Source organism: Staphylococcus coagulans (genome assembly GCF_002901995.1).
Lineage (GTDB): Bacteria > Bacillota > Bacilli > Staphylococcales > Staphylococcaceae > Staphylococcus > Staphylococcus coagulans.
This window is the reverse complement of sequence record NZ_PPQN01000011.1, coordinates 1-57,671: the sequence shown is the minus strand read 5'-3', so window position 1 is coordinate 57,671 and position 57,671 is coordinate 1. Positions and strand designations below refer to the sequence as shown.

General features: G+C 35.0%; 49 protein-coding genes. 12 read left to right on the top strand and 37 right to left on the bottom strand.

Going from position 1 to position 57,671, the window contains the following annotated elements:
- Positions 1–114: 114 nt before the first annotated feature.
- The 4 genes from lacB to pepF form a co-directional block, all read right to left on the bottom strand.
- Positions 115–630, bottom strand: coding sequence for a galactose-6-phosphate isomerase subunit LacB (gene lacB / locus CD118_RS02560; RefSeq protein WP_050331012.1), 516 nt, complete (start codon positions 628–630; stop codon positions 115–117).
- A gap of 18 nt (positions 631–648) precedes the next feature.
- Complete coding sequence (locus tag CD118_RS02555; RefSeq protein ID WP_050331013.1) at positions 649–1,080, bottom strand: RpiB/LacA/LacB family sugar-phosphate isomerase; 432 nt, start codon at positions 1,078–1,080, stop codon at positions 649–651.
- Between the two features lie 311 nt (positions 1,081–1,391).
- A complete protein-coding gene (locus tag CD118_RS02550; protein WP_103356197.1) occupies positions 1,392–2,153 on the bottom strand; it encodes a DeoR/GlpR family DNA-binding transcription regulator in 762 nt (253 codons plus the stop codon).
- Between the two features lie 57 nt (positions 2,154–2,210).
- Positions 2,211–4,034: an oligoendopeptidase F gene (pepF, locus tag CD118_RS02545; RefSeq protein ID WP_060829944.1), complete on the bottom strand. Its 1,824-nt coding sequence runs from the start codon at positions 4,032–4,034 to the stop codon at positions 2,211–2,213.
- A gap of 171 nt (positions 4,035–4,205) precedes the next feature.
- On the opposite strand from pepF, the gene CD118_RS02540 reads away from it, so the two are divergent.
- Positions 4,206–4,532 carry a hypothetical protein gene (locus tag CD118_RS02540; protein ID WP_060829945.1) on the top strand — a complete coding sequence of 109 codons (327 nt, stop codon included), beginning with the start codon at positions 4,206–4,208 and terminating at the stop codon, positions 4,530–4,532.
- A 684-nt stretch (positions 4,533–5,216) separates the two neighbouring features.
- Here CD118_RS02540 and CD118_RS02535 read toward each other — a convergent pair.
- The 3 genes from CD118_RS02535 to CD118_RS02525 form a co-directional block, all read right to left on the bottom strand.
- The gene (locus CD118_RS02535; RefSeq protein ID WP_103356196.1) at positions 5,217–6,479 is read right to left on the bottom strand and encodes an aminoacyltransferase; all 1,263 of its coding nucleotides are present in this window, start codon (positions 6,477–6,479) and stop codon (positions 5,217–5,219) included.
- Between the two features lie 30 nt (positions 6,480–6,509).
- Positions 6,510–7,775 carry an aminoacyltransferase gene (locus CD118_RS02530; protein WP_060829947.1) on the bottom strand — a complete coding sequence of 422 codons (1,266 nt, stop codon included), beginning with the start codon at positions 7,773–7,775 and terminating at the stop codon, positions 6,510–6,512.
- Between the two features lie 212 nt (positions 7,776–7,987).
- Complete coding sequence (locus CD118_RS02525) at positions 7,988–9,022, bottom strand: M42 family metallopeptidase (RefSeq protein WP_060829948.1); 1,035 nt, start codon at positions 9,020–9,022, stop codon at positions 7,988–7,990.
- Between the two features lie 140 nt (positions 9,023–9,162).
- Here CD118_RS02525 and CD118_RS02520 point away from each other — a divergent pair, with 140 nt between their 5' ends.
- Positions 9,163–10,254 carry a prephenate dehydrogenase gene (locus CD118_RS02520; protein WP_103356195.1) on the top strand — a complete coding sequence of 364 codons (1,092 nt, stop codon included), beginning with the start codon at positions 9,163–9,165 and terminating at the stop codon, positions 10,252–10,254.
- A gap of 146 nt (positions 10,255–10,400) precedes the next feature.
- Here the strand turns inward: CD118_RS02520 and CD118_RS11895 are convergent, their stop codons facing one another.
- The 3 genes from CD118_RS11895 to CD118_RS02510 form a co-directional block, all read right to left on the bottom strand.
- The gene (locus CD118_RS11895; protein WP_142380855.1) at positions 10,401–10,502 is read right to left on the bottom strand and encodes a type I toxin-antitoxin system Fst family toxin; all 102 of its coding nucleotides are present in this window, start codon (positions 10,500–10,502) and stop codon (positions 10,401–10,403) included.
- 179 nt (positions 10,503–10,681) lie between these two features.
- Positions 10,682–11,944, bottom strand: a complete 1,263-nt coding sequence (locus tag CD118_RS02515) for a Y-family DNA polymerase (RefSeq protein WP_103356194.1) — start codon at positions 11,942–11,944, stop codon at positions 10,682–10,684.
- Positions 11,945–12,111: 167 nt separating this feature from the next.
- Positions 12,112–12,519 (bottom strand): sporulation protein, encoded by a 408-nt coding sequence (locus tag CD118_RS02510; RefSeq protein WP_060829949.1) that lies wholly within the window; start codon positions 12,517–12,519, stop codon positions 12,112–12,114.
- Positions 12,520–12,629: 110 nt separating this feature from the next.
- Here CD118_RS02510 and CD118_RS02505 point away from each other — a divergent pair, with 110 nt between their 5' ends.
- Positions 12,630–12,815, top strand: a complete 186-nt coding sequence (locus CD118_RS02505) for a 2-hydroxymuconate tautomerase (protein ID WP_016425025.1) — start codon at positions 12,630–12,632, stop codon at positions 12,813–12,815.
- 47 nt (positions 12,816–12,862) lie between these two features.
- On the opposite strand, the gene CD118_RS02500 is transcribed toward CD118_RS02505, so the two are convergent.
- Positions 12,863–13,834 (bottom strand): LCP family protein, encoded by a 972-nt coding sequence (locus CD118_RS02500; protein ID WP_060829950.1) that lies wholly within the window; start codon positions 13,832–13,834, stop codon positions 12,863–12,865.
- A 135-nt stretch (positions 13,835–13,969) separates the two neighbouring features.
- On the opposite strand from CD118_RS02500, the gene msrA reads away from it, so the two are divergent.
- Positions 13,970–14,488 (top strand): peptide-methionine (S)-S-oxide reductase MsrA, encoded by a 519-nt coding sequence (msrA, locus tag CD118_RS02495; RefSeq protein WP_060829951.1) that lies wholly within the window; start codon positions 13,970–13,972, stop codon positions 14,486–14,488.
- 127 nt (positions 14,489–14,615) lie between these two features.
- Here msrA and mprF read toward each other — a convergent pair whose 3' ends face one another.
- The 7 genes from mprF to parE all read right to left on the bottom strand — a co-directional run bounded on the left by mprF (position 14,616) and on the right by parE (position 28,040).
- On the bottom strand, positions 14,616–17,138 hold the full coding sequence (gene mprF, locus CD118_RS02490; RefSeq protein ID WP_060829952.1) for a bifunctional lysylphosphatidylglycerol flippase/synthetase MprF: 2,523 nt from the start codon (positions 17,136–17,138) through the stop codon (positions 14,616–14,618).
- Between the two features lie 85 nt (positions 17,139–17,223).
- Entirely contained in the window at positions 17,224–18,429 is a 1,206-nt protein-coding gene (locus CD118_RS02485) for an AI-2E family transporter (RefSeq protein ID WP_060829953.1), read from the bottom strand.
- Between the two features lie 411 nt (positions 18,430–18,840).
- Entirely contained in the window at positions 18,841–20,877 is a 2,037-nt protein-coding gene (ptsG, locus tag CD118_RS02480) for a glucose-specific PTS transporter subunit IIBC (RefSeq protein ID WP_050331035.1), read from the bottom strand.
- Between the two features lie 128 nt (positions 20,878–21,005).
- Positions 21,006–21,857: a glucose PTS transporter transcription antiterminator GlcT gene (glcT, locus tag CD118_RS02475; RefSeq protein WP_060829954.1), complete on the bottom strand. Its 852-nt coding sequence runs from the start codon at positions 21,855–21,857 to the stop codon at positions 21,006–21,008.
- Between the two features lie 204 nt (positions 21,858–22,061).
- Positions 22,062–23,525, bottom strand: coding sequence for a glutamine transporter AlsT (alsT, locus tag CD118_RS02470; RefSeq protein WP_050345659.1), 1,464 nt, complete (start codon positions 23,523–23,525; stop codon positions 22,062–22,064).
- Positions 23,526–23,631: 106 nt separating this feature from the next.
- Entirely contained in the window at positions 23,632–26,043 is a 2,412-nt protein-coding gene (gene parC, locus CD118_RS02465; RefSeq protein WP_103356193.1) for a DNA topoisomerase IV subunit A, read from the bottom strand.
- Entirely contained in the window at positions 26,043–28,040 is a 1,998-nt protein-coding gene (gene parE, locus CD118_RS02460) for a DNA topoisomerase IV subunit B (protein ID WP_050331040.1), read from the bottom strand. Before parE ends, parC begins: the two co-directional genes overlap by 1 nt.
- A gap of 291 nt (positions 28,041–28,331) precedes the next feature.
- Here parE and plsY point away from each other — a divergent pair, with 291 nt between their 5' ends.
- Complete coding sequence (plsY, locus tag CD118_RS02450) at positions 28,332–28,913, top strand: glycerol-3-phosphate 1-O-acyltransferase PlsY (protein WP_016425015.1); 582 nt, start codon at positions 28,332–28,334, stop codon at positions 28,911–28,913.
- An 81-nt stretch (positions 28,914–28,994) separates the two neighbouring features.
- A complete protein-coding gene (locus CD118_RS02445; RefSeq protein WP_016425014.1) occupies positions 28,995–29,300 on the top strand; it encodes a HesB/YadR/YfhF family protein in 306 nt (101 codons plus the stop codon).
- A 188-nt stretch (positions 29,301–29,488) separates the two neighbouring features.
- Here the strand turns inward: CD118_RS02445 and menI are convergent, their stop codons facing one another.
- The 3 genes from menI to CD118_RS02430 all read right to left on the bottom strand — a co-directional run bounded on the left by menI (position 29,489) and on the right by CD118_RS02430 (position 34,796).
- Positions 29,489–29,953 (bottom strand): 1,4-dihydroxy-2-naphthoyl-CoA hydrolase MenI, encoded by a 465-nt coding sequence (menI, locus tag CD118_RS02440; protein ID WP_050331041.1) that lies wholly within the window; start codon positions 29,951–29,953, stop codon positions 29,489–29,491.
- Positions 29,954–30,180: 227 nt separating this feature from the next.
- On the bottom strand, positions 30,181–32,886 hold the full coding sequence (gene acnA / locus CD118_RS02435) for an aconitate hydratase AcnA (protein WP_060829958.1): 2,706 nt from the start codon (positions 32,884–32,886) through the stop codon (positions 30,181–30,183).
- A 275-nt stretch (positions 32,887–33,161) separates the two neighbouring features.
- Positions 33,162–34,796: a BCCT family transporter gene (locus CD118_RS02430; protein ID WP_050331044.1), complete on the bottom strand. Its 1,635-nt coding sequence runs from the start codon at positions 34,794–34,796 to the stop codon at positions 33,162–33,164.
- Between the two features lie 231 nt (positions 34,797–35,027).
- On the opposite strand from CD118_RS02430, the gene mscL reads away from it, so the two are divergent.
- Complete coding sequence (gene mscL, locus CD118_RS02425; RefSeq protein ID WP_060829959.1) at positions 35,028–35,393, top strand: large conductance mechanosensitive channel protein MscL; 366 nt, start codon at positions 35,028–35,030, stop codon at positions 35,391–35,393.
- A 99-nt stretch (positions 35,394–35,492) separates the two neighbouring features.
- Here the strand turns inward: mscL and sbcC are convergent, their stop codons facing one another.
- The 7 genes from sbcC to sosA all read right to left on the bottom strand — a co-directional run bounded on the left by sbcC (position 35,493) and on the right by sosA (position 44,546).
- A complete protein-coding gene (sbcC, locus tag CD118_RS02420; protein ID WP_103356191.1) occupies positions 35,493–38,525 on the bottom strand; it encodes an exonuclease subunit SbcC in 3,033 nt (1,010 codons plus the stop codon).
- Between the two features lie 3 nt (positions 38,526–38,528).
- A complete protein-coding gene (gene sbcD / locus CD118_RS02415) occupies positions 38,529–39,647 on the bottom strand; it encodes an exonuclease subunit SbcD (RefSeq protein ID WP_103356190.1) in 1,119 nt (372 codons plus the stop codon).
- A 364-nt stretch (positions 39,648–40,011) separates the two neighbouring features.
- Positions 40,012–40,479 carry a CcdC family protein gene (locus CD118_RS02410; RefSeq protein WP_050331050.1) on the bottom strand — a complete coding sequence of 156 codons (468 nt, stop codon included), beginning with the start codon at positions 40,477–40,479 and terminating at the stop codon, positions 40,012–40,014.
- A gap of 744 nt (positions 40,480–41,223) precedes the next feature.
- Positions 41,224–41,451, bottom strand: a complete 228-nt coding sequence (locus CD118_RS02400) for a YneF family protein (protein ID WP_014613986.1) — start codon at positions 41,449–41,451, stop codon at positions 41,224–41,226.
- A 148-nt stretch (positions 41,452–41,599) separates the two neighbouring features.
- Positions 41,600–43,585 carry a transketolase gene (tkt, locus tag CD118_RS02395; protein ID WP_103356189.1) on the bottom strand — a complete coding sequence of 662 codons (1,986 nt, stop codon included), beginning with the start codon at positions 43,583–43,585 and terminating at the stop codon, positions 41,600–41,602.
- A 112-nt stretch (positions 43,586–43,697) separates the two neighbouring features.
- Complete coding sequence (locus CD118_RS02390) at positions 43,698–43,934, bottom strand: DUF896 domain-containing protein (protein WP_050331969.1); 237 nt, start codon at positions 43,932–43,934, stop codon at positions 43,698–43,700.
- Between the two features lie 387 nt (positions 43,935–44,321).
- Positions 44,322–44,546 carry a DNA damage-induced cell division inhibitor SosA gene (gene sosA, locus CD118_RS02385; RefSeq protein WP_060829963.1) on the bottom strand — a complete coding sequence of 75 codons (225 nt, stop codon included), beginning with the start codon at positions 44,544–44,546 and terminating at the stop codon, positions 44,322–44,324.
- A 144-nt stretch (positions 44,547–44,690) separates the two neighbouring features.
- On the opposite strand from sosA, the gene lexA reads away from it, so the two are divergent.
- On the top strand, positions 44,691–45,314 hold the full coding sequence (gene lexA / locus CD118_RS02380; RefSeq protein WP_016425001.1) for a transcriptional repressor LexA: 624 nt from the start codon (positions 44,691–44,693) through the stop codon (positions 45,312–45,314).
- Positions 45,315–45,543: 229 nt separating this feature from the next.
- Here the strand turns inward: lexA and CD118_RS02375 are convergent, their stop codons facing one another.
- From CD118_RS02375 to rpsN, 3 genes are all read right to left on the bottom strand, one after another.
- Positions 45,544–46,560, bottom strand: a complete 1,017-nt coding sequence (locus CD118_RS02375) for a CAP domain-containing protein (protein ID WP_169925584.1) — start codon at positions 46,558–46,560, stop codon at positions 45,544–45,546.
- A gap of 5 nt (positions 46,561–46,565) precedes the next feature.
- Positions 46,566–47,543 (bottom strand): GMP reductase, encoded by a 978-nt coding sequence (gene guaC / locus CD118_RS02370; protein WP_060829964.1) that lies wholly within the window; start codon positions 47,541–47,543, stop codon positions 46,566–46,568.
- 79 nt (positions 47,544–47,622) lie between these two features.
- Positions 47,623–47,892, bottom strand: a complete 270-nt coding sequence (gene rpsN / locus CD118_RS02365) for a 30S ribosomal protein S14 (protein WP_016424998.1) — start codon at positions 47,890–47,892, stop codon at positions 47,623–47,625.
- A gap of 173 nt (positions 47,893–48,065) precedes the next feature.
- Here rpsN and rpmG point away from each other — a divergent pair, with 173 nt between their 5' ends.
- From rpmG to CD118_RS02350, 3 genes are all read left to right on the top strand, one after another.
- Positions 48,066–48,215, top strand: a complete 150-nt coding sequence (gene rpmG, locus CD118_RS02360) for a 50S ribosomal protein L33 (RefSeq protein ID WP_014613994.1) — start codon at positions 48,066–48,068, stop codon at positions 48,213–48,215.
- 611 nt (positions 48,216–48,826) lie between these two features.
- A complete protein-coding gene (locus CD118_RS02355; RefSeq protein ID WP_060829965.1) occupies positions 48,827–50,281 on the top strand; it encodes an amino acid permease in 1,455 nt (484 codons plus the stop codon).
- Between the two features lie 231 nt (positions 50,282–50,512).
- On the top strand, positions 50,513–50,827 hold the full coding sequence (locus CD118_RS02350) for a hypothetical protein (RefSeq protein WP_016424996.1): 315 nt from the start codon (positions 50,513–50,515) through the stop codon (positions 50,825–50,827).
- A 173-nt stretch (positions 50,828–51,000) separates the two neighbouring features.
- Here CD118_RS02350 and CD118_RS02345 read toward each other — a convergent pair whose 3' ends face one another.
- The 4 genes from CD118_RS02345 to CD118_RS02330 form a co-directional block, all read right to left on the bottom strand.
- Positions 51,001–51,807 carry a Cof-type HAD-IIB family hydrolase gene (locus CD118_RS02345; RefSeq protein ID WP_060829967.1) on the bottom strand — a complete coding sequence of 269 codons (807 nt, stop codon included), beginning with the start codon at positions 51,805–51,807 and terminating at the stop codon, positions 51,001–51,003.
- Positions 51,808–52,141: 334 nt separating this feature from the next.
- Positions 52,142–53,062 (bottom strand): homoserine kinase, encoded by a 921-nt coding sequence (gene thrB, locus CD118_RS02340; RefSeq protein ID WP_103356188.1) that lies wholly within the window; start codon positions 53,060–53,062, stop codon positions 52,142–52,144.
- Positions 53,059–54,123, bottom strand: coding sequence for a threonine synthase (thrC, locus tag CD118_RS02335; RefSeq protein WP_103356187.1), 1,065 nt, complete (start codon positions 54,121–54,123; stop codon positions 53,059–53,061). Before thrC ends, thrB begins: the two co-directional genes overlap by 4 nt.
- 5 nt (positions 54,124–54,128) lie before the next feature.
- Entirely contained in the window at positions 54,129–55,412 is a 1,284-nt protein-coding gene (locus CD118_RS02330) for a homoserine dehydrogenase (RefSeq protein ID WP_103356186.1), read from the bottom strand.
- A 191-nt stretch (positions 55,413–55,603) separates the two neighbouring features.
- Between CD118_RS02330 and CD118_RS02325 the strand changes: the two genes are divergently transcribed.
- On the top strand, positions 55,604–56,956 hold the full coding sequence (locus CD118_RS02325) for an aspartate kinase (RefSeq protein ID WP_103356185.1): 1,353 nt from the start codon (positions 55,604–55,606) through the stop codon (positions 56,954–56,956).
- Positions 56,957–56,995: 39 nt separating this feature from the next.
- Here CD118_RS02325 and CD118_RS12180 read toward each other — a convergent pair whose 3' ends face one another.
- On the bottom strand, positions 56,996–57,352 hold the full coding sequence (locus tag CD118_RS12180) for a hypothetical protein (protein WP_240621891.1): 357 nt from the start codon (positions 57,350–57,352) through the stop codon (positions 56,996–56,998).
- A complete protein-coding gene (locus CD118_RS12175) occupies positions 57,306–57,590 on the bottom strand; it encodes a hypothetical protein (protein ID WP_240621889.1) in 285 nt (94 codons plus the stop codon). The genes CD118_RS12180 and CD118_RS12175 overlap by 47 nt, the downstream gene beginning before the upstream one ends.
- Positions 57,591–57,671 lie beyond the last annotated feature (81 nt).

Below are 57,671 nucleotides of genomic sequence, written 5' to 3'. Positions count from 1 at the left end.
ACCTAGTGATATTATTTTACTTTTTCAACTAAAATGTCATAGTAGTCAATAGCGTATCTCCACATCCCCAGAGATATCATTTAGTAACAGTGCTTATTTTAACCGCTATAATCTTTAATCTTGGTAAGCCCCTTCATTCCATTTTTCTAAATACAAATCAAACATATCGTCAGTGTAATGAACATCTTCTGACTCTAACACATGATCAATTTGACGAATCAATGCTTCGTTTTCATCTGTTTGCGTATATGCGGTGTTAATAAATGTTTCGACAATATTTTTGATTAGGTCTATCCCCGTCACTGCACCTCCAACCGCAATAAGGTTACAGTTATATTGTTGCTTTGCAATTCGTGCACTTGTAGTATCACGTACAAGAGCTACACGTGCACCAGGTGTTTTATTCGCAGAAACACTAATGCCAACACCCGTTCCACATAAAACAACACCTAAATCTGCTTCTTGTTTAACGACGCTTTCTGCCGTCAATTTTCCAAAAATAGGGTAGTGCGTGCGGTGCTTATCATAAGTACCAAAGTCAATGACCTCATGCCCTAAATCTTTTAAATGTTCAGAAATTCTCATTTTTACATCTGTAACAATGTGATCACAGCCAATCGCTATTTTCATAATTATACCTCCCAGTTTTTAACACATATGATTGAGCATATCGATTCTGATTTGATGACGACCTGCATCGTAATCAGCTTTAAAAAAGGCATCTGCACAATTTTGCGCAAGTGTTGCACCTATAATTTCTGAACCTAAAACGATGATGTTCGTATTATTATGACGTCTTGTCATTTTAGAAGATTGCTCGTCGGACACACTTGCACAAATAATGTGTTTATATTTGTTTGCAATGATAAAAGGGGCAATGCCATAGTCATCAATAATAATCGCTTTACTTTCTAAATCACTCTGAATCTTCATAACAGTCTGTTGGGTTACTTTGAAAACATCGTCCCCATCCTCTGAACTTGTTAAATCCACGACGTCATGACCTTTAGCTATCAAAAAAGAAAGCAATTTTTCTTTTAATGCTTGTCCTTTTGTTGTCGCATTAAGGTACAATTTCATATCCCTCACTCCTTAAAAATGTTCGATAAAGTCTAATTATGTTCTAAAATGTTTGTTTATAGTTATATTATACACAACAAAGTATTTTTTACAATATTTATTATGCAATACTGTTACATTTTAAGTAGAGGGACAATATTAAAAATTATTTTGTGGTAAAAGTGCGATGAAATAGGGGGGTAATCATTGTTTTTATAAAAATGATGATGAAAATAAGCGCTCAAAAGAAAAAAGAGTATAAGAGAAATCATTTTGCTTTCTCTTATACTCCAGTTCGAGTTAACGTAATGTTTGCATATAGCCACTTTTTATCAAATAAAAAGCGTAGGATTTTGTTCGATTCTCGCAACATCATCTGTGATAACAGCTGTAACTTGATTCAATGTAGCGAATGTAAATAAAGCTTTGACATCAAATTTTGTTCGATCTGCATTAATATAGACTTGCTCAGCAGTTTCTATAACGACTTGATGGCAAGCACCTTCATCTTCATTTGCTGTCGTTATTTCTTGGTTTACGATACCATTTGCACCGATGAATGCCTTTGTAATTTCAAATTGGTGTATCATATTTTCAGCATATTGGCCTACAAAAGTGCCTGTTTTTTCTCGATATCGACCACCAACTAAATACGTATCAATATGGGCCAAGCCTTTATATTGCATAAATATATCCATAGAGTTCGTTACAATCGTTAATCTTTTATCTTTGATATAATCAAAAATGGCTTCATTCGTCGTGCCTGAACCAATAAATACAACTTCCTCATTATCATCAACAACATCATGAATCAGTGTACTACACTTTTGCGCGATAATTTTTTTAGCTGCTGTATTCATTGCTTTCTTATCTTGCCTTGATTGTTCTTTATAAATCGTTGGGTTAGGGGAGGATAAAGCTTTAGCGCCACCATGTATACGTTGCAAATAACCTTGTGACTCAAGTTCTTTTAAATCGCGACGTATCGTCATTTCGGCTACATTTAAATCTTTCGACAAATCTAACACACGTGCGATTCTTTTTTGTTCGATTTGATCAAGTATATACTGATGACGTTCATCTTTCAATTTCATCTCTATATCCTCCGCATTTCTTTAAACATTCTTCTTAAAGTTTATTTTAATATTCTTTTACTTTTCGCTATCAGTTGTAGCCTCAATTTCATTCGTTAATGCTTCTAATTCATCAACTAATTGACCGATATATTGTATCGTTTCTTTAAGCGGTTGATCCGTCGTAATATCGATACCGGCTATCTTCGCAATCTCTGTTGGAGAAACACTGCCACCAGCTTTTAAGGCAGTTAACCAATCATCTACAGCAGGTTGACCTTCATTTTTAATACGTTGTGCCATAATTGTTCCAATTGTTAAACCAGCTGAATAAGTGTATGAGTATAGCCCCATATAATAGTGAGGTTGACGCATCCAAGTTAACTCTGCACCTGGTGTATACGTGACTACGTCTCCCCAGAACGATTTAATCACATCTAACTTTATTTCATTTAACGCAGGTGCATTCAATGATTCACCTTTATCGACACGTTGATAGACTTCTCGTTGATAAGCTGCTTCTAGTAAATGCGTAACCATATTATGATAATATGTGCGTGCTAAAATGGAGCCAATTGCCCAACGTTTAAAACGTGGGTTATGACTATTTTTAAATAAGTAATTAAGCATTAACATTTCGTTCATTGTTGATGGTGCTTCGACAAAATACATAGATGCTTCAGATTGTAAGTAATTTTGATGCGCTTGTGCAAAGGTAAAATGGCCTGCATGACCTAATTCATGAGCTAGCACAAATGCCTCAGTCATTTTACCTGTCCACGAAATAAAAATATAACTATGTGACGCATAAGGGCTCGCACAATAAGCACCCGTTTGTTTACCTTTGTTTTGTGGGAAATCTATCCATCTATCATCATAAGCTTGATTTAACATTTTAACATAATCAGCACCTAAGACATCTAGTGCACCAAAAATATATTTTTTAGATTCTTCAATTGTAATTTCAGGTTCATATGTAGGATCAACCGAAATCTTTAAATCTTCAAATCGAAGCTCGTCTAATTGATTTGTTCTTTGAATGATTTTCGCATATTTACGCATAATAGGCGCTAAATCAGACATAATCGTATCAATTTGGCGATGATACATCTCTAAAGTAACATCTTGTTCTTCTAGTAGGTACTCAATGACTGAATCGTAACCTCTCAAATCAGCTTCTAATTTTTCTCTTTGGACCTGAGCATTGTATACTGCAGCCGTTGTATGTTCATATTTTTTAATCGTGTCACTAAAGTGACGGAAGCTCTTGCGACGTAAATCCGTGTCTTCATGATCTTCATAGTAACCTTCAAATGTTGTGTAGTCCATATCATATTGCTGGCCATTCACTTCAAAACTTCCAAAATCAATATCAAGCATCTTTGTGATTCCATAAATTTCACTTGCTGATGAAAATGCGGGTGCCATACTCGCCAAAGCTTCTTCAGCTTTGGCATGTAATTGATGGGGTTGTCTTTTTTGCAATTGCTTTAAATAATAACCATAAGGCAACTCATTAATCGCAACATCCATCGTTTCTTTATCTAAAGATAGCAACTCAGATTCAACAAAAGACAGTTGGCTTATAATCTTACCATAATTCGTTGAAAATAGGGCGCTTAACCGTTGTCGTTCTGCGTCTGTAGTATCGACACTTAACAATAGTTCTGCATAATTCCCTGCGCGATCTAATTCTATTAATATTTGAGAAAAGGCTTCTAATCCTTTTTTAATGGTATCTAATTGGTTCAATTGCCCTTCATACTGCGCTTTAAAGGATTGGGCATCTTGATATAATGCGTGAATCGCTTTTTCGTAAGCCGCTGAATCAGCGTATAAATCACTTAAATCCCAAGTTTCAGCTGTAGGGACTTCCGTTCTATGTGGTAATTTTTGAGACATATGTCATCATTCCTCCTTTAAATATGTATGTAACCATATTATAACGTTTTTATATGCATAAACGCATGTCTAAAGATTTCGATAACTTAATTTGACTTTTAAAACTGATAAAGTACAGTGATTTTAGTATAATGAAATCTAAATCAAAGCAATTGAAGGAGACTAACCCATATGACGATACTAGAAATGCCGAACTATTTGTGGGTGACTTTACTCATTATGGTCGTCCTCACGTTATTTTGTACTTTAGTGCTTAATAAGTGGTTTTTTGCAGCAATAACCATGTTTGTTGTTCTTGGTGTATTGGCATTTATCATACCCAATTTTTATGACATCACGTATGAACCGTTATTAGGATATGCAGCATTTGTCGCAATTCTAAGTTTAATCATTAGCGCATTGTTATGGTATTTTACACGCAATTGGCGAAAACAGCGTCAGCTTAAAAAATATGAAAAAGAACGTGCACGCTTCGAAAGAAAACATTATCCGAAGTAATATCTAATATCCTTAAACAAGTTGATATATAACATCAGCGGTTTAGGGATATTTTTATAAGGAAAAGGGCCCAACCCCTTTTAATGCATAACTTCCTATAATATATATTATGTAAACTAAAAAAGATTCTTGAAATACAGCGGTCTTTCTATACATATCTATATTGATTTTCGTATTTACATATCAAATACATCATTTGCCAACGTTTATTATGATTTAAGCGCTAGTATTATGTTATAGCGTTTTTCACATGCAGCTTTATCAGCTTAACTATCACTTAAAGATCAATACAGCAAATGAATTTGCTATGAATGCATGGTATATATCAGTTCATGCTTAAAGATAATGAGACAAATTTGAAGCTGAAACCATCCATAGTAGCATAGCCATGTACAAGAACGATGTTTAAACACCGATAAAAGCTTACAAATGTATGATACATCAGACAATCACTGGATTATCATAATAACAGCTAAAAAAACTATTGCTATAGACTTCTAATTTGCGCTATATATAACAGAGCCATACATTATTTAAATACATCCTAAAATGAAAGCGCTGTCAAAAGTCCTTATTTGCGTTTTTTTAAAATCAAACTAATCAATAGGTTTACATAACATAAATATGGTTAATCCTATTTTTGTAAAAAATTCGCGCTTTGAGCTAAAAAGCGCGAATCAATTGTTATTGTTTTTTAATTTTTGTACGTACTTTATTTAATGTATTGAATACAAAGTATTTTACTTTATGGATAGGTTTGTAAAAGTCGCCAATGAGTTCTTCAATTTGCACATTGAAGCCTCTTTTAAAGCGGTATACACCATAATCTTCACTGTTTTCAGTAAAATCACCGGACAATCCGTAGAAGTTGTAACGCTCATATCCATGTTCAAAGCAATAGTTAATCATAAACCAATGCATCGCATACGGTCCCATAAATTGATTATATTTCTCGCTTGAGCCGCCTGAAAAATAATTGATTTCGTAAGCATTTGCAAAATATACACCCGAAGCAAGATGAAGAACTGCACCATCTGTTTGACGTAATTCGCTTGCTCTTAACAATTCTTTTTGGTCATGGTCAATTTGCGTATCTAACTCTGAAATTTTCTTAATTTGCTTGTCTGTTTTATTCTCTTTAGACATCATTTGATCACGTCTTGATTCTTTATCATTCAAGCTCTCCTGTAAGGTCGTTATATACTCATCAAGATCGATGTATGCTAATGGAATCAACACTTTATGGCCATAATGATCAATAAAGTTTTTGAAATAATCGTCTGTTTTTGACACAAAGCCTGCACGTTCTTCAGTTTCTCTATAAAGCTCTAAAAAGAGATTAATTTCATCTTTTTCTAAAAATCTAACTTTCACACCAAAATTGTTCGCTTTATTGATATTTCTTTTACGCTGACTATCAAACGATTTTTTTAATGTTTGTGGCGTTTGATCTTTTAAATCAAGTACGCCCATCCATCTCACTTGACTTGATGTATCGTATGTAGTTGTAAAACCATGATGACGGTAACCTTGTGATTTGAAAAGTTGTACCAGTTTATCATTACGCTCTCGATTTGGAAACGGTTGGATATCTTTATCGTATATTTGGTAAATCCAATATGGATCTATTTTGACATAAAGGCATTTATTTTTCGTTAAATATTGTTCTAATTCTTTTAAATAGAAGTCTACTAATCCTAAATCGCTATAATCCATGACCGGACCACGATTTGAGTAATAAACATAACTACCTGCTGTAGGAATTTTTGAAAATAAGCTGGCTGCAAGGATTTGATTATTGTCGTCTTTCACGCCAAGCAACACAACTTGAAATCCGTCCGCTTCTCTTGTTGCAATATTTTCTTTTACTTGAAAATAGTGGCTTTCTAAAACAGGATTTTGAACAAATTGGTCGTATTCTTCAACTGTTAACTCTGTAAATTTCATACCAATAAATCCCCTTCTCTTTGCTATATCTTATCTTTTTATCTTGTCTTTTAATTGCTTTAATTTTAAGTAGACTGTATAGGCAGGTTTGTGTATAGGCTTAATAAAATCACCGACATATTCTATTACTTCTGCATTATAGCCTTTTTTAAACTTTATCACACCTGCATCTTCTGCCTCTTCTGAAAAATCACCACTAATGCCATAAAAATTATATCTTGGAATTTGATGATCAATCGCATAATTAATCATTTCCCATTGAATTGCGTAGCTTCCAGCAAAATGACGAAATTCGTTTGCCGTACCACCTGCGTAATAAACAACTTCAAACGGATTTATAATAAAGAATCCAGCCGAAATCGGTAATGTATCACCGTGTTTAAGTTGCAATGTTTCTGCTTCTTTTATTTTAGCTTGATTCGCTTCCAGTTGTTGCTCTAAGTTTTTCTTTTTATTGATGGCTTTCTGATTTTCAGGACGCTTGTTGATGTCTTTGTCTGCTTTTGCAATTTCTTTTTTAAAGTCTTGCGCTTCAGCGTTGAGCTCTGCTAAATATGCGTTAAAATCAATATACGCTAGTGGCACGCGTACACGATCTTTATAGTATTTCATACGATGATAATAAAAATCGTCATCTCTATCTACAAAATCTTTTGTTTCAGACGTATCTTCCATAAACGAACGGAAAATATGTAATTCATCTTCGTTTAGATAGCGGACTTTAACACCGTTTTTCTGTACTTTTTTCGTATTTCTTTTCCTTAAATTATCCATTTGATTTAAGATGTCTTTTGATGTTTTATTTTCAACATCGAGCACAGAATGAAAACGAATTTGTCTTATTGTATCGAACCCAGTTGTGAAACCTTCATGTTCAAAGTTTAATTCAGCCATTTTATCAAAAAACCAGTCACTGCCGTATCTTTCAATCACTTCACCATCATGGTTTCGCTTTAACATTGGTAAATAAGGGTCTACTCTCAAATACAATGCATGATATTTCTTAACATATTTTGAAAGTTCATTAAAAAAGAAATGAACGAGCGCTTTATTTTCGTAATCCATAACTGGTCCGCGATTTGAATAAAAATATTTAAAAAACTTCATTACTGGCACCGCTGTCAGTAAACATGCTGCTAGTACGTTATTGTTGTTATCTTTAATGCCGACAAGATGTGTTTCAACACCTTCAGCAACCTTTAATTCATAGTTCCCTACCATTTGCGTGAAATGGCTATATGGCATTTGATCTGTAAACGCACCAAATTCAGCCGTCGTTAAATTTGTAAACTTCATTTTAATACTCCTATTTCTCTTTATATCTTCCAACCATTTTAATTTGTTCTGCTTTCCCTCTTATGGCATACCTAGAAAAAGCAACAGTGAAGTTTTAAATCCCCAGATTGTTTAAATCTCTATCACCGTTGCGATTACGCCATATTCACCCTTTTATTCTTTCTACATTTTAACTTATTCCCTTCAAATTCGCCAATATGATGGTATTAAATTTAAACTAATTCTGAAAAACAGTATGCTTCTAAAAGCGCTTGAGCTGCTTTAATTGAATCTATATGTGTCCGTTCCAATGCATGTGAAGACTCAATTCCTGCCCCAAACAAACCGTGTTTGACATCTGCACCTGCACTTAAAGCGGCAGAAGCATCAGAACCATAATATGGATAAATATCTACTTGATACGGAATGTGGCGTTCACGACATAAAGACACAAGATGATGACGCAACTTTTTGTGGTAAGGGCCTGAAGCATCTTTCGCGCATATTGACACTGTGTATTCATCTGAGGATTGACCGTCACCTAATGCACCCATATCAAAAGCGATAAATTCTTTAACTTTTGGATCAATATTCGAGTTTGCACCGTAACCAATTTCTTCATTATTAGAAATATAAAATTGAATTGTATAAGGGAGCCGCTTCGATTGTTCTTGGTACCATTCCAAAAATTCAATAATAACTGCTACACTCACTTTGTCGTCTAAATGACGTGACTTTACAAATCCTGAAGCTGTAACTTCTGTTCGAGGATCAAAACTGACAAAATCACCGACTTCAATACCTAAAGCACGTGTTTCCGCTTCAGATGTTACCTTTTCATCTATTCTAACTTCCATATTAGTCTCATCACGCACAATTTCATGATTGTTGCGATAAACATGTGGTGTCGTCTCATGGATTAAAATTGTACCTCGGTATGTTTGACCTGTTGCGGTTTCAATCGTACAATATTCGCCTTCAATTGCATTATAACGAAAGCCACCAATAAGGGCTAAACGTAATCGACCATCTTTTAATATCTCTTTAACCATTGCGCCAAGTGTATCTACATGGGCTGTGATACACTTTTTCTTCTCATCATTGTCGCCCTTAACTTCTATAAGTAATCCGCCTTTATTAGTAATATGTGTCGTGTAGCCACTCAATTCCACACGCTTTTTAACATAATCGATGGCACGCTCAGCACTTCCAGACGGACTATTGATAGCTGTTAATTCAGTTAATGTTTCAATAACACGTTCATTCATACTATTCATCCCCTTCTTCTCTTTATTCTATTGTAACGATGATACGCTAAAATCTCACGTATTCTTATCTCACTCTTGCAATTAAACGCGTTAAAATGATAAACTAGCCATTATTTATTATAAACTAAAGGGGGGCTTTGATGACTCACATCTTTTTTGTTGGTCTTGGTTTAATCGGTGGAAGTTTAGCCAGTAATATGAAGTATTTCCATCCAAACGTAACCATTACAGCTTTTGATGCAAACCCCGACCAACTCGAACGCGCACAGTCTATAGGTATTATTGACCATGCCTCTTCAGATTATGAAACGACACTTAAGCAAGCAGATATCGTGATTTTTGCAACACCCGTACAAACGACAGTTAAATATTTAAAAGCGTTGCCTCATCTTGAAACACAACCCGGTTTAATTGTCACTGATACTGGAAGTACGAAAGCAACGATTCAAGCATTTGAGTCGACATTATTAGCTTCTCAAATCCACTTAGTCGGTGGGCATCCGATGGCAGGAAGTCATAAATCAGGTGTGCTCAATGCAAAAAAGCATCTATTTGAAAATGCTTACTATATTCTCGTTCATAACCTTGCAGAAAATAATGATGCACGTCGAGAAATTCAGCAATTACTTGAACCAACGCGTGCACACTTTATACATTTAACTGCTGAAGAACACGATCGTATCATGAGTATCGTTAGTCATGTCCCCCATTTCATGGCCTCTAGTCTTGTTCATCTCAATGCTTTTTTCGCTTCTGAGTCTTCTTTAATTCAAGACTTTGCTGCTGGAGGTTTTCGCGACATTACACGTGTAGCAAGTAGTAACCCCGAAATGTGGCGTGATATTTCAATCGAGAACAAGTCCCATATCATTTCGTCACTTAAACATTTGCAACATCAGCTTTCGAATACCATTCATTTGCTTGAAACCGAACAGCAAGACGCTCTATATGATTTTTTTAATGATGCAAAATCTTATCGCGATGCCCTGCCAATACGTCAAAAAGGGGCAATGGATAGTACTTTTGATTTATATGTAGATATTCCAGACCAACCGGGCATGATTTCGAAAATTACAGAAATATTAAGTACGCATCAAATTTCTATAAGAAACTTGAGGATTTTGGAGGTTCGTGAAGACATTTACGGTGCTTTACGTATTAGTTTTAAACGTCCGGAAGATCGAGATGCAGCGCGCATTGCATTAAAAGACTTTGATACTTACCTAAGCTAAAAAACAGGAAATATTAACGCATTTTGCATTTCTTTCCTGACTCATGTTATAATAAATTCAACAAGAACTTCGTGCATGATATGCACCAATCCCCTCGCTACTTCCGATAGCGAGGGGATTTTTTCGGCGCTAGCTTATCATATCGCCTATTTTTTCTTATTGTTGCGTACACGTAGCCAATGTGCAAATAACGCAACAATACAACCACTGACAACCGTGGTTGTGATGTGAACAAGAACTTCGGTCATTCATATGCACCTCCTCTCTGCGTCGTCATTGACGCCTGAGAGATAGGCGACTTTTTAATTATACCATCTTGATTTTTACAATCCTAGCTTGCTTCTTATCCATCCATAAAATAACAATAAACACTGATATCGCAATAATACAGCCACATCCATACATCATTGATACTTTAATCACACAGTTACATTTTATGCCCTGCCATTAAGCCTAATCTTCCATACTTAGTCCCCGCTTCAGTATAGGATATCGCTTTTGAAACGATGCCTTTACCATATTTCTCTTGTAAATGATCAATCGTTTTCGCCAATTTTTCTTGACGTAGCCTTTGGAATTCATCCGCAAACAAATCTAACTGTCTTTCACTTTCAGGCGACATTTTCGTCAACGCCACACTCAAGGTCCGATATAATTCATTTTGGTCACAATACGTTTCAGCCAAACGCGCAACAACGTTATAAATATCTTGCTCTAAGTTGGTACCGACTTGTAACGTATATTGTTTAGAGATACCACCTCCATCTTTATAACCAAATGAAAAATGAATTGTCTTTGCGAGTTGTTGACGTTCTCGCAAGCGCCGTGCCACATCTTCAATGAGCTCTTGCATAACAACCTTTGCTTCTTGAAATGTATAATCACGCATCAAAATTTGGCTTTTACAAATAGAAGGGTTCATAATTTGATACGTTTCATTCATACGACTTTGATCAATCCCATTCGCATGTAAATGAAGGTCCACACCTATAATCCCAAAGTCTCTTTTTAAGTAAACGTATGGATACTGTGCTAATTGTCCAATTTTAAAGATGCCTCGCGCATTCAATTTTTTCTCCGTTTGTTTACTAATCCCCCAAAAAGAGGTCAAAGGAGAAATCTCCCATACTTTATTTGGCACATCTTCATAACGCCATTCAGCAATATAGCGCGGATTATTTTTAGCTTCATTATCCAATGCGAGCTTACTGAGTAACATATTAGAACCGACACCAATCGCACACTGTACTTTAGTTTCTTCATATATTTCTTTAATTAAACGCTCACAAAATGAATGTAAAGTCGTATTAAAACGATAATAACTCTTCGTCACATCCATAAAAAACTCATCAATACTGTACTGATGAAAATCTTCTGGTGGCACATAACGTAACGCGATTTTAGAAATCTTTAGTGATATATCTAAATACTTACGCATACTTGGATTAATAATATAAATATCGTTGCGATGCGGAATTTCAAATAGACGTGAACCTGTTTGAATGCCTAACTTTTTAAGGGGCTGCGTTGCTGCAAGCACAACCGATCCTTGTCTTTTCGTATCTGCAACCACTGCTAACTTTGTCGTTAAAGGATCTAATCCTTTTTCAATACACGACACGCTCGCAAAAAAACTTTTTTGGTCTATACACAAAATATCCCTGTTTTCTAATAAATGATAATCATACATCTCCATTCACCCTTACCTATCTGAAGTTATATTTCTATCATACACGAACATATGTTCTTAAATCAATACAAATAGTACATACGTTCTAAATAAAGCGTTAAAAAGCGATGTTGCGCCTTTAATCAGAGGCAACATCGCTCAATTGAATCCTTACTGCTTATGAATGATTAACGTCGGTAAGGAATGACAGCTTCCATCTCTTCATCCAAACCGTACTCAATATAAACATGAGTATGCAAATAAATATGGCTTTTAAGTGATTTAAACGTTAATGACTCCGGTTTAAAACTAAAGTCTATTTTTTTATCTTCACCTACATCGATAGTAAATGCTTCATCAATCACAAAGCGGTCTAGTTCATGCGTTAAGTATGAAAAGTCACTCGTTTCATCATCATTCGGATATTTTTCAATCATCGTCAATACAATATGTGTCACTTTTTGATCGCTTTGCCCCGCTTTGAGATGCACACACCCCGAAATTGTATCCGAAAGATCATATTCTCGCTGATTTAAACGAATAAATACTTTCATACCATTGATACCTAAAGAAGTTAATACATTATCAAAACCCATAAAAACCCTCCATGTCTCTTGTTGTTAACCTTATCATAGCCAAAAATGATTCAATCGCGCAACCGATATCAAAAATGCTATAATGAAATAAAAATTGAGGAGGTCTTATCATGCCGATTGTTACAGTTAAATTATTAGAAGGTCGCACGGATGAACAGCTTAAAAATTTAGTAACTGAAGTGACAGATGCCGTAGAGAGAACAACAAATGCGAAGAGAGAAGCAATTTCTGTTATCATTGAAGAAATGAAAAAAGAACACTTTGGCGTTGCTGGTGTACGTAAATCAGACCAATAATACTAAAACCCCTTGTTTTCAATCAAACAGGGGGTTTTAACATCATTTTAATCATTCAAAAATGCTTGAATTCGTTTTTTATTTTCAGCTTTATCTATACCTAAAGCAGAGCCACCATCATTCGTCGTAATATTTTCATAGCTTCCTTTAACAGGAACACTTAACGTCTTAATATCTTTATCACCACGGACAATAAAACTGAAGCCTGTTTGATAGATTGCTGAATCTGGCATGTTCGTACCGACATAACCACGCATAATACCCGCTAATTTAGGCGCCTTCATAATAGATGAAGGTTGTACGAGTTGTTGTTTCAATGCCGACATCACTTGTTGTTGACGACGTACACGTCCAAAATCCCCTTCCGGATCATTACGAAAACGTGCATAACCTAGTAACTCTTTCCCGTTTAGGCGATGATAGCCTTTTTTCAATGATACACCAATTTTGGCAGACATATCTTTTTCAACGTGAATTGGCACACCTTTAGGCTCAAGTTCGTCAATCATCGCTTCAAAACCATTAAAGTCTAGTGTTGCATAATACTCCGGCTCAATACCTAAGTTTGATTTTAACGTCTTGCGCAGTAGTTCAGGTCCACCTAATGAATAAGCCGCATTAATTTTATAGCTGTTATAGCCTGGAATATCCGCATAAATGTCACGCATGACAGACACAATCTTCATATCTTTTTTAATATAGTCGTATTGCGCAACCATAATCGAATCGGTACGAGACACACCGCCGTCTTCACGGTCCGCACCTAAAATTAGTACAGTGGCTTTCCCATCATTTTTAATGGCACCATTAAATTTGTGTATTTTCGGTGCTTGATTATGTTTTTTAGCCACTTCAAGACCTGACTTATAACTAGAAACACAATACATCACAAAGGCAAAAAGCAGAATGATAAACGCCAAGATAAACAAAGGCCATTTCGGTATCTTTCTCTTTTTCTTACGCTTTAAAGTTTTCTCAGAAGCATTCGAGGTACTACGGTTTAAATTGTTTTCATTCATCTTATCAACCTTATATCTTCAAAATTATGTATCTATGTACTATAATAAATACATATTAACGTTATATAAATTTATTTTAAAAATCAAGTGAAAACTATAAAGTCATACCAAGTTCTTATATGGAAGGGTGTTTAAATGAATATCAATACAGCATATTTTGCAGGTGGCTGCTTTTGGTGTATGACCAAGCCATTTGACCAAAACGAGGGCATTGAGCAAGTCACATCAGGTTATATGGGAGGCCACGTTGATCAACCGACGTATCAACAAGTGAAATCAGGAGAAACAGGTCACTATGAAACAGTCAAAATTGAGTATGATGTCGCACTCTTTTCATACCAAAAGCTGTTAGAAATCTTTTTCTCAGTGATTGACCCGACTGATGACGGTGGACAATTCCAAGATAGAGGTTCGCAGTATCGCACTGCTATTTTTTATACAAACGAAGACCAAAAAGAAGTCGCTGAAGCTTATATTGCTTCACTCGAAGGCACTTTTGACCACGATAAAGCAATCGCCACTAAAGTTCTGCCTGCTTCCAAATTTTATGAAGCTGAAGCATACCACCAAGATTTCTATAAAAAAGACCCCGAACGTTTTGAACAGCAAGAAAGAGAACGTGAAGCTTACGCGCAATCACATCAAATTAAGTAAACATAAGCATACCATTGCTAATTTGAATAAAGGTTTTTTATATCCGACTCATCATATATTGGTTTAAAACTAAAAACACCGACAAAGTACTTATGACTTTGTCGGCGTTTTTAGTTTTCAATTACAATTATTTTTTACGTCGGATCACTCTTGTCACTTTAATGAGACTCTCCCAAACACTTTGGCCACGATGATACACTAGAAAGCGTGACTCCCAATCTGGATTGAACTTACTTTTATATTGACGTAAACCTTGGAAACTATACAAACCATTAAAATGTTCATAAAAGCGACCGGCAAATTTCTCTCTAATATGCCCATAAGGCACTTGTCCAACGTTGGATAATGTCGCCATCCCCATATTAAAACGTGAATAGCCTTCTGATTGTGCCCATAAAATCATATTTAAATATAACGCATCCATGAAAGGTAAGCCTAATGATTTATCCCAACGAATCAAATCGACGGAAATGGTGTCTGCACCTTCAACAGGCATCAATGTACAAAAGGCATCAATACGACCTGCTTCATTTTTCAACACCCCAACAGGTGCTGCGTTAATATAGGCAGGCGTGAATCGACCTACTGAAAAGTAAAACTCTGATTGCTGACCTAGCCACTCTCGACTAATTTGATGCAATCGATCATACGTTTCATCGTCTAACGGCGTCTCTAAAATTTCAAATTGATAACCTAATGATTCGAGTTTATTTAATGTCGCTCTAAAACCACGCCGTTTTTTACCTGCAACTGTAAAGTCTGTCGCGTTGATTAACGCCTCTTCACCCAATTTGAAGAATTGGTTACCAAAGTCATGATAAAGCGTCAAATAATCTTCAGACACTTGATAAAAAATAACGTCTCCACCTAAATATGTGGCATACTCATAAAACTCCGTCAGCAACGAACGGAAATCTGATTCTAAACCTACAGGATCACCTAAAATGATATAGGCACTTCGGTCATAACGATACATAACGAAAGCCGTTTGTTGTTCATTAACAAATACAAGCTTATCGCCACTATATAATAAATGGCTTAATAAATGCCCACCATATTGTTTCAAAATTTGACTGGCCACTTCTTTATCATGATGTTCTCGAGGACGACGATAATTCCATTCGAAAAGATAAATAATGACAACAACAATTAATGTCATACCAATGACAGACAACCAAAAAGTTGAACGTAATAAGAAAAAGTCAATTTTAGGCGGTTGTATTTCGATTAAGTATAAAAATTGCTTCACTAATAGCTGATTGAAATAAAGGACAATCGCACTAATGACTAAAATAATCGTTAATTTTTGAATACGGAGCGGTCGTTTAAGTACACGTGCTTTACGATAAGCAAAGATCAACGCTGCAAGTATTAAAGCAATAACGAGTAATAATAACGTCGCACCGTAGACGTAAAAATTAGATAATAATAAGATTACGAGTGCTACAATCGCAAACAATATCGATCGCTTACTTCTAGCAATAATCCCACGTAAATTCAACAGTAAAATCAAACTTGCACTGACATTTAAAATATACAATAAAATAAACAGTGTATGATGCTTCGTATTTAAAGCATCGAATATAATGGAGAAGTTACTAAAGAATAAAATCGAACTCATCATTAATACTAGAATACTCAACGCAAGCGATGGCACTAACGCAACAAAGTCTTTTTGGAAAGACATTAAAAAGCCTGAGACCTCTTTTGCTGGTAAAAAGTATTTTGATTCAGAAACATATTTTTTCGCAACTGAACCAAATTCAAAAACAGTTAACACAAGTGCAATTAATAATGGGAAGAAGTAATATGCAAAACGATATAAAAGTAACCCTAATACAACTTTTTCTTCCGCAATACCTAAATGTTGTAGACCTAACAGAACAATTAAATCAAATGCACCGAAACCACCCGGTATGAATGAAATAAGCCCTGAAATCGCCGCAACAATAAAGACACTGAGAATCACTGGATAAGAGACGTGCACACCTACAAGTTGGAATGCACAGAACAGAACGATACTTGCTAATAACCATTCTGAGCTAGACACAAGTGTAAAGATAGAACCTAACCAACGTGCCGCACGATCAATAGGCCAAATCCATGAAATAATGATAAATACAGGTAATAAAAAAGCGATAACGTATAAAAAGACGGTAAACCAAATCGATGTCCGATATAAAAAACTAACGTCTAACACATGTGTCACGATTAATAGTGACAAAAAACTTAAACCTGTTAGCATCGACGTCAACATATAAGAGACAAATTGGACGAGTTTTTTACGCTCATTTGTATAACTTCCATAAAACCACATACGAACACTAGCGCCAATAAAACCACCGAATCCAATAATATTATTAAACGCATTGATAATATAGCCAACGCGCAACGCTTTAAAAGGAGAAAGATCTAATTTAAAACGACTAGTCAAAATCACGTCATAAAGTGATAACAAAATGACGGAACTTCCCCCTAATAAGAAGAGAATAATCATTTCCATTGGGCTAATATGATTGAATAATAGGAAGACTTTCTTAAAATCAATAGCCGCAAGTTCTTTGACTAAAATCACTGTAATCGTTGTGATTAAAAAAATGATAAATGCAATTTTAAGATATTTAAGCAAGTGATGTTTTTGTTTTATCATGCAAACTGTTCCTTTCTCTAAGTGTGAATCCATGTCTTAGAAAAAGAGATTGAGACACTTTATGATTGCTCAATCCCTCTACCTTTTATTGTTCTTTATTATATTCTTCCTCAGGCATCTCGTATCCACCTGCATCATCAGCGTAATATTTGTTATAACGACGCTTGAATAATAAGAAGATGTGAGAAACTAAAACTTTGATAATCGCATAGGTTGGAATACCTAAAATGACTCCTACAATTCCTAAAAGATTACCTGCAGATAAAAGGACAAAGATAATCGTTAACGGATGAATTTTAAGTGTTTTCCCCATAATATTTGGCGAAATAAAATGACCTTCTATAAATTGAACTGCAGTCCAGACAACAATCAATTTTACCAACATAAACGGAGAGGTAATAATAGAAATAATAATCGCTGGTGAAATCGCAATCGTTGGTCCTAAGTAAGGAACAACACTTGTTACTGCGGCTATACTTGCCAAAATCAAAGCATAATCTAAGCCGATAATGGAGTAACCGATAAATAATAAAATCCCTATACAGAAAGAGACAATAATTTGTCCTTGTATGTAAGATCCTACTTGTTCACTCATTTTATCTAATAAATCATGCACATCTTTACGAAACTTTGGTGGGACAATTCTGTTAGAAAATTCTTTAAAGCGATGTCCATCTTTTAACATGAAAAATAAAACAAAAGGAACTGTCACAATGACAACTGTGATATTCACAACGGTTTCAGCAAAAACACGTATTTTTGAACTTAAACCATCCGCTAAGCTTGGGATTTTTTCTTGTAAACCATGCAGTGTTTTTTCAATTTGCGAATAATAATCAGACAAAAATGGAATGTGCATCATATTATCGGCAAAAGAACTAAGTTTACTAATGTACTTTGGAAAATTATGCATTAAGCGTTCAAATTGAATCGTGACAAGTGGTATTAATAAATTAACAACAATAGTAATAATACCCACGATACCTAGAAATAATATTGTAATTCCCCATAACCGATTAATATTATAACGTTCCATCAAATTGATAATCGGATTAAACAAATAGTATAGGATGAGCGCAATAATAATGGGCGCCGCTATAGTATTAAAAATAATGATGAAGGGTTGGAAAATATAAGATACACGATCAAATATAAAAATAACAACCCCGATTAAAATAAATACCAATAATGCAAAAATTAAGTCTTTGCCACCGAAAAATTTCATAAAGCGACTTTCATGTATGTTCAAATTTCGATGTTCTAATTGATCTTTTTGTTGCTGTTCGGTCATAGATTTCACCAAGCCTTTTAGAAATTAGTTATAGTTTATCGCTTTTCCACAAAAATTTAAACTTAAATCTATAATAACAAACTAACATACGAATTTGTCGCAATGATGTGTAAACATGTCTTTAAATTTAATTTTACCCAAACGATGCCCTTAATACGCCCCATTATACCATTAATATTGCCAATACTCCTCAGACCTTAAGCCGAAAAATTCAAATAATAGGAAATGATTTTCTGTTGAACGATGTTTTCCATAGAAAAATAAATCACATGGATAACATAAAAAAGCTCTAAGATGATTATAATCAAATACCATCTTAGAGCGATTTCTACTTAACGCATCTGTTAATATGCAATTTCGAGTAATGACATCAAGTCAAATGCAACTTAATCCTTATACCAAACTTATCTGTTAAATTTCAAAAATTTTGTCACCATGTTGCACCGTTTGCGCATCTGTAAAATTAAGATGTTTAATTTCAGATTGCGTTACAATGATTGGCGTAATATCGCTTTTCGCTGATTTTCTAATCAATTCTAAATCAACAGTCATTAAATGATCGCCTGCTTTAATTTCTTGTCCTTCTTCAACATGAACAGTAAAGCCTTCACCATTTAACTTCACCGTATCTAAACCAACATGAATGAGTATTTCTAAACCATTGTCTGAAACGAGGCCTAGTGCGTGTTTAGTTGGGAATACGAGTTGAATTTTACCATCAAATGGTGCATAAATTTCACCTTCACTTGGACGAATCGCAATACCTTCACCCATCATTTTCTCACTAAAGACTTGGTCAGGCACTTCAGAAAGTGGCACAATTTCACCACTCATTGGTGCGGATACAAGACCAGAATGAGTCACTTCAAGATCAGATTGTGAACCATCCACAACAACTGCTTCATCACTATCATCCAGTGTCACAGGATCTCTGACCACTTTACCGTCCATAATTTGTTGCATTTCATGTTTAATTTGATCTGATTTTGGACCAAATATCGCTTGCATATTATTACCGACTTCGAGTACACCTGATGCACCTAAATCTTTCAAACGTGCGACGTCTACTTTAGACTTATCATTCACTTCTACACGTAGTCGTGTGATACATGCATCTAAATGCTTGATGTTGTCTTTATCACCCATTGCTTCTAAAACTTCATAAGGTAAATCACTTGTTGATGTTGTCGTTGCTTTCGTTTGTTTATCTTCACGTCCAGGTGTTTTGTAATTGAACTTGACGATAAGGAAGCGGAACACAAAGTAGTAAATCACCGCATACACTAAGCCGACTGGTATAACAAGCCACCATTTCGTTTGATTTGGTAAAATACCTAATAATAAGAAATCAATAAATCCACCAGAGAATGTATAACCTAAATGTAAGTCAAGTAAGTATAAAATTAAAAAGCTGAAACCGTCTAATACAGCATGAATAAAGAATAATAAAGGTGCCACGAATAAGAATGAAAATTCAAGTGGTTCTGTAATACCTGTTAAAAATGATGTTAAAGCAGCAGAGCCCATTAAACCTGCTACAACTTTTTTGTTCTCCGGTTTAGCTGTATGATAAATCGCTAACGCAGCTGCCGGTAAACCGAACATCATAACTGGGAACTCACCTTGCATAAACTTACCTGCTGTTAAGTTCGCACCTTCACGGATTTGTTCAATAAAGATACGTTGGTCACCACGGAAAATTTGACCTGCACCGTTTGTATATGACCCGAATTCAAACCAGAATGGTGCATGGAAAATATGGTGTAAACCAAATGGTATTAGTAGTCGTTTAATAAATCCAAATAAGAATACCGCTAAGCCTGTATTTGAGTCTAATAGCCCTTCACTAAAAGCATTTAATCCAGTTTGAATAATAGGCCAAATTAATGCCATTGGAAATGCTAATAAAAATGATGTTGTCGCCATCATAATAGGTACAAAACGTTTACCTGCAAAGAATCCTAAGTATGATGGTAGCGAAATATTATAAAACTTGTTGTAACACCAAGCCGCAAGCGCACCGATGATGATACCACCAAAAACCCCTGTTTGTAGCGTCGGAATACCGAGTACACTTGCATATCCTTTTGCAGTGTCGCTAACATTATCAGGTGTAACACCTAAAAATTCACCCATCGTTTTGTTTAAAATAATAAAACCTACAAATGCGGCAATGGCAGCTACACCATCTCCACCTGCTAAACCAATGGCCACACCCATCGCGAAAATGATAGGCAAGTTATCAAAGATAATACTCCCCGCCGCAGCCATCATCTCAGCTACATTTTGAACACCATGGTTCTGAATAAAAGGTAAATAAGATTGTAACTGATCACCTTGTAATGCCGCACCAAATGCAAGGAGAAGCCCTGCAGCTGGTAAAATCGCAACCGGTAACATTAACGCTTTACCAATACGTTGCAATTGTCCAAACAATTTTTTTCTCACTACATAAACCTCCCTATATTTATGATACATCACACTTCAAACGACATAAAAAAAGGCATGAGTCAACGACATGTGAAAGCTGTTCACAATGTTTAAACTCATGCCTAATCTAACTTAGTAACACGTTTTTATGCTTGTTTTTTTGACGCGAGCGACAGCTGATGAATATGCATTGTTAAGTATGCCACTTCAGCTTCATAGACGCGAACATCAATTTGTGATTGAATCATTTTAACTATTTTAACAGCTATATTGTAACATAACGGGTATTGTGCCTTCAATAGATTTTCAAAATTCAATTCAATGGTTGTGCCTTCACCTTTTTTCAACCGTTGCAACAAGAAATGGATATGTCTTACAAAACGTTGATATGGAATAGATGCTTCTGGAATTTCAATCCCCATATCATGTTCAATCATTCGAATAGCATTATTAATTAATTTCGGAACGGTTTGCATTTCTCCAAACTCAACATCATTGATCTGCGAAGCGATATGAAGTGCAATAAAACCAACTTCATCTTCCGGAAAATCAATATTCAGTTGCAAGTTGATTCGCGTCACCACTTTTTTCGCAATTTGATAGGCTTCAGGATAACTATATTTTGTCTCGCTTAAAAATGGATTAGTAATTAATTGCCCATTTTCCATGCGCTTTAATGCAAAAATCAAATGATCTGTTAATGAAACAACAAAAGATTCTTCATGACTCAAATCAAAATGCGTCATAATCATTTGAACAGAGTCAATGACAACACGCAACACTCGTTCATCAGTGTGGGCAATTAACATTTTATAATGATCTTGTTCAGATTTACTTTCTAATTTGAAAACTTTCTCAATCGTTTCTTGATCCCGAATCGTCATGCCTGGCTTTTTATTAAACCCCAATCCTTTTCCGATGATAATCACTTCAGATTGTTGATGTTGGCAAATAAGTACATTATTATTGAGGACTTTTTTAATTGTATATTGATTCACTGTCTTCACCTCTTACATCCAATTCAAATCATACCGCTTATTACCGAAGATGGAAAGCACAAAATTATGGCTTATTCACAAAAAGATACGTTTAAATGATTAATACGATACCATTTTAAATAGCGTCTTCGCTTTTATCTACACCACACTAAAAATTTTGATAATAAAGGGCTGTAGACATTCATGCCTCAGCCCTTATTGAAACTAATCGTGTTTTTTATTTTTATGAATTTCGTTACCCCAACATTCAATACCAAATAAATTAATTTCTAATTCTTCTGGTCTGAAAATCGGGCGTTTCCCTGCTTTTCGTTGCTTCTGATAATCTTTCATCACTGCAAAAGCAATATTAGAAAGCCCAATGATCGCCACGATATTAACGATTGCCATTAATCCCATAAAGACGTCTGCAGTATTCCAAACCGTCTCAGTTTTAACGACTGCACCAACAAATACAAGTAAAACAACAAAACAACGAAATACAAAAAGTACCATTTTATTTGTCGATAAAAATTCGATATTGGATTGACCATAATAGTAGTTACCAATTACAGATGAAAAAGCAAATAATGTAATCGCTACTGTAAGGAAAATTCCACCGGCACTACCTAAATGCTCGTTCAATGCTGATTGTGTCACAGCCACACCTTGTGGTTGACCTTCACCGAACCTCAAACCTGTATATAACAAAATCATAATCGCTGTTGCAGTACAAACTAAAATCGTATCAAAAAATACACCGAGTGATTGAATTAATCCTTGCTTAACCGGATGTGAGACTGCGGCTGTTGCTGCAGCATTTGGTGCTGAACCCATACCTGCCTCATTTGAAAACAGGCCACGTTTAACACCCTGTAATACTGCAAATCCGACAGCACCACCCGCTGCTTGATCAATACCAAAAGCACTTTTAATAATCGTTGAAATCATCGGCAAGATTTGATCAAAGTTTAATAATAAAATAATTAATACCATGAAAATATAAATAATTGCCATAATCGGAACGATAAATGATGATAATGTTGCAATACTACGCACACCACCAAAAATAACAATCGCAGTAATGACTGCTAAAATTATCCCTGTAATCACAGGACTTACGTTGTATTGCGTATTTAACGATTCAGCAATTGTATTGGATTGCACTGTATTAAAAACAAATGCAAATGTAATTGTAATTAATATCGCAAACAAAACACCTAACCAACGTTGATTGAGTCCTTTAGTAATATAATATGCAGGGCCTCCACGGAAACCGCCTTCTTTATCTGGCACTTTATATACTTGTGCTAAAGTGGCTTCAATAAATGCACTCGCTGCACCTATGATTGCTATAATCCACATCCAAAAAACTGCACCAGGGCCACCTAATACGATTGCAGTTGCAACACCAGCGATATTACCCGTTCCCACTCGAGAACCCGCACTGATTGCAAAAGCCTGGAATGGTGAAATACCTTTTTCACCACTGTCTAAAGTTTCCGATTTTTCAGTTAAAGCTCTAAACATTTCTGGAATCCATCTGATTTGAACAAACTTAGAACTAATTGAGAAAAATAAACCTGCTGTTAAAAGTAAACCAATTAAATACTGAGACCAAATCAAATCATTCCCGACATGTATAAAAGCCTTAAACCACCCCGGAATTAAACTATCAAAATCTCTCACACAAATCCCTCTTTACTTTTTAATTTCAAAATGTAAACAATCAAGTTAAAACAACTAGTCCCATTTTATCATCAAAGTATAACAGTGACTATAAATTTTTTAGTGCTTATTCAACAAATAGATTCTCTATCTCGCCAAATACTGTGGTATCGACAACGAAGCTACCGTTTGTATATTGCTCTGATAAATGAATGTCTTTAATTTCGCCTTCAAAAGTATCATTTTGAGAAATAAGTTTGTAGCGACTTTGATCAGGTTGACATACGCGCGCTGACACAATACGATGCGGCTGTTTTTTTAATTCTTTCAACAGTGTAATCCCACGTTGTGCACGTTTCGCTTGTTGTAAGACTTTGAAAGCGATACGCTTGAGTGAACCGCGCTGAGTTGCAATTAAAATTGTGTCTTGTGGTGAAACGGTATTAACCATTACAACATGGTCATCATTTTTTAAATTAATTCCTTTAACACCTGCAGCACGTAAGCCCGTATCAGGTAATTCTTCAAGTGCATATGTGAGTGACATCCCTTTGAAAGTTAAAAATGTCAACAATTGCGAAGGTATCTTCGTTGACACATGCATGACTGAAATCAATTCATCGCCATCTTTAATTTTAGCTGCTACGAGTGGTTTATTCGTGCGTGTTGATTTAAAACCAGAGAGCAAGCTTTTTTTAATCATACCTTGACGTGTCGCTGTAATGATGGCACTTTGATCATCGAACTCAGAAACAACATAGCAGTCAATAACTCGCTCATCCTCATCAATCGGCACAATCTGAGAAACATGTTGTCCTAAATCTTTCCATTTGATATCTGCAATTTTATGAACAGGAATGAACAAGTAACGCCCTTTATTTGTAAAAACAAGCGCATTGTCTTGCGTATTGACTTCTAAAATTTTAAGTACACCATCTTGCTCTTTCAATCCGATTTCATCTTTACCACTTGCATTGAAACTACGTAATGATGTTCTTTTAATGTAGCCTTCTTGCGTCATACTCAACATGACAGTTTCACTCGGTACAATGACTTCTTTGTCGATTTTGATTTCTGCTATTTTTTCTTCAATCACTGAGAGACGTGGTGATTTAAATTGCTTTTTAATCGCTGTAAGTTCTTCCTTAATGACATTTAACAATGCATCATGGTGATCCAGAATGTGGCGTAACGCATCAATTTTTTCTTTTAACTCTGCATGTTCTTCTTGAAGTGCCACAATGTCCGTATTTGTAAGGCGATATAATTGCAACATCACAATCGCTTCAGCTTGAGCTTCTGTAAAATCGTATTTTTCAACTAAATTATCTTTAGCATCACGCTTATTTTTTGAATTTCTAATTAACGCAATCACTTCATCTAAAATCGATAAAGCTTTCATTAGTCCTTCTACAATATGCATTCTCTCTTCCGTATGTTTCAAATCATAACGTGTACGTCGACTCACGACTTCGATTTGATGGTTTAAATAACTATCGATAATCGATTTAATACCCATTAATTGTGGACGTCCTTCGCGTATGGCAACCATATTGAAATTATATGCAACCTGTAAGTCCGTATTTTTAAATAAAAAGTTTAACACTGAAGTCGCATTGACATCTTTTTTAAGTTCGATTGCAATTCGAAGACCGCTTCGATCCGTTTCGTCACGTACTTCAACGATGCCGTCGACTTTTTTATCAGCACGAAGCTCATCTATTTTTTTAACGAGACTGCTTTTATTCACTTCATAAGGAATTTCGGTAACAACAATTTGATGACGTCCATTTCTCAACGTTTCAGTTTCAGTCTTCGCACGGACTACAACCTTGCCTTTACCTGTCTCATAAGCTTTTTTAATACCGTCAATCCCTTGTACTATACCACCAGTAGGAAAATCAGGGCCTTTAATATGTTTCATTAACTGATTCACTGTAATATTAGGATGATCGATATACTTTAACGTCGCTGTAATCACTTCTGCTAAATTATGTGGTGGAATATCTGTGGCATAACCTGCAGAAATACCTGTTGAGCCGTTGACCAATAGATTTGGAAAACGTGCCGGTAATACCATAGGCTCCATTTCAGTATCATCATAGTTCGGAACAAAATCCACTGTATCTTTATGAATATCACGCAAGATTTGTTCAGAAAGCTGACTCAATTTCGCTTCAGTATAACGCATCGCTGCAGGCGGGTCATTATCAATACTACCGTTATTCCCATGCATCTCAACTAATACATGGCGTAATTTCCAGTCTTGGCTCAAACGTACCATAGCATCATACACAGAGCTATCGCCGTGTGGATGTAATTGACCTATCACATCACCGACTGTTTTAGCACTTTTTCGAAAATGTTTGTCATACGTATTGCCGTTAGAATACATCGAATAAAGGATACGTCGCTGTACTGGTTTTAATCCGTCACGTACATCAGGTAAAGCACGCTCTTGAATAATGTATTTACTATAACGACCGAATCGATCTCCAATAACATCCTCTAAAGGTAAATTTTGGATGATTTCACTCATTATGCATCCTCCTCTTCAACTGTCTGGTCTGACAAAACTTGAATCTCATCATTTTCTAAAATGCTTTGATCTTCCTGCATTCCAAATTGAACATGACGTTCAATCCAATCTCTACGTGGCGCAACTTTATCACCCATTAATGTTGAAACACGTTTAGATGAACGCACCTCATCATCAATTTGAACACGAATCAACGTTCTTGTCTCTGGATTCATCGTTGTTTCCCACAACTGGTCTGGATTCATCTCACCTAAACCTTTATAACGCTGTAAAATAAAACCTTTACCCATCTCTTGTTGTAATTTTTCTAGCTCTTCATCTGTCCATGCATATGAGACCTGTTTATTTTTACCTTTACCTTTTTCCAACTTATAAAGCGGTGGTAACGCAATATACACACGTCCTGCTGCTACAAGCGGTCGCATATACTTAAAGAAAAATGTCAGGAGCAGTACTTGTATGTGGGCACCATCCGTATCCGCATCAGTCATAATAATGACGCGGTTATAATTACTATCTTCTAAACTAAAATCATTACCGACGCCAGCACCAATTGTATGGATGATCGTATTGATTTCTTCGTTTTTAAAGATGTCTTCTAACTTGGCTTTTTCTGTATTAATAACTTTACCTCGCAAAGGTAAAATAGCTTGAAATTTACGATCACGTCCAAGTTTAGCAGAGCCCCCTGCAGAATCTCCTTCGACAAGATAAAGTTCATTTTTCTCAGTGTTTTTACTCTGTGCTGGCGTTAACTTACCAGACAATAATGTATCTTTACGTTTATTCTTTTTACCTGTTCTCGCTTCTTCTCTCGCTTTACGTGCTGCTTCTCTTGCTTGTTGTGCCTTAATCGCTTTTTTAACTAACGATTTTGACAATTGTCCTTTTTCTTCTAAGTAATATGGTAACTTTTCAGAAACGACAGCATCAACCGCACTTCTTGCTTCGGGCGTACCTAACTTTGATTTTGTCTGTCCTTCAAATTGCAATAAATGCTCAGGTATTCGTACAGAAATAATCGCAGTTAAGCCTTCACGAATATCATTACCTTCCAAATTTTTATCTTTTGCTTTTAAATCACCAATACGTCGCGCATAATCATTAAACACACGTGTCATAGCTGTTTTAAAGCCCACCTCGTGTGTACCACCATCTTTCGTACGGACGTTGTTAACAAAGCTCATAATACTTTCAGAATATTGATCGTTGTATTGAAAAGAGACATCCACTTCAATTTCATTAGCTGTTCCTTGAAATAAAGCCACATCATGTAAGACTTCTTTGCCTTCATTCACATAGCTTACAAAAGCTTTAATCCCTTCTTCATAATGATAAATTTCGCTGCGTTCTTTTCCTTTACGTTGATCATCCAATGTAATCTTTAATCCTTGTAATAAAAAGGCAGATTCTTGCAAACGTTCACTTAACGTATCAAAATTAAAGCTCGTAGCATTTTTAAAGATTTCAGAATCCGGTTTGAATGTCACTTTTGTTCCTGTCTTTTTCGTTGTGCCTTTTTGAACTAATTTTGTCTGCGGCACACCTCCATGGGCGAAGTGTTGCTCAAAAATTTTTCCGTCACGATGAATTTCAACGCTGAGCGATTCACTTAACGCATTCACAACTGACGCCCCTACACCATGCAAGCCACCAGATGTTTTATAACCACCTTGTCCAAATTTCCCGCCGGCATGGAGCACTGTGAATATCACTTCGACAGTAGGCTTGCCAGAACGATGTGTTCCTGTTGGCATGCCACGTCCATTATCGGCTACAGTAATACTTTCATCTGCATTGATTGTGACGTTAATTTCGTCACCATAACCATTTAAAATTTCATCAACAGAGTTATCAACGACTTCATATACTAAATGGTGTAAACCACGTTTATCTGTAGATCCTATATACATCCCCGGTCTTTTTCTTACAGCTTCAAGTCCTTCAAGTACTTGAATTGCATCATCCGAGTAATTATTAACTTTCTTTGCAGACACTCAATTCCCCTCCTACAAACATACGTTCGTTCATCAAACTATACAATAGCTATTCTTATATAAAATCATTGAAAATGCAAGCGCGAATCTATATCATGACTAAAATAAATATTATTTTTATCAATCCTGTCATCTATTTAGAAATTAGGGAATATGTCAAAAAAACAATGGTTTATTGCCATTTTTTTAGTCCGACTTTTGATTAAATGTACAGAAACGACTATAAAAATACATGACTCTTTGTGAAATTATGTTAAAATAAGAGCAGGTACTAAAAGGATGTGAATACTTATGGTGATAGCCCTACTATTCATTGCAAGTTATTTAATTGGTTCTATTCCAAGTGGTTATTTAATTGGGAAGATTTTCTTTAAAAAAGATATTAGGGAATATGGGAGCGGCAATACAGGTGCAACAAACAGTTTCCGTGTACTAGGTAAACCAGCTGGGTTTGCTGTCACATTTTTTGATATATTTAAAGGGTTCATCGTTGTATTCCTTCCAGCATTATTCAATGTGGAAATACACGGTTTACTCGTAGGAATTTTTGCAATTATCGGTCATGTTTACCCTATCTACTTGAAATTCAGAGGGGGAAAAGCAGTAGCGACAAGTGCCGGTGTCCTACTCGCTGTTAATCCGATTTTACTATTAATACTTGCTTTGATTTTCTTTATCATTTTAAAATTAACAAAATATGTTTCATTATCAAGTATCATTGCAGCAATTTGCTGTGTGATCGGCTCATTTTTCATTAGTGATTATGTATTATTAATAACGAGCATCGCTGTTTCAGTTTTACTCATTTATCGACATAGTAGTAATATTAAACGCATTATTAAAGGCACTGAACCTAAAATCAAATGGATGTAATACTTAAAATTTGAATTTAGTTTAAAACCCATTAAAATAAGGTAAACAAATCATATCCTTATACTGGGAGGAGAATTCAACATGAAAATAGAATTTACGAATGATGCCATTACTTGGTTTAAAGATGAACTTGACTTACCAGAAGACGGAAAAGTGTTACGGTTCTTTGTTCGCTATGGTGGAGAGTTCCAATTAAAACAAGGATTTAGCCCAGCTTTTAATGTAGATTACACACGTGATATAGATGAAATTGGATACGAAGAAAAGTTTGATGGCATACATGTCATCGTAGCAGAAAAAGATGTCTGGTATTTTGAAGATCATCATATAAAAGTAGATATTAAAAATGATGATGTACTCTATGAAGCTGAACTTATTGAATCATAATTGAATTAACAAAAAAATCGAGGTGGAATCGTAATTTCCTAACCTCGATTTTTTTGATGATTACGTTGAAACAATTTCTATGACGAAATAATTAAGACAACAATAATCATTGCTATAAATTTTAACAACCTTATTTGACACATAATATGCTAATGCACAAACGAGATGATAAAAACAAATTGATGTTTTTAAATAGTTGAATCTTGTGTGACTTCTAACTCTTCACCTGCTTCATTTCTTTGCTGAACTTCATGATAAACTTCATACCAATTTGGAAAAGCTCTATCTAAACGAACAGGTTTGCCTTCATTTTTAGTGATAATGACATTATCTGTGTAACCCGTAGTCGCAAGTTCACCGTTTTCATTATAAACTTCATATTGATAACGAGAGCGTAATTTTGAAAATTTAGATACCCATGTTTTAATTGTTACTTTTTCTGGATAACCAATACTCTTTTTATAATTAATATTGAGTTCTGTTACAGGAGAAACAATCCCCGCCTCTTCCATTTCTACATAGTCTAAGCCGAGTTTACGTATGTAGTCTGTACGTGCAACTTCAAACCATGTCGCATAGTTACCATGGTAAATCACACCCATTTGGTCTGTCTCTTGATAGCGTGCTTCGATTTCAGTTAATGCGTAGATCATTATTTTACCTTCTTTCTCTTAGCGCTCATGCCACTCATTTTACCATAAAAAAACAACCCAGAAACTTATAATGAATTCTGCAATAGATGTAAAAAGGATATTAACCTCTTCATTTCAAAAAAAGAAAGCCCGGTACATCAAAATGACCGGACTTGATATAATATTTTCTTAGCTATTCATTAAAGCGAAATAAAATTATCACATTTTCTAAAATTGCTTAAATCACCTTATGAAGAAGCTAATTTTTTACGTAAAACAAGTTGTAAAATACCGCCATGACGATAGTAATCAATTTCTACATTAGAATCGAAACGCGCAATGGCTTCGAACTCAACAGTAGAACCATCTTCTTTCGTTGCAGTCACTTTCACTGTATCTCGAGGTTGAACAGATTCGCTAATTTCAACTGAAATCGTTTCTTTACCATCTAAACCTAACGTATCCGCTGATTCACCTTGCTTAAATTGTAATGGTAAAACACCCATCATGACTAAGTTAGAACGATGAATACGCTCATAACTTTGCGCAATAACTGTTTTTACACCTAATAAGTTTGTACCTTTCGCAGCCCAGTCACGAGATGAGCCCATACCATAGTCGTTACCTGCTAATACAACAAGGCCAGTGCCATCTTCTTTATATTTCATAGCTGCATCAAATATTGGCATTACTTCTCCAGTTGGCCAATATGTTGTGAAGCCACCTTCTGTTCCTGGTGCTAATTGGTTTTTAATACGAATGTTGGCAAATGTACCACGAACCATGACTTCGTGGTTACCACGACGAGAACCATAAGAGTTAAAGTCACGTGGAGAAACACCATTTTCTGTTAAGTAATGTCCTGCTGGCGTATCTTTACCAATTGCCCCTGCTGGAGAGATATGGTCAGTTGTAACCGAATCGCCAAATTTACCCATGACACGTAAATCTTTTAATGGTTCAATGTGACCTGGTTCTTTAGATAATCCTTGGAAGAATGTTGGGTTTTGAATGTACGTTGATTCAGGATCAAAATCATACAATGGTTGATCTGTCGTATCGATTTGGTTCCATAATTCGTTGTTATCATAAACACTCTTATATTCTTCTTTAAACAATTCTGGTGTAACAACGCTTTCTACAGCATCTGCTACTTCTTGAATAGAAGGCCAAATATCTTTCAAGAATACATCATTTCCTTGTGCATCTTGACCTAAAGCTTCTTTGTGTAAATCAATATCAACAGTTCCCGCTAAAGCATATGCCACAACTAATGGCGGCGAAGCTAAATAGTTCGCTTTAACAAGTGGATGGATACGTCCTTCAAAGTTACGGTTACCTGATAATACAGAAGTCACTAATAAATCTTCTTTAGCAACAGCTTTTTCAATTTCTTCTAATAGTGGACCTGAGTTACCAATACATGTTGTACAGCCATAACCGACTAAGTTGAAACCAAGCTTGTCTAAATAGCTTTGTAAACCTGAGTCCCGCAAATAACCTGTTACAACTTTAGAACCCGGTGCTAAAGAAGTTTTAACATAGGCTGGAACTTCTAGTCCTTTTTCAACTGCTTTTTTAGCTAATAACCCAGCACCTAACATCACATAAGGGTTAGAAGTATTTGTACAAGAAGTGATCGCTGCAATCGCAATGTCGCCCGTCGTCATTTCAGTTGTTGAACCATCTTTAAATTCGATTGTTGCCTTTTTATCGAATTCTGATGCATCTAAACCATGACCTTGGTTACCTGCAGGTGCAGTCACTGATTTTTCGAACTCTTTTTTCATATCGCTTAAGAAAATTAAATCTTGTGGACGTTTTGGACCCGACAATGAAGCCTCAACTGTAGATAAATCAAGTTCCACTACGTCTGTATAATTTGGCTCTTCATTTACATCAAAGAACAGATGGTTTTGTTTTAAATACTTTTCAACTGTTTCAATATGTTCATCAGAACGACCTGTTAAACGTAAATATTTTAACGTTTCGTCATCAACAGGGAAGAAACCACAAGTTGCTCCGTATTCTGGAGCCATGTTGGCAATTGTTGCACGGTCAGCTAAAGGTAATTTATCTACACCTGGACCGAAGAATTCAACAAATTTACCTACTACCCCTTTTTTACGTAATAACTCTGTTACGCGTAATGCTAAGTCTGTCGCATTTGCACCTTGAGGCAGTTCATTGGATAAACGTACACCAATAACTTCAGGAATTGGAAAGTATGATGGCTGACCGAGCATGCCCGCTTCTGCTTCGATTCCACCGACACCCCAACCTAAAACGCCAAGGCCGTTAATCATTGTAGTATGTGAGTCAGTTCCCACTAATGTATCTGGAAATGCAACGTCTTCCCCATTTTCTTCACGTACATGAACAACATTAGCTAAATATTCCAAGTTAACTTGATGTACAATCCCTGTTGCTGGAGGTACAGCATTATAATTTTTAAACGCTTTAGTAGCCCAGTTCAAAAATTGATAACGCTCATAGTTACGTTCGAATTCTAATTTCATGTTGCGCTCTAAAGCTTCTGGATTTGCGTAACTATCAACTTGTACAGAGTGGTCAATCACTAGGTCTACTGGAACTTCTGGGTTGATTTTAGACAAGTCTCCACCGACATCGTCCATCGCTTTACGTAAAGAAGCTAAGTCTACAACCGCTGGTACACCTGTAAAGTCTTGTAAAATAACACGTGAAGGTTTGAATGGCACTTCACCTTTACTATTTTCTTTACCAAATGTTGAAAGCGCTTTAATATGTTCGTCTGTAATAACAAAACCATCTTCTTGACGCAATACTGATTCAAGTAATACACGAATAGAATATGGTAAGCGACTTACTTGAGTAAGTCCTTGTTCTTCTAACGTTTTCAAATCATAGTACGTTAAGTTTTTTCCGTTTAATTGAAATGACTTTTTAGCTTGTTCTTTTAATTTTGAAGCCATCGAATATCCCCCCTGATATTTTTATATGCCGTTGATTTAATTGTATAATTAACGCTTTATGAAAACAACTAAATGATGATTAAAACTGGGGTTTTGAAGTTTTGACTTTCTAATCGGTTATTATAACTAAAACTTATGACTTTCGTCAGGTGTAATAAGTATATATTATTAATTGAGAATGATTTTCAATCAAGTATTGGTCAATTAAAAAAGACAGGTCAATTCACTGTATTTTCATTTCAGTGAATTGAAACCTGTCTTTTAATTAAATAAATTTATTTTTCTTGATCTCGCAACGCTTTACGTTTTGAAATTAATTCTTCTTCATAATCTTGTTGTGAACTTGCGACATATTCTTTCAAACGATGCTTATTAGGTGTTAATGTTAAGCCCAAGAACTTACGCTCTTTATTCGCATCTTTATAGAAACTAATCATCATCAGGATGACAATCAATGAGAACGGCAAAGCACTAATAATCGCTGCACTTTGCAACGCATTTAATCCTGCCGCACCATCGCCTCCGCCAGATAATAATAACACAAATGCGATAAGTGATTGTGCAACACCCCAAGTCACTTTAACAACAGCACTTGGATTGAGTGAACCGTATGTCGTCTGCATACCTAGCACAAATGTTGCTGAGTCAGCTGATGTAATAAAGAATGACGCAATTAAAAGTAGTGCGATGATTGAAAGCACCATGCCTAATGGCACATGATGAAAGACACCGAAAAGCTGTGTTTCAGGTGACATTTTGAAAATTTCTGTATGTTTTTTAGCCGTTTCAATACCTAAAACGCCAAACACACTAAACCAAACGAAACTTACAATAACAGGCACTAACAGTACCCCTGAAATAAATTCTCGAATTGAACGCCCTTTTGAAACACGTGCAATAAATACACCTACGAACGGGCTCCAGCTTAGCCACCAGCCCCAATAGTAAAGTGTCCAATTTGTCATCCATTCACGTTTTTGAGGATTTGTTGGTGCTGCATCAAAACTGTTAAATAAGAAAGAATTTAATAAGCTTCCTGTTGAACTTGTAAACATGTTTAAGATTAAGATTGTCGGTCCTACAATTAATCCGGCAATCAATAATAAAGTCCCTAAACCGATATTCAAGTTACTTAAGTATTGAATTCCTTTACTTAAACCGGACCAAGCACTCATAATAAATAAAATCGTTACGACAACAATGATAATAGATTGCGTAACAATATTGTTAGGCGTGCCGAATAGGTAATGTAAACCACCTGAGATTTGAAGTGCACCCATACCTAGAGAAACGGCTACCCCAATAACTGTCGCAAATACGGCTAAAACATCAATGATCGTACCAACGAGACCATCTACATGATCCCCTAAAATGGGACGTAATGTTTTAGATAATAAGCCCGGTTCACCTTTTCTAAATTGCGCATAAGCTAATGCAAGTGCGACAACACCATATACTGCCCATGCATGGAATCCCCAATGAAAGAACGTCGCGCGTAATGATTCAGTAAATGCTTCCGTTGATTTCGGATCAGCGTTAGGTGGTGCCGCAAAATGAGAAATTGGCTCTGCTGCACCATAAAAGACTAATCCAATCCCCATTCCCGCGCTGAATAACATCGCAAACCAAGAAATTGTGTTGAATTCCGGTTTATCGTGTGGTCGGCCTAACTTCAATTTCCCTATAGGGCTGAAGATTAAGAAGATACAGAAGAATACGATAATCGTCGTTAAAATAAGATAGTACCAACCCAGTTTATCTGTAATCCAAAGTTTTATCGTATTCGTAAATTCACCAAACTGCGTTGGAATGAACACACCGACTAACACAATCGCAAAAACGATAATTGCACTAATCAGGAATACCGGAGAAAACTTCTTACCATTTGGTTCTGGAGTTGAAGAACTCATAAAATAACATACTCCCTTTCATATATTAAATTTTAAATAATCACGCACTTTATATTAACAATGTACAAATATTTTAAAGCGCAATCGACATATATACAATAACAAAACATTATCGTATAATCAACGAACTAAGAAACATATCAATTTCTTTATTAATTAAATGTTGCAATATTTTATGAGTAATGTATAATCGGTGTGCCATTAAATATGTTTATAGGAGGGGAAAACGTCATGTTAAAAGAATTTAAAGCGTTTGCATTAAAAGGTAACGTGCTCGATTTAGCTGTTGCTGTTGTAATGGGTGCTGCTTTCAATAAAATCGTGTCATCATTAGTCGAAAACATCATTATGCCTTTAATTGGATTACTATTTGGCGAAGTTGATTTCGCTAAAAATTGGGCAGCGTTCGGTATCAAGTATGGTATATTTATTCAATCTATTATTGATTTTATTATCATCGCTTTTGCATTATTTATCTTTGTTAAAATTGCAAATACGCTCGTGAAACCGAAAGCAGAAGAAGAGGAAGAAGCTATCGAAGAAAACACTGTACTCTTAACTGAAATCCGGGATTTATTACGTCAAAACCAAAAATAAGTGGGCATTAAAAATGACAGGCGATAAGGTAGAAAAGAAGCTCTATCTTACCGTCTGTCGTTTATATTTTAAACCAATTTCATAATATAAGTCGTATACTTATTCATTGTAGCGTAATAAAGTTGTACTTTGATAATTTTTAGAAACCACATCCAAAATAACAGGAATCCGATTTTTTAATTCTGTGACATGAGAAATAATACCCACTAATCGTCCACTCGATTGAAGTTGAATTAATGTATCTAACGCTGTCTCTAAAGTTTCTTGGTCTAGTGTACCGAAACCTTCGTCAATAAACATTGCATCAAGCGCAATGCCCCCTTGCTCATTTTGTACCACTTCACAAAGGCCCAAAGCTAGCGCCAATGACGCTTGAAATGTTTCTCCTCCAGATAATGAGGTGATATGACGTGATTGGTTTGAATAATAGTCAAAGACTTCAATTTCTAAGCCACTAAAACCTCTCCCTTTTTTCTCATTTCTAATCAATTCATACCGCTGTCCTGTCATACTTAACAATCTTTGATTCGCTTTAACGAGAATTTGTTCTAGAAAATGCATCAGTACATAATTTTCTAAAGTTAAATTATGCTCATTTTTTCCATTTAAAATTTCGGCAAGTTGAAAGAGCTCAATTTGTGCTGACACCGTCTGCTTTAAATGTGCTATCTCCCGTTCTATTCGTTGTATCGTCTTCTTATTTTGATCTACTTGAAAAGCAAATTCATTCAACCGCTTTTGTACAGAATCATATTGTATTTGTATTTCTCGTTGCTCTTTTTTTAAAGTCTCTATATTATTTGGTTCAATATTTAAAATTTGAGTCGTAACATCTTGAAGTTTAAATTGAAGCGCTTGTATTTCATGGTGAAATTGTTCTATTTCAGACGTATAGTCTGATTTATTTTCACTTTCGTTTGAAATGGTCATTAATGCCGCTTCATCCGCAATATCTAATTGCTTCATTGCTATTTTCAACTCATCGTCGAGTCGATTGAGTTGAGTTGTAACATCATCGATTTGTTGTGCAATCAGGCGCAAATCATAATGATGATTTTTCACTTTATTTTGTGTATTTTCTAATTGTTGTGTTAACGCTGCTTTTTGTGCTTCAAAGTCTTGAACTTCAGAATCAATTCGCTCAAATACGTTTTGAAACTTCACAATATCATCGTACCCTGTTATTTGTTGAAAATTTTCTAATTGTTCTTGAATATGTTGTTGTTCTTTTTCTAAAAGTTGCTTTTGACGCGTATTTTCATCTAATACCTTATTAATACGTTCAACTTGTTGTTGTAATGCTTCAATCCGTTTATTTTCATGATCAACCGCTTCTATATCATTTTTAACATTTAAAAGTTGTACTTCATTTTCATTTAATAAATTTTTATTAAATTGAATTTCTCCAATTTCATTTAATCTTTCCTTTGTATTCGTGATATCCGCTTCGCAATGAATTTTTTGCTCAGTGAGTTCTCGAATTTGAGTTTCAATTTTCACATTTTCACTTTGCAATGATTTAATGGCATCGATTTCCGGACCATAATCGACATGTGAAACGTTTTGTCCACAAACAGGACAAGGTTCATCAACTTGTAAAACTGTTCTTAAAGTAACGACCGCTTTTTCATGATCGAGTAAGTGTTGATCTTGACTTGAAATCGTATGCAACTGTGCACGCTGTGCTTCAATTTCATGCGTTAAATTTTCATATTGTTTGTTTAGTTGTTCAAGACTTTCTTCATGTTTTAACTTGAGATGCATACGCTTTTCAGATTCTATAAGTGACGTATGCTGTTCAGTGAGCGTCATTTGCATATTTTGTAACTGTGATTTTTTCTCATAATCCGGTTTTTTCTCAATATCTTCTTCACTCATTTGTTGTAATTCATTGTTCGCTTTATCCATTTCTTCTACTACTTGCTGATGCTGTGCATTGATTTGTTGATCACGCTGTTCTTTTTGTTTGAGCTGATCGACTTGTTGAAAATAATGTCTTGTATTTTGGATGAATTGTGATTGTTGGTCTATCCGTTCTTGTTGAGCTAAATGATTTTCAAGCAAAGTTGCATCTTGTACTTCTATCTCTTTCAATGCATCAAATTCTGATGTTAAAGTAGACTGTTTACTTTTTTGGGAATTGAGTGTTTTTTCGTATTCAAGCTTATTTTGATATGTTTTGATAGCGAATTGACTTTCAGTTATCAATTTTAATTTCTTTTCTAGCTCTGTAATTCGAGGTCGTTGTTCATTTAATTGATTTAATTTGTGTTCTAAGTCCGCTTTTTGTTGCTTTAATTGTTGACGTGATTCTTCACGTGCAACCGCTTCATTTATCTTTTTCAAAGCGCCTTCACGCTTACTTTTCTCCACTGCTGTTTCGTCAACCTGTTGTTGTCCTATACGTTGAAACATCGGCAATGCATCAAGGATCAATTCATATTGTTCACTTTTCAACTGCTTTTGTGCTACCAATTCATCATTATCTAATGTATACATTTCATCCCAACTGCTTTGGATTTTTGTATAGATTCGATCAATTTCATTCTTCATATTTTTAGTTTTATCTACCAACTCATTTTTAAGAACGTCATACAATTGCGTATTAAAAAGCGTTCTCAAAATCGCCTGCTTATCCGTGCTATTTGAAACTAAAAAGGATTTAAATTCACCTTGTGGCAAGATAAACAGCTGTCTAAATTGGTCTTGCTTAAGCTTTAAAAGATTTAAAATAAATTGGTCTCCTGCTTGAATTGTACTTTCAACTAGCTCAAAAACTTCTCCATTTAAATGGTAAACTTCAAGTTTAGGTTTTGTCTCATTTTTATTTCCCGGCTTCAAAAATGAAGCTTCTCGAACGACCTTATAACGACCACCGTTGATTTCAAATTCAAAGGTAACCGTTAAAGGTTCTTTAGGTTGCGCAAAGTGACTTCTCAAATGTTTCACTTCTCTTTTTTCAGTAGACGCACGTCCATATAGCGCATAAACCATTCCATCAAATATCATCGTCTTACCTGAACCCGTTTCTCCGCTAATTAAGAAGAGTTGATTCGATTGTATATTTGAAAAATCAATGGTTTCATCTAAAAAAGGACCAAAATTTTTAAGATGGAGGCGTATCGGTTTCATCTTTTATTCCTCCCCTTTTATTTTTTCTAACAATGCCACTACATTTTCTTTTTGCAATTCCGATAACTTCTCAGTCGTCATTTCACTATAGAACTTCTCTACAATATCTATTGGATGCATTTTTTTTACATCTTTTAAAGCTTTAGATTTGTATTGGGAAGTCTGTACTTGTTGGGTTAATGATAAAGTGTTGGGATAAATTTGTTTTAACTTTTGCATTGGATCTTTTACATGACTGAGTTGTTCAACAATAAAGTGAAAATAACTTTCGTTACTTTTACGCTCAAATTCACCATTCATTAAATCATCAAATCTTGCTTCGACTACTTCTAATTCATGCTTAGGTTTCAATGGGACAAAAGACTGTTTTATTTCATGAGGCTGTACGTCAAAGATTCGAATCCCTTTTGCCTGGCCAGCTTCCGAAAAAGAATATTGCAAAATTGAACCACTATAGACGATATGCTTAAATGGCGTCGCAAACGGATGATGAATATGACCTAACATTACGGCATCAAAATCATTTAAAAATTGGGGCGTTACCGCTTCAATAGTACCTACAGTTATTTCACGTTCTGAATCACTTTTGGGCGCACCATTTAAAGTGAAATGTCCCACTAAAATATTCGTCTTATTTTGGTCTAGATGTGGTTGAATACGTGCAATCAATTTCTTAACAGCTTGCTCATATGTTTCAATCGGTTCATTCAGAAATTCACGCGCTTCCGATACAGTAAAAAAAGGCATAGTATAAAGTGCAACATCATCAAATATGTAGGGCGTTAAGCACTGCTCTAATTCTGTAGCAATGTAGAGTTGATTGTGCTGAAACCATGAGGCGCCATAACGTAGACGCTCTTTACCATCATGGTTGCCATTAATCATGACAATAGGAATTCGTAAATCTAGATTTATCTTTGCGATAGTATTTTCCATTAGTCTAATCACATACTTATTAGGGTATGTTGTATCATAGATATCACCAGCTATAACAAGTAAATCTGGTTTTTCTTTTATAAGCACTTCTATCAATTGATCTACAATATACTGTTGATCTTCCAAAAATGAATGGCCATTTAATACTTTTCCTAAATGCCAATCCGCTGTATGTATTATTTTCATATTCATCACCTCAGAACAAACGTTCGTTATTATTGTATAGGTGTTTTTATTGGATTTCAAGCGTCCAATTCTAATTTATCATTTCATCATTTAACGATGATATCAATGTACTCGCTTTAACTCAATAAAACTAAAAAAAGAATGAGATCGAAACCAATAGATTTCATTATCCCACTCCAGCATATTGATTATGATTAAAAAATGGATTGAGGCTGAAACATTCAACTCAATCCACGACGGTTAGTTTATAAATAATAGCGATTCAACGATGTATGAATATATCGCTAAACTGCAAGCATTTTTTATTAAAACAAACGACACTTACTATACATAAATGAAACTTTTCATTTTAATAACATGCTCTTTATTGTACAAGTTGGTGCTTAATTTTGCGATAGCGACGTAACATCGCAAGGCGCCATGGCAATAACATACTAAAAGCTAATAAAAAGAACATACCTGCTAACTCACCCGGATCAATATTACTGCCTATAAACACTTTTAATACTGTTCTCACTAATAGAAGCGTGATGAGCACAAGTGGGAAAGCTTTAGATTTTTTTAAATAGATTTGACTCCCTTTTGTTTCAAAGTGTGATGTCATAATGAGTACACTCGAAAAAATCACACCTAATACAACTGACTCTAATATTTCAAAATTAGAAAGTCTAAAATAGGGAACGACGTACATTAATGCACCTGTTGCCATAAAAAAAGGAGGTAAAAGAATTTTCTTTTCATTCACTGGATATTTTTGCGCTTTCATTCTAATTACAATGACCGCTGCCCCCATGACAAATGCAATAAGAATCGATAATACTAAATAAGTCAATGTTGATCCTCCTCATTTCTCATTCGATACTCAATAGTATAGCACATGACATTTAAATTCGTTAATTTTCTTACTTCGACGCATTACTTAAGATTTCACTTCTAATAAAGTATTTTTTCATAACTCATCTTATACACACGTCTATCAATGTCTTTTATTGAAACTACTGACTTATCTTATAATAATATATGTAAAAAGAGACCATCAATAATAAACTTATCACGAACAAAATAAGACTAATAAAAAGATGTGTTTCGATTAAAGCAATTGTCAATATAAGACTTAAACTAGTCAACCATAACATTACTATAAACAAATAAATCAATTTAGTTTTTAAATGCGCAGGCACCTTTTGCGCATCAACTGAAGCGATAATATTCACATCTTTTGTTATACCCAAATAAATGGTCACGATCGTTGATATAACAATAATGAGTATGATACCTATCATAGATGTCACACCTCCTCTTATCCATTAAAAAAAACTAAACCACGGTTTAATCACATTTATTTTAAAATCTTTCTATATGAATAAACTGGACCTACACCATTACTCAATTTGGTATAACATAGACCCTACCTCTTTCAGTTAATAGAGTGGAAGCCACTTGTCTTAAAATAAAACCAAATGTCTGGTATGGCCATGCGCTTAAAGTCCTTCTTTATTTTAACTTAAAAAAATAGCAAAGTTTAGTACGATTTTTATTACCGTACTTCTCTTTGCTATTATCAACATCATGGACATTACATTTTTTTGTCCATGTTTTTATTCATCATTGTCATCATTTGATTAATTTTCTTTTGAGATGGTTTTTGACCCATTTGCATCATCATCATGCGCAACATTTCTTCATTAATAGGTGGGTTCTTTTTTAAATAGTCCATCATATATTTACGTGCTAAGAAAAAGCCCCCCACTAATCCACCGATAAGTGCAATAACAATTAATAAAATTGCTAACCATGTAGCCATAGTTTCACCCACTTTCTGTATCCTTTTGCATTTTACTAAAATTATGTATTCTTTTCAAGATATGAAAGCAAACTTATATGAATAACTAAAAGAAAAGCCGAGCTCAATTTTGAACAATTCAAGCTCGACTTTTAAATGTGATCATCAATTATAACTTTTCAATTTCAGATAATATGTTTTCTTTTGTAAAACCATATTTTTCGACAACTAAGTCGCCAGGGGCACTTGCGCCGTAACGATCAATACCTACAACAAGACCATGCATACCTACATATTTATGCCAACCGAGTGATGATGCCATTTCAACAGCAACACGTTTTTCTACTTGTGGCAATAAAATTTCGTCTTGGTACGCTTTTGATTGCGCTTCAAATGCATTCCAGTTTGGCATTGAAACAACACGAACACCTTTACCTTGTTCTTCAAGTGCTTTTGCAACTTCAACTGTTAAACTTACTTCAGAACCAGAAGCTAATAAAACATACTCAGGCGCTTTTTCACTTTCATAAACGACATATGCACCTTTTCTAACGCCTTCTTCTACTACAGATTCTTCTACATCTAACACTGGTAAACCTTGACGTGTTAATACTAAAGCAGTTGGGATACCGTTTGATTCAACAGCAACTTTCCAAGCAACACGTGTTTCATTACCATCAGCTGGACGAATCACGTTAAGATTTGGAATTGCTCTTAAGCCTGCCAATTGTTCGATTGGTTCATGTGTAGGACCATCTTCACCAACAGCGATTGAATCGTGTGTAAACACAAACGTAGAACGAAGTCCCATTATTGCTGCTAAACGTAAAGCAGGTTTTAAATAATCACTAAATACAAAGAATGTTGCACCGTATGGATGTAAACCACCATGTGCAGCCATACCATTAACGGCAGCAGCCATCGCAAATTCACGCACACCGAACCATACATTTTTACCTTCGCCATTTTCAGCTGAGAAGTCTGTTTCTTCTTTTACATTTGATTTATTTGAAGAAGCTAAGTCAGCAGAACCACCAAATAATGTTGGAACAGCTTTACTTAATGCTTGAATTACATCTCCAGAATCTGCACGTGAAGCGCCTTTATGACCTAATTCGAATTTTGGAAGTTCAGCTTCATAACCTTCAGGTAAACGGCCTTCTAAAGCGTCTTTAAACTCTTTGTATAATTCAGGATATTGTTGACTGTAGGCTTCAACTTTTTTATTCCATTCATCTTCATTTTCATTGGCACGTTTAATCATTGTTGAATTGAAAATTTCATAAACTTCTTCGTCAACATGGAAATATTTAGAACTGTCTAATTGATAGTTTTCAAATGTAAGCTTACGTTCTTCTTCGCCTAAAGGTGCACCATGAACAGAATTGCTATTTGATTTATTTGGTGAACCTTCACCAATAATTGTTTTAACTTCAATGATTGTCGGACCATTTTGTTGTTTAGCTTCAGAAATGGCTTTGTCGATAGCCTCTACGTCATTACCATCTTTAACAAGTATATGGTTCCAACCATATGCCTCAAAGCGTTTTTTAATATCTTCAGAAAATGATTTATTTGTCTCACCATCTAAAGAAATGTTATTAGAATCATAAAGCGTAATGAGTTTATCTAGTTTTAAATGTCCTGCTAATGATGCCGCTTCATGAGAAATACCTTCCATCAAATCTCCGTCAGAAGCTAAAACATACGTATAGTGGTTGACTACTTCGATATCTTTATTAAATTTAGCCGCCAAATGTTTCTCAGCCATTGCCATACCTACAGACATTGCAAAACCTTGCCCTAGTGGACCAGTCGTAATTTCTACACCTTTAGTATGGTGATATTCTGGATGTCCCGGTGTTTTAGAACCCCATTGTCTGAATTGTTTAAGCTCTTCTAATTCTAAGCTTCCTGAAACATGTAGCAAACTGTACAATAATGCTGAACCATGACCCGCTGATAAAATGAAACGGTCTCTGTTGAAATATTCATTTGAATTAGGGTTGAAATTCAAATGACGTGTCCATAAAGTATAAGCCATTGGTGCTGCGCCCATTGGTAATCCAGGGTGTCCTGAATTCGCTTTTTCGATGGCGTCAATACTTAAACCACGTAATGTATTAATCGCAAGTTGATCTTTTGTTTCTGTCATATTATTACTTCCTTCCTTTCGAATGCTCATCATATTTTCATTATAACCGAAATGGTAGTATAAAGCCTAATAAATCAGCACGCCAATCACCAAATATAAGCCTAATTTTAAATTAGTGACGTAAATGATTTTTCTTTTGGATTTCTTTAAGTTTTTCAGGTGTAACATCATTACCCTCTGGATCAATGACCTTAGTGTTCTCTATTTGGCTTTTGAAGCTACTTCTAAACATCTCTAAGTACTCACTTCTTAATTGTGATTGCTCTTTTGCTTCACTTTCTGTTAAGCCCTCTTGCTTTTTCTTATTAGCTAATTCATTGATTCGATTCAATTTTTCTTGAGTAAACATCATCAATTCCCTCCGTCATTTTCTTTACAAAAATATAACAGATATAATGGATAAAACCAAACGCTTAAACTTGTATTACAATTAAAGCGGAATAGCGTCCGTTTTTTTAGCCGAAACTTTCTTATCTTGTGGAAAATAGGCATATAGAAAGAAACAATTTATTAAAAAATTAAAATGCCTAATTCAAAAAGAGGTTGTCTTTTACATTTATTGAACTTATCAAGAGTTCGTCTACAAGTCTAATTGACCTCGAGCATATTTTGACTCGAGGTTCAAATGAGACTGAAAACTTCGAAGTGTCATAATATATGGGATATCTAATTGGAAAAAATTGGAAGTAAAAATGGAGATTGAAAGTATTTCGTACGCAGAAAAAGTTGATTTTGATTAACGGCCAAGTGTTGTCGCAATCGCTGGCTGATTCGTATCGATGTGTTCGTGTTTTTGAACTTTTTCTGTTTGGTTTGTTTTCAATTGGTGATCTGTCATTTCGTACGTTTGTTCTGTATGACTGCTATCGCTTGCTAATACAAAGAATGTAAAGAAAAGTAGTATAGATATGATAAATACCGTCAAAAACAGGTATATTTCTGAAATTTTAACATGAATCATTACTATCACTCCTAGAACGTTTGTTTGTATTAACACTCTAACAGAACGAATGTTCTATGTCAACACCAAAACGAACAAACGTTTGTGATTATTTCATCAATATGTTATACTAACCTCAAACCAAACGAAGAAGGAGTGTGCGAAATGAGAGAACTCACAAAGAGACAAAGCGAAATATTTGAATTTATAAAGCATGTCGTGCAAACAAAAGGGTATCCACCGAGTGTTCGAGAAATCGGTGAAGCAGTTGGTTTAGCTTCTAGCTCAACTGTGCACGGTCATTTATCTAGATTAGAAGAAAAAGGGTATATTCGACGAGATCCAACTAAGCCGCGTGCCATAGAAATTGTGAATGAACTCATGGGAGAACCTGTAAATATGGAAGAAACTATCTATGTGCCTGTCATTGGTAAGGTCACAGCGGGGACACCTATATCTGCTATTGAGAACGTTGAAGAATACTATCCATTACCAGAACATTTCACTTCAACACATAATGGCCAAATATTCATCCTAAATGTTATCGGAGAGAGTATGATTGAAGCTGGTATTTTAGACGGAGATAAAGTTATTGTTAGAAGCCAATCAATCGCTGAAAATGGCGACATCATTGTAGCTATGACTGATGAAGATGAGGCTACAGTAAAAAGATTTTATAAAGAAAAAAATAGATACCGTCTTCAACCAGAAAATAGTAGTTTAGAACCTATTTATTTAGATAATGTCACTGTACTCGGAAAAGTTATTGGCTTATTCAGAGAAATGTAAAAATGGCATTTGATCACTCCTTCTAAAAAAAGCAAGCGACTTAATGAAGCACATTCACTAGTCGCTTGCTTTTTTTTATTTTTTATTAAGTAATTTTTTTATACGATCTAAAATATCTTCCGATTGATTTAAAGGGGAGTTATTTTGTTGATTAATTTCATTTTTCCAAATCATATTCACTGTTAATCACTTCCAAAGAAGCTATTCCCCTTTATCTCAGCATCAAACATTAACCGATATAATTTTCGGTGAAAAACGGTTGGCGCTCTGAATTAAAATCAACACCAATACCTATTGTTTTCACACTTCTATTTAATATATTTTTCCGATGTCCTTTAGAATTCATTAATCCATGATGGGCATATATAGGACTCGTTTGACCATATGCTAAGTTTTCCGCAGCAACTTGATATTGATGACCATCAGCTTTAATACGATCAAATGGTGTTTTACCGCTTAAATCATTATGATCAAAGTAATGATTTTTTGCCATATCAGTACTATGTTTTCTAGCTGTTTGCGCAAGAGAATCAGAATAAGCTAATGGCTTTAAGCCTTTTTGAACTCTTGTAGCATTTAACAAGTTATAATCACCTTTTTCAAAACTATCATTCAAAAATTTTGAAGGGGCAGCGTACTGCGCCTTTAATTTATTTTCCATCGTATGACTGATTTGCATCAATCCCATGAGTTGATGGTTGTCATATTTATCATAGAAAGCAGTCGTGTAGATGCCATCTTTATCAAAAATATCATAATCTTGTTGTTCTTTTTTATAAATGGTATGACCTTTTTTAATTTCATCTACAGGTGTTCCTAGTTTTTCACGGACAAAATCTTTAGGGCTTCCATATTTAATCCCATTTTTAGAAGTAATCATATTTTGATTCGTATACAACCCGTGTACTTTATCATTGATAAAACTGACCATGACAAACTCATTAAAATCATGATGATAAACATACCAGCGCGTACCGTATTCGTTGCCTATTTTGGAAACTGGTTGCCCGAGTTTTGCATCAACTTGCTTTTTGGTCATATTCATTTGAATATTTCTCATCGCAAAAACTTGCTGTTCTGGTGTTTTTAACGTGGTTTCATTTGTTTTGCCATCGACGAGTTGATCAATTTTTTCATTAGCTGGCTTTACAAAATCAGATATTACTGTACTCGGTTGAATTGGGACAAAAAGAATAATTAGCAATCCTAAAAGAAAAAACAAAAGGAATTTACGGATAATCAACAGCTCCTTTAATCTCTGTCACCATTAAAAATAGAATTGCGAACGATGACGTAGTCTACTTTTCTAAGCGCATCAATGTCTTTTCCACCTGCATATGAAATCGAACTTTGTAAGTCTTCTTTCATTTCAGTGAGGGTATCTTTTAATGCACCTTTATGTTCGACAAACATTTTTTTACCCTCAACATTTTTACGTTCACCTTTTTGAAATTCTGATGCACTACCAAAGTATTCCTTGTATGTTTTACCGTCTATTTCAACCGTTTCCCCTGGTGATTCTTCATGGGCAGCAAATAATGACCCTATCATTACCATTGAAGCACCAAAACGGATTGATTTGGCGATATCACCATGTGTACGAATACCACCATCTGCAATAATCGGTTTACGCGCTGCTTTACTACAGTGATTCACTGCTGCAAGTTGCCATCCACCCGTACCAAAACCAGTTTTAATTTTAGTAATACACACGCGACCTGGACCGATACCTACTTTTGTAGCATCTGCACCTGCATTTTCAAGTTCTCTTACACCTTCAGGGGTACCTACATTCCCTGCGATAACAAATACATTCGGCAATTGTTTTTTAATATGCTGAATCATTTCAATAACTTGATCTGAATGACCGTGTGCAATATCGATTGTAATATACTCAGGAGAAAGACCTTCTACTTTTAATTGATTGATAAAATCAAATTCACCTTGTTTTACACCTACTGAGATTGATGCAAAGTATCCTTTTTCATGCATTCTTTTAACGAATGGCAGGCGTGCTGCTTCATCAAATCTATGCATGATATAAAAGTAATCATTTTGAGCAAACCACTCTGCCAATGATTCATTCATCACGGTTTGCATATTTGCTGGGACAACAGGTAATTTAAAACGCTTCGGTCCAAATTGAATGGAAGTATCGATTTCTGAACGACTTTTAACTACACTTTTGTTAGGGATGAGTTGTATATCTTCATAGTCAAAAATTTTCATAAAAAAAGCCCCTTTATATATTTATTCCTATGATAATATACTATCTTTAGGAAACAAAGTAAATAAAGGGAGATCGGTTTTACCAGCTTGACTTTTTAACACCAGGGATTTGTCCTTTGTGTGCATGTTCTCTAAATGCGATACGAGACATTTCAAATTTACGCATAACACCACGAGGACGACCTGTAACTTTACATCTACGAGTTAAACGTGTAGGTGATGCGTCTCTAGGTAATTTTTTAAGACCTTCATAGTCACCTTTTGCTTTTAATTCTCTTCTAATTTCAGCATATTTAGCGACCATTTCTTCTCTTTTTTTCTCTTTAGCTATTTTAGACTTCTTAGCCATTTATATGAACAACTCCTTTGAATCGTAATTATTACGTTTTACATCATAGCACATTCTTTTCCCTATTCGCAAGCCTTTAAAATATAAAAAAGTAAAAAAGAGTTGGCAAAAATGGAGTGACATGCTAAAATATTAAATCGTAATAGTTTCAATTTGAAAAGGAGGTCCTACCCATGCGCGTTAACGTTACTTTAGCATGTACTGAATGTGGTGATCGTAACTATATCACAACTAAAAACAAACGAACTAATCCTGAGCGTATTGAAATGATGAAATACTGCCCAAGATTAAACAAACATACTTTACACAGAGAAACTAAATAATCGTAGTGCTTATATCATAACATTACGATTATAAAGTATAAAAGAAAATGAATCTATCATTTCTTTAACTTAAATCACAAGTGTCATTGCCTTGTCATACTTTCGAGGCAATTAGACATTCATTGAGAATTTCTATATTTAAACGATTTGATTATTAATTTTGAGTTGAATTATTTATGTCCTAGGCTCGTTTGATAGTAGAGCAGGATACCTATCTTTTATTTAAAATACGACACCAGTCAAATTACGTTACACACGCGAATACGTAATTTGACTTTTTTTATGCGCTTTAAAGGCTTACTTAGGTCAATTGAGCCACTTCAAATTATCTTCATAATGCATTTATTTTGTAATACATACCATTTTAAATTTTGAGGCTCCTCATATTTTATTTAAACCATTGAATGAAATGTTCGTTTACTATTTTAATTTTGTAAAAGTAAAACTGAATCGTAACTTTAACGCCATCCATGCTATTTGTCATATTCCACTCTGAACGTATATCTCTAAAAACCTTATTTTCATCACTTTAAAGTCTTAAATTCCTATTGAAACTATACTATTTTAGAAGTAAAATAAATGAAAATCTAAATTATGAGGAGAAATTGTTTATGGAAGAAAAGAAATTGAGTAGAACCCTCCAATCAAGGCATATCACAATGATTGCCATTGGGGGCGCTATCGGAACAGGATTGTTTGTAGCAACCGGTGGCGTTATCGCACAAGCTGGCCCAGGCGGTGCCATTCTCGCGTACATAATTATAGGTATTATGTTGTACTTTTTAATGTCATCAATCGGAGAAATGGCAACATTTTATCCAGTGTCAGGTGCTTTTAGTAGTTATGCAACACGTTTTGTTGATCCGTCACTTGGTTTCACGATGGGATGGCTTTATTGGACTATCTGGTCGTTGGTTACAAGCGTAGATGTCATCGTCGCATCTAATGTAATTAGTTATTGGGATACCTTTCATTTCTTCTCACCTCTTGTTTGGAGTTTGCTTTTTCTAACATTACTATTCTTAGTTAATGTATTCACTGTAAAAGCTTTTGGAGAAGCTGAGTTTTGGCTCTCATTAATCAAAGTCATTACAATTATTATTTTCATAATACTCGGTATTTTAATGATTTTTGGTATTCTAGGTGGGCATTACTATGGTCTTAAAAACTTTACGGTTGGAGAAGCACCGTTCGTAGGAGGCATTTCAGGATTCTTAAGCGTGCTGTTAATTGCTGGATTTTCAGTTGGTGGTACTGAAGTTGTTGCGGTAACTGCAGGGGAATCTGACAATCCGAGAGAATCTATGCCTAAAGCGATTAAACAAGTGTTCTGGCGAATTTTACTGTTTTATGTGTTATCCATCGCTGTCATTTCAGCCATTTTAGCTTATACTGATCCTACATTACTCAACGAAAATGGGTCAATTGCGCAAAGTCCATTTACGATTGTATTCGACAAAGTAGGTATTGCTTTTGCTGCTTCTGTCATTAATGCGGTCATTTTAACTTCATTACTTTCAGCAGCTAACTCTGGTGTTTTTACTACAAGTCGTATGCTTTATTCATTAAGTCAACATGGGCAAGCACCTCAATTTTTAGGCAAAATTCATCATCGCTCAAAATTACCTTTAAATGCTTTATTTACAACTTTTGTTTTTATTGCGATTGTTACTCTCTATGCCAACTACAATCCAAAAAGCGTCATTGGGTTGCTAAATATTATTGGTGCACTTGTCACATTTGTATGGGGCTCAAGTTTAATTGCACAAATCCGAATGAGACGTGCAATTAAGAAACAAAATAAAAATATTGATCAACTACTTGCATATAAAGCACCATTCTTCCCTGTGGGACCTATTATCGTTATTGCAATCTTGTTGTTCTTAATATTTGGTAGCTCAGCAGAAGCTATTGTTCATTTTGAAGTTTCTAAATTACTTCAAAGCTTTTTACCTATCATTGTGCTAATTGTTGTTTATTTCGTACACAAAGCAATCAATAAAACAAAAGTGATTCCTCTTGAAGAAATAGATTTAAGTGAGCATGAGTCCTATCGTGAATCGTAAATATCACTTTAATCACTTTTTTGTATTACAACCTATACACGATGACTATTTTCAGTAGTCATCATACACTATCATGGAGTGAGACTTAAAAAGTCACGCTCCATGTTTCTTTTTATCCCACTATCTCTTTTAACTGCCCTATATTGATGTGAAAACCTATTTATCTCCCATTTACTATAAATCGGTAAATAATGTATAATTAAGTTAATAAATTGTAAAGGTGGTTATTGTATGGTCGGTCAAACAAACCTTTTCGATGATGTTTTAAAGCCGGATGAACGTTTTGTCATCGTCGTTCAAGCTTTAGAAAATAAAAATGGGCAGTTAGCAAAACGCACATTAAGAGAATATAGTAGCTTAACCCATGATCAGATGAACAATTTATTTCAACATTTAAAAGAATTATATTTAGACTCTGAGTTTGAAGCGAATCAATCTGCATTCACAATTACGGTCTATACGAACTTAGACTATACAGCGGATCAAGTGTATGCCCATATTAAACGTCATCGTGGCAAACACGAGTGGACACATACTGCAAAATAGCATCATCAATTTGTTCCATAAAAAAACAACACAAGTTACAACGATAACAGTTGAATTTCACTTTATCTTCAATGTGTTTTATCGTTATCTAAAGACTTGTGTTGTTTTTTAAATTTTTATATGAAAACAACAAACGACTTTAATCTATTAAATCTCACGAGTCCGAGTGTTGCTTATTTGTTTATAAGTTGCTCCAACGCGTATGGAATTCCATCCTCATCATTACTTTTGGTTACCATATCTGCTTGTTCTTTTACTTCATCAGATGCGTTATCCATTGCAATTGCAGTACCGGCAGTTTTAAACATTTCTATATCATTGGCACTATCACCAAAAGCAACAATATGATTCACATCAATATCCAACCGCTCCGCTAAAGCTTCAATGGCTGCACCTTTTGAAACGCTTTTTCTCATGAATTCTAGGAAAAATGGTTTACTTGTCGTCATGTCAATAGCTTTATTAAATTCATTTCCAAATTGTTTAATTATTTTTTCAATGTTTTCTTCAAAGTCAACACCCATTACTTTCGGAACTGATTTTTGAATGTAACTTTTCAAATCATCTACTTTTTCCATTTCTAAACCAGTCAGTTCAGATTCTCGATTCATATATTCATGTTCACCATCATAGATAATCTTTCCGTGATCATACGTAAGAACAAATAAATTTCGTTCTCGACAAAAATCTACAATTTTATCAAATTCTTCCTTCTCAATATCTTTTTTCGATACAATTTCATTAGCGGCTAAATCTGTTGTTTGAGCACCGTTATAGCTCATTATATAACTGCCATATTGATCCATTTTAAGTTCTTTCGCTATCGGTAACATGCCTTCAGTCGGACGACCTGAAGCTAAAGCAAGTTTATAACCTTCATTTTGTAGATTAAGCAAATAAGATTTTGTTTTTTCTGAAAGATGGTTTTCAGAAGTCATTAACGTATCATCCATATCCATTACAATTAATTCAATTTTCATCTAACAATCTCCTTTCAACTTGTTTATATCTTACAATAGTCTTCCGAACATATACAATAAAACCGTTTGGTAACAACAAATAAAGCCCTTTTATATTGTACAAATGAATCAATGAAGATAATAAAGAAGAGTGAGACAGAAATCGATTTGGATTCGTCTCACCCTTCCCTAGCTAAGATGACTAAGTATGTACAAACTTTCATACAAAAGCGCTCTTAAACAGTACATTTATGCACCTTATATTTAAAATTCTCTTTTAGACTAAATGTATTATATTTCAATCTCAACTTTCCATCTTATTTGATATGTAAATCAAACGCGACACGATACATGTTTAATAATGATGAATGACGTCACTCACCACACCTGTTGTATTAACAGTTGCTAATTCTGAATGACAACTTTTAACTTCTTTGCGTAATGCACGCACAAGTGGACCGCTGTTTTCTTTTTTTACCATTGTTAAAATAGTTGGTCCCGCCCCGGATAAAACAGTGGCATAAGCATGATAGCGATGGGCAATTGTTTTAATTTGATCAAAATCTTGAATGAGATGTTGACGAAACGGTTCGTGCAGGCCATCTTGTTCCATCATTTGACCCGCGAGAACATAATTATGCTGAATTAACGCACTTATCATTGTATTGCTAATAGCGCTATATTTCACCGCTTCTTTATGCGTCAATGTCTCTGGCAACACTTTTCGTGCTGTTGTTGTCGCTAACTCATAACTTGGTATTGTGACAATAAAATCAACATCTGGTACATCAATATGTGCAACACTTGTGATATGAGTTTCTACATTATGATAGCCCACTACTAATCCGCCATAAATCGTCGGTGCGACATTATCAGGATGGCCTTCAATATTAGTGGCAAGTTGTAAAAGCTCATACTTAGATAACTCTATGTCTCCAAAATAATTGGCGATGTATAAAGCAGCAACAAGTGCAGATGCCGAAGAGCCAAGACCTCGTGCTAGAGGGATATCACTAAACATTTTTATTTCTAAAGCAGGTAAGGTCACTCGATACTTATCCGCCACTTTTTGAGCAATCTGATACATATAGTGCGCCTCATCTTCAGGTAAACCAACCAAATGCGGTCCTTCATGAACAAAACGCCATTTTTCGCCTGAAATGATTTGCGCCTCAATATATAAAAACTTGTTTAATGCCATACCAATTGAATCAAAACCACAACCTAGATTCGCAGTCGATGCGGGAACTTTCAAGCTCAATTTATTTTTTGTCATTGTAACGCATCCTTAATATATTGAATAATACTTTCCTTATTATTTGGTAATGCTTGAATTGGGTTCTCCAATAAACCAATCGCAGTGTCTGGGTCTTTTAAACCATTTCCGGTCAATACCGCAACAACACGTTGACCTTGTTTGAGTCGACCTTGACGATGTAATTTAATCAGACCTGCAATGGATGCATTACTTGCTGGCTCACTAAAAATACCTTCTTTAGACGTCATCAATTGATAAGCTTCTAAAATTTCTTCGTCTGTGACAGCATCAATGAGCCCATGTGACTCATCAATAGCTTGTACCGCTTTGTCCCAACTTGCAGGATTACCAATACGAATCGCCGTTGCGATAGTCTCTGGATTTTTCACTACTTTATTTTGCACAATAGGCGAAGCGCCTTCTGCTTGAAAGCCAAACATCTGTGGCAATTCAGATTGATTTGCATCATGATAAGTTTTAAATCCTTTCCAATATGCGGTAATATTGCCTGCATTACCAACAGGAATCGCTAAAACATCAGGTGCTTGTCCTTCAAGTTGGTCGACAATTTCAAATGCTCCTGTTTTTTGACCTTCAATACGGTATGGATTGACAGAGTTTACTAATTCAATTTCACCGTCCTGCGCTACTTCTTTTACGATTTCTAAAGCTTCGTCAAAGTTTCCTTCAATAGAAACAATTTCTGCACCATACATCACAGCTTGTGATAATTTACCTAATGCAATTTTGCCTTCTGGAATAACTACAATTGCTTTTAAACCTGCTCTTGCTGCATAAGCGGCTGCCGAAGCGGATGTATTCCCCGTTGATGCGCAAATTACAATTTTACGCCCTTGTTCCTTGGCTTTAGTGACTGCCATTACCATACCTCTATCTTTAAATGAACCTGTAGGATTGGCACCTTCATATTTGACATAGAGTTCAACACCTAACATTTCTGAAATTGTATCGCAATAAATTAAAGGCGTATGCCCTTCATTTAATGTCACTTTAGGTGTATCATCTGTGACTGGTAAAAATGATTGATATTCTTCAACAAGACCTTTCCATAATTTCATTCTTATCAAACTCCTTCAACTGGATATACTTTTTGTACGTGATAGCCTTCTTCTGATTCGACGTAAGTTGTTGGATGTTGATCAACACCAACAACAACCACTGCTACACTATTAGACGATAACGTTTCAATCTGAAGAGACTTATGAAAAGGTAGCTTGCTTTTCAATGTCGCTTCGACTTGCTTTTGTGAAACTTCAGGTGTATTAATCACTAAATAATAACTTTCCTTTTCTTTTATCGTTACTGTTTCGCCATCGTCCATCATTTCTTTTGTTTTATCAGTTTTTAATTCAAAATGCGGTGGCAATGTATGAAGATCAGACTCAAATTGAAGTGCAACATTTAATAAGTCACTCACGACTGCTGAGCCTGTTGCTAAACTGCCGGCACCTTTTCCATAAAACATTGTTTCTCCTACAGCGTCTCCGATAACATATATCGCATTGTATTCATTTTCAACCGCTGCAAGTTGATGTGAATGCGCAATTAAAGTTGGTTTCACGGATGCCTCCACTTTACCGTTGACATAGGCACCCTTCCCGATAAGTTTAATCTTGTAACCTAAAGCTTTTGCAGCATCTATATCGTGGGTCGTTACACCACTAATCCCTTCAGTTTCAACATCTTTTAAATTAATGACTTGGTTAAATGATAAATAGGAAGTAATAACGACTTTACGCGCTGCATCGATTCCCTCAACATCATCTGTTGGATCGGCTTCTGCAAATCCTAAATCTTGCGCTTCTTTTAAAGCATCTTCATAAGGCGTGCCTTCTTCTGTCATTTTAGTTAAAATAAAATTCGAAGTACCATTAAAGACACCCATGAATTTACTGATATTATTTGCATTCAATCCATTATTAATTGCATTGACAATCGGTATACCCCCAGCTACACTCGCTTCATATTTAAGCGCCACTGCATTTTGTTGTGCCAGGTCTTCTAAAACACGTAAGTGAACAGCCAATAAATCTTTATTTGCTGTAACGACATGTTTCTTTTGAGTCAATGCTGCTTTTAACCAATCCACAGTCGGCTCAATCCCACCCATTACTTCAATAATAATATCGACATCATTGTCATTTAAAATGTCATTGATATCCTCGGTTAAGTGATATCGAGAAATGTTCAATGGACGTTTTTTTGATGTGTCTCGGACCAAAATATGTTTAATGTGGATATCTTTTTGGATTGTATCTTTAATTTGTTGATGGTTCTCTTCAATGATTTTTACGACACCTGAACCGACAGTACCTAATCCTAATAACGCAACATTGAGTTGTTTCATCTAAATCCCTCCGCTTAAATTCTCTCAAAAATTATTCAAGTACAGTTGAAATATATGTAAATATGGTTTAGTATAAATTCATTCACAAAGTTTGTAAAGTTCTAAAAATTTAGAAATATACCTTTATATTACCATTAGTCTTTATCAAACTAAATAGGCAAAGCATCATTAAAGAAAGGTTGTCAAAATTTATGAAAGTATCAAAATTTGGGGGAAGTTCAGTAGCGTCTGCTGAACAAATCAAAAAAGTTTTAAACATTGTAAACAGTGACAATGATAGACGCATCATTGTTGTTTCTGCACCTGGTAAACGGAATGATGATGATATCAAGACAACCGATCTTCTCATTAGGTTGTACGAAAAAGTAGTTAACGGGTTAGATTATATACATAAAAAAGAAGAAATATTAACACGTTTTCAAGATATTATTGATGGACTGTCACTCAAAACAGACGTCCTAAACGAAATCGATCAAACATTAGAACACCATATTTCTACATTAAAAGACCAGCCTGCACGTTTATTAGATGCGCTGAAATCTTCAGGAGAAAATTTCAATGCACAAATCATCGCTGCATATAATAATGAACAAGGGATTCCAACGACGTATTTGTCACCAAAAGAAGCGGGTATTATTGTGACAGATGATCCGGGTAATGCTCAAATTCTTGAATCAAGTTACGATCAAATCAACCAACTTAAAAACTATGATAAAAAAATCATTATTCCTGGCTTTTTTGGCTATTCTGAAACAAATCATATTGTGACATTCCCTCGCGGTGGCTCTGATATTACTGGTGCCATTGTTGCTCGAGGTGTTAAAGCTGATTTGTATGAAAACTTTACGGATGTTTCCGGAATTTACCGTGCAAATCCAAAAGTGATTTCAAAACCAGAAATCATTAACGAAATCACCTATCGTGAAATGCGAGAATTATCTTACGCAGGATTTAGCGTCTTTCATGACGAAGCATTACAACCTCTTTATCATTACCGCATACCTGTCGTTATTAAAAATACAAATCGCCCCGATGATCCAGGGACTTATATTGTGCATGATCGAGAAATTGATCGAAAAAATGTCGTAACCGGTATCAGTTGTGATAAAAACTTTACAAGCATTAACATAAAAAAATATTTAATGAACAGACAAGTGGGCTTCACAGTGAATATTCTTGATATTTTGGCTAAACATCATATTTCATTTGACCACATGCCATCTGGAATCGATAATATTAGTATTATCATGCGTTCAGCACAACTCGTTGGAAAAGAACAAAAAGTATTAGAAGAAATCCGTCAACGTTGTGAAATCGACGAGTTAAGTGTTGAAAATGATTTGGCCATTTTAATGGTTGTCGGTGAAGGGATGAGTGCAGCGGTAGGCACAGCAAATAAAATCACTGACGCCCTCGCACAGGCCAATATCAACTTAAAAATGATTAACCAAGGTTCATCTGAAATCTCAATGATGTTTGGTATATCTACTAAAGATGCCGATGACGCAGTCAAAGCGTGCTATCAACATTGTTATCAAAAATAAGTAAAGAAGAAGTACTTATCCCCCCTCTCTAATGAGGTGTTAACGATAAGTACTTCTTTCTGTAAGTACCTTTCTTAATAAATCTTCACCTACTGCCACTTTTAACGTAATAAATTGATAATAACTCATGCGATCTATTAAGTGACGATAGTATTGAACTTGTTTTTGATTTAAAGGTTCATGTAATATATACATTAAAACTATTTCAGGTTTTATATAATCCACATTCCATTTTAATGAATGATAATATATTTGTTTTTCAGGAATTCTAATATTATTATTTAATCGAAACATCCACTCTTCATTATATACATCATAAACAATTATATTGAGTAATAATATTTCATTTTCATAAACTTCTACAGATGCGATTTTGATGTAGACGATGTTTCTCACAATTCAGCATTTTCCCATGTTTATCCAAACCCTTAATTCGATAATTTTGAGGAATTACACTTAAAACAGTCAACAAATCCATTCTGTTGACACAAATTTCTATCCCATCTTCCAAACATAATTGATCATTTAAAAATAAATTAGTCGCTGCTTCTCCGTGAAATTTAAAATCATTCGGAACGCGTTCAATTAATGTGTACATCAGTTGGTTGACATGACATTTCTGATTTTCTTCCATTAATTCACACCTCCATAGAAAACGCTTACACATGACAGTAATTATACAAGATAAGCTTATACCTGTCTCTTATACACATCT

Bases quoted from the DNA above. Each gene is read 5' to 3' on its own strand.
- CD118_RS02525 (WP_060829948.1), bottom strand. From the start codon at position 9,022: ATGAATGAACGTGTTATTGAAACATTAACTGAATTAACAGCTATCAAT.
- rpsN (WP_016424998.1), bottom strand. From the start codon at position 47,892: ATGGCTAAGAAGTCTAAAATAGCTAAAGAGAAAAAAAGAGAAGAAATG.
- sbcC (WP_103356191.1), bottom strand. From the start codon at position 38,525: ATGAAACCGATACGCCTCCATCTTAAAAATTTTGGTCCTTTTTTAGAT.
- CD118_RS11895 (WP_142380855.1), bottom strand. From the start codon at position 10,502: ATGACCGAAGTTCTTGTTCACATCACAACCACGGTTGTCAGTGGTTGT.
- CD118_RS02345 (WP_060829967.1), bottom strand. From the start codon at position 51,807: ATGAAAATTGAATTAATTGTAATGGATATGGATGATACGTTAATGACT.
- mscL (WP_060829959.1), top strand. From the start codon at position 35,028: ATGTTAAAAGAATTTAAAGCGTTTGCATTAAAAGGTAACGTGCTCGAT.
- CD118_RS02505 (WP_016425025.1), top strand. From the start codon at position 12,630: ATGCCGATTGTTACAGTTAAATTATTAGAAGGTCGCACGGATGAACAG.
- CD118_RS02550 (WP_103356197.1), bottom strand. From the start codon at position 2,153: ATGAAATTGAAAGATGAACGTCATCAGTATATACTTGATCAAATCGAA.
- CD118_RS02555 (WP_050331013.1), bottom strand. From the start codon at position 1,080: ATGAAATTGTACCTTAATGCGACAACAAAAGGACAAGCATTAAAAGAA.
- CD118_RS12175 (WP_240621889.1), bottom strand. From the start codon at position 57,590: ATGGAAGAAAATCAGAAATGTCATGTCAACCAACTGATGTACACATTA.
- CD118_RS02390 (WP_050331969.1), bottom strand. From the start codon at position 43,934: ATGTTTACTCAAGAAAAATTGAATCGAATCAATGAATTAGCTAATAAG.
- CD118_RS02535 (WP_103356196.1), bottom strand. From the start codon at position 6,479: ATGAAATTTACAGAGTTAACAGTTGAAGAATACGACCAATTTGTTCAA.
- CD118_RS02510 (WP_060829949.1), bottom strand. From the start codon at position 12,519: ATGGGTTTTGATAATGTATTAACTTCTTTAGGTATCAATGGTATGAAA.
- parC (WP_103356193.1), bottom strand. From the start codon at position 26,043: ATGAGTGAAATCATCCAAAATTTACCTTTAGAGGATGTTATTGGAGAT.
- CD118_RS02445 (WP_016425014.1), top strand. From the start codon at position 28,995: ATGAAAATAGAATTTACGAATGATGCCATTACTTGGTTTAAAGATGAA.
- CD118_RS02330 (WP_103356186.1), bottom strand. From the start codon at position 55,412: ATGAAACAACTCAATGTTGCGTTATTAGGATTAGGTACTGTCGGTTCA.
- CD118_RS02355 (WP_060829965.1), top strand. From the start codon at position 48,827: ATGGAAGAAAAGAAATTGAGTAGAACCCTCCAATCAAGGCATATCACA.
- plsY (WP_016425015.1), top strand. From the start codon at position 28,332: ATGGTGATAGCCCTACTATTCATTGCAAGTTATTTAATTGGTTCTATT.
- CD118_RS02350 (WP_016424996.1), top strand. From the start codon at position 50,513: ATGGTCGGTCAAACAAACCTTTTCGATGATGTTTTAAAGCCGGATGAA.
- CD118_RS02520 (WP_103356195.1), top strand. From the start codon at position 9,163: ATGACTCACATCTTTTTTGTTGGTCTTGGTTTAATCGGTGGAAGTTTA.
- thrC (WP_103356187.1), bottom strand. From the start codon at position 54,123: ATGAAATTATGGAAAGGTCTTGTTGAAGAATATCAATCATTTTTACCA.
- lexA (WP_016425001.1), top strand. From the start codon at position 44,691: ATGAGAGAACTCACAAAGAGACAAAGCGAAATATTTGAATTTATAAAG.
- CD118_RS02400 (WP_014613986.1), bottom strand. From the start codon at position 41,451: ATGGCTACATGGTTAGCAATTTTATTAATTGTTATTGCACTTATCGGT.
- CD118_RS02325 (WP_103356185.1), top strand. From the start codon at position 55,604: ATGAAAGTATCAAAATTTGGGGGAAGTTCAGTAGCGTCTGCTGAACAA.
- tkt (WP_103356189.1), bottom strand. From the start codon at position 43,585: ATGACAGAAACAAAAGATCAACTTGCGATTAATACATTACGTGGTTTA.
- rpmG (WP_014613994.1), top strand. From the start codon at position 48,066: ATGCGCGTTAACGTTACTTTAGCATGTACTGAATGTGGTGATCGTAAC.
- acnA (WP_060829958.1), bottom strand. From the start codon at position 32,886: ATGGCTTCAAAATTAAAAGAACAAGCTAAAAAGTCATTTCAATTAAAC.
- pepF (WP_060829944.1), bottom strand. From the start codon at position 4,034: ATGTCTCAAAAATTACCACATAGAACGGAAGTCCCTACAGCTGAAACT.
- mprF (WP_060829952.1), bottom strand. From the start codon at position 17,138: ATGATAAAACAAAAACATCACTTGCTTAAATATCTTAAAATTGCATTT.
- msrA (WP_060829951.1), top strand. From the start codon at position 13,970: ATGAATATCAATACAGCATATTTTGCAGGTGGCTGCTTTTGGTGTATG.
- menI (WP_050331041.1), bottom strand. From the start codon at position 29,953: ATGATCTACGCATTAACTGAAATCGAAGCACGCTATCAAGAGACAGAC.
- sbcD (WP_103356190.1), bottom strand. From the start codon at position 39,647: ATGAAAATAATACATACAGCGGATTGGCATTTAGGAAAAGTATTAAAT.
- CD118_RS02485 (WP_060829953.1), bottom strand. From the start codon at position 18,429: ATGACCGAACAGCAACAAAAAGATCAATTAGAACATCGAAATTTGAAC.
- thrB (WP_103356188.1), bottom strand. From the start codon at position 53,062: ATGACAAAAAATAAATTGAGCTTGAAAGTTCCCGCATCGACTGCGAAT.
- sosA (WP_060829963.1), bottom strand. From the start codon at position 44,546: ATGATTCATGTTAAAATTTCAGAAATATACCTGTTTTTGACGGTATTT.
- CD118_RS02540 (WP_060829945.1), top strand. From the start codon at position 4,206: ATGACGATACTAGAAATGCCGAACTATTTGTGGGTGACTTTACTCATT.
- CD118_RS02500 (WP_060829950.1), bottom strand. From the start codon at position 13,834: ATGAATGAAAACAATTTAAACCGTAGTACCTCGAATGCTTCTGAGAAA.
- CD118_RS02515 (WP_103356194.1), bottom strand. From the start codon at position 11,944: ATGTATGATTATCATTTATTAGAAAACAGGGATATTTTGTGTATAGAC.
- guaC (WP_060829964.1), bottom strand. From the start codon at position 47,543: ATGAAAATTTTTGACTATGAAGATATACAACTCATCCCTAACAAAAGT.
- lacB (WP_050331012.1), bottom strand. From the start codon at position 630: ATGAAAATAGCGATTGGCTGTGATCACATTGTTACAGATGTAAAAATG.
- CD118_RS02430 (WP_050331044.1), bottom strand. From the start codon at position 34,796: ATGAGTTCTTCAACTCCAGAACCAAATGGTAAGAAGTTTTCTCCGGTA.
- CD118_RS02530 (WP_060829947.1), bottom strand. From the start codon at position 7,775: ATGAAGTTTACAAATTTAACGACGGCTGAATTTGGTGCGTTTACAGAT.